Origin of the sequence: Candidatus Symbiopectobacterium sp. 'North America' (assembly GCF_015762685.1) — a bacterium.
GTDB lineage: Bacteria > Pseudomonadota > Gammaproteobacteria > Enterobacterales > Enterobacteriaceae > Symbiopectobacterium.
Map to the genome: position 1 here is coordinate 1 of NZ_PEHF01000027.1, position 57,671 is coordinate 57,671.

The 57,671-nt window shown below is 53.9% G+C and carries 30 protein-coding genes and 20 pseudogenes (1 of these 50 running past the window's edge); 14 read left to right on the forward strand and 36 right to left on the reverse strand.

Going from position 1 to position 57,671, the window contains the following annotated elements; all coding sequences use genetic code 11:
• The 11 genes and pseudogenes from CS369_RS06315 to CS369_RS06365 form a co-directional block, all read right to left on the reverse strand.
• A pseudogene (locus tag CS369_RS06315) lies at positions 1-274 on the reverse strand (transposase); the annotation flags it as partial.
• 204 nt (positions 275-478) lie between these two features.
• Positions 479-919: a hypothetical protein gene (locus CS369_RS06320; RefSeq protein WP_244664824.1), complete on the reverse strand. Its 441-nt coding sequence runs from the start codon at positions 917-919 to the stop codon at positions 479-481.
• 440 nt (positions 920-1,359) lie between these two features.
• Positions 1,360-3,147, reverse strand: a pseudogene (locus tag CS369_RS06330) (RHS repeat-associated core domain-containing protein); the annotation flags it as partial.
• 54 nt (positions 3,148-3,201) lie between these two features.
• Positions 3,202-3,486 carry a hypothetical protein gene (locus CS369_RS23185; RefSeq protein ID WP_244664825.1) on the reverse strand — a complete coding sequence of 95 codons (285 nt, stop codon included), beginning with the start codon at positions 3,484-3,486 and terminating at the stop codon, positions 3,202-3,204.
• 63 nt (positions 3,487-3,549) lie between these two features.
• Positions 3,550-4,041 (reverse strand): DUF4123 domain-containing protein, encoded by a 492-nt coding sequence (locus CS369_RS23190; protein WP_244664826.1) that lies wholly within the window; start codon positions 4,039-4,041, stop codon positions 3,550-3,552.
• Entirely contained in the window at positions 4,007-4,846 is an 840-nt protein-coding gene (locus CS369_RS06340) for a DUF4123 domain-containing protein (RefSeq protein ID WP_244664827.1), read from the reverse strand. Before CS369_RS06340 ends, CS369_RS23190 begins: the two co-directional genes overlap by 35 nt.
• Before the next feature lie 288 nt (positions 4,847-5,134).
• Positions 5,135-5,829, reverse strand: a pseudogene (locus tag CS369_RS06345) (ankyrin repeat domain-containing protein).
• 140 nt (positions 5,830-5,969) lie between these two features.
• A complete protein-coding gene (locus CS369_RS06350; RefSeq protein ID WP_196906435.1) occupies positions 5,970-7,340 on the reverse strand; it encodes a PAAR domain-containing protein in 1,371 nt (456 codons plus the stop codon).
• A 9-nt stretch (positions 7,341-7,349) separates the two neighbouring features.
• A pseudogene (locus CS369_RS06355) lies at positions 7,350-9,386 on the reverse strand (type VI secretion system tip protein VgrG).
• A gap of 202 nt (positions 9,387-9,588) precedes the next feature.
• Positions 9,589-10,108 (reverse strand): annotated as a pseudogene (locus CS369_RS06360) (Hcp family type VI secretion system effector).
• A 314-nt stretch (positions 10,109-10,422) separates the two neighbouring features.
• Positions 10,423-11,346, reverse strand: a complete 924-nt coding sequence (locus CS369_RS06365; RefSeq protein ID WP_196906437.1) for an AraC family transcriptional regulator — start codon at positions 11,344-11,346, stop codon at positions 10,423-10,425.
• A 250-nt stretch (positions 11,347-11,596) separates the two neighbouring features.
• Between CS369_RS06365 and yqhD the strand changes: the two are divergent.
• Positions 11,597-12,760, forward strand: a pseudogene (gene yqhD, locus CS369_RS06370) (alcohol dehydrogenase).
• Between the two features lie 617 nt (positions 12,761-13,377).
• On the opposite strand, the pseudogene CS369_RS06375 reads toward yqhD, so the two are convergent.
• Both CS369_RS06375 and CS369_RS06380 read right to left on the reverse strand, forming a co-directional pair.
• Positions 13,378-14,485, reverse strand: a pseudogene (locus CS369_RS06375) (NADH:flavin oxidoreductase).
• Positions 14,486-14,555: 70 nt separating this feature from the next.
• On the reverse strand, positions 14,556-15,026 hold the full coding sequence (locus CS369_RS06380; RefSeq protein WP_196906438.1) for a MarR family winged helix-turn-helix transcriptional regulator: 471 nt from the start codon (positions 15,024-15,026) through the stop codon (positions 14,556-14,558).
• A 154-nt stretch (positions 15,027-15,180) separates the two neighbouring features.
• Between CS369_RS06380 and CS369_RS06385 the strand changes: the two genes are divergently transcribed.
• The 3 genes from CS369_RS06385 (at position 15,181) to CS369_RS06395 (ending at position 18,386) form a co-directional block, all read left to right on the forward strand.
• The gene (locus CS369_RS06385) at positions 15,181-15,504 is read left to right on the forward strand and encodes a hypothetical protein (protein WP_196906440.1); all 324 of its coding nucleotides are present in this window, start codon (positions 15,181-15,183) and stop codon (positions 15,502-15,504) included.
• 862 nt (positions 15,505-16,366) lie between these two features.
• Positions 16,367-17,779, forward strand: coding sequence for a pyruvate kinase PykF (pykF, locus tag CS369_RS06390; RefSeq protein WP_196906442.1), 1,413 nt, complete (start codon positions 16,367-16,369; stop codon positions 17,777-17,779).
• Positions 17,780-18,149: 370 nt separating this feature from the next.
• Complete coding sequence (locus CS369_RS06395; protein WP_195312335.1) at positions 18,150-18,386, forward strand: major outer membrane lipoprotein; 237 nt, start codon at positions 18,150-18,152, stop codon at positions 18,384-18,386.
• 215 nt (positions 18,387-18,601) lie between these two features.
• Here the strand turns inward: CS369_RS06395 and CS369_RS06400 are convergent, their stop codons facing one another.
• The 7 genes and pseudogenes from CS369_RS06400 to sufA all read right to left on the reverse strand — a co-directional run bounded on the left by CS369_RS06400 (position 18,602) and on the right by sufA (position 25,632).
• Complete coding sequence (locus CS369_RS06400) at positions 18,602-19,597, reverse strand: L,D-transpeptidase family protein (RefSeq protein WP_196906443.1); 996 nt, start codon at positions 19,595-19,597, stop codon at positions 18,602-18,604.
• A gap of 285 nt (positions 19,598-19,882) precedes the next feature.
• Positions 19,883-20,299 (reverse strand): cysteine desulfuration protein SufE, encoded by a 417-nt coding sequence (sufE, locus tag CS369_RS06405; RefSeq protein ID WP_196906445.1) that lies wholly within the window; start codon positions 20,297-20,299, stop codon positions 19,883-19,885.
• A gap of 103 nt (positions 20,300-20,402) precedes the next feature.
• Positions 20,403-21,626: pseudogene (gene sufS / locus CS369_RS06410) on the reverse strand (cysteine desulfurase SufS).
• Positions 21,626-22,927: pseudogene (gene sufD / locus CS369_RS06415) on the reverse strand (Fe-S cluster assembly protein SufD). Before sufD ends, sufS begins: the two co-directional pseudogenes overlap by 1 nt.
• Positions 22,902-23,645: a Fe-S cluster assembly ATPase SufC gene (gene sufC / locus CS369_RS06420; protein ID WP_196906447.1), complete on the reverse strand. Its 744-nt coding sequence runs from the start codon at positions 23,643-23,645 to the stop codon at positions 22,902-22,904. Before sufC ends, sufD begins: the two are co-directional and overlap by 26 nt.
• Before the next feature lie 108 nt (positions 23,646-23,753).
• Positions 23,754-25,249 (reverse strand): annotated as a pseudogene (sufB, locus tag CS369_RS06425) (Fe-S cluster assembly protein SufB).
• Positions 25,250-25,257: 8 nt separating this feature from the next.
• The gene (gene sufA, locus CS369_RS06430; RefSeq protein ID WP_196906449.1) at positions 25,258-25,632 is read right to left on the reverse strand and encodes a Fe-S cluster assembly scaffold SufA; all 375 of its coding nucleotides are present in this window, start codon (positions 25,630-25,632) and stop codon (positions 25,258-25,260) included.
• A 163-nt stretch (positions 25,633-25,795) separates the two neighbouring features.
• Between sufA and CS369_RS23195 the strand changes: the two are divergent.
• Positions 25,796-25,978 (forward strand): annotated as a pseudogene (locus CS369_RS23195) (hypothetical protein); the annotation flags it as partial.
• Positions 25,979-26,035: 57 nt separating this feature from the next.
• Here the strand turns inward: CS369_RS23195 and CS369_RS06440 are convergent.
• Both CS369_RS06440 and CS369_RS06445 read right to left on the reverse strand, forming a co-directional pair.
• On the reverse strand, positions 26,036-26,452 hold the full coding sequence (locus tag CS369_RS06440; RefSeq protein WP_196906450.1) for a hotdog fold thioesterase: 417 nt from the start codon (positions 26,450-26,452) through the stop codon (positions 26,036-26,038).
• A gap of 12 nt (positions 26,453-26,464) precedes the next feature.
• Positions 26,465-29,479: pseudogene (locus CS369_RS06445) on the reverse strand (FAD-binding and (Fe-S)-binding domain-containing protein).
• Positions 29,480-29,849: 370 nt separating this feature from the next.
• Here CS369_RS06445 and ydiK point away from each other — a divergent pair.
• On the forward strand, positions 29,850-30,968 hold the full coding sequence (ydiK, locus tag CS369_RS06450) for an AI-2E family transporter YdiK (protein WP_196906507.1): 1,119 nt from the start codon (positions 29,850-29,852) through the stop codon (positions 30,966-30,968).
• A 515-nt stretch (positions 30,969-31,483) separates the two neighbouring features.
• Positions 31,484-32,530, forward strand: a complete 1,047-nt coding sequence (gene apbE, locus CS369_RS06455) for an FAD:protein FMN transferase ApbE (protein WP_196906452.1) — start codon at positions 31,484-31,486, stop codon at positions 32,528-32,530.
• Between the two features lie 221 nt (positions 32,531-32,751).
• Here apbE and ppsA read toward each other — a convergent pair whose 3' ends face one another.
• Complete coding sequence (ppsA, locus tag CS369_RS06460; protein WP_196906454.1) at positions 32,752-35,127, reverse strand: phosphoenolpyruvate synthase; 2,376 nt, start codon at positions 35,125-35,127, stop codon at positions 32,752-32,754.
• Positions 35,128-35,461: 334 nt separating this feature from the next.
• Here ppsA and CS369_RS06465 point away from each other — a divergent pair.
• The 6 genes and pseudogenes from CS369_RS06465 (at position 35,462) to CS369_RS06490 (ending at position 41,515) form a co-directional block, all read left to right on the forward strand.
• Positions 35,462-36,283, forward strand: a pseudogene (locus tag CS369_RS06465) (pyruvate, water dikinase regulatory protein).
• 333 nt (positions 36,284-36,616) lie between these two features.
• Positions 36,617-37,663, forward strand: a pseudogene (locus CS369_RS06470) (3-deoxy-7-phosphoheptulonate synthase).
• 273 nt (positions 37,664-37,936) lie between these two features.
• Positions 37,937-38,923, forward strand: a pseudogene (locus tag CS369_RS06475) (hemin-degrading factor).
• Positions 38,920-39,738, forward strand: coding sequence for a hemin ABC transporter substrate-binding protein (locus CS369_RS06480; RefSeq protein WP_196906456.1), 819 nt, complete (start codon positions 38,920-38,922; stop codon positions 39,736-39,738). Before CS369_RS06475 ends, CS369_RS06480 begins: the two are co-directional and overlap by 4 nt.
• Positions 39,735-40,740 (forward strand): annotated as a pseudogene (locus CS369_RS06485) (FecCD family ABC transporter permease). Before CS369_RS06480 ends, CS369_RS06485 begins: the two are co-directional and overlap by 4 nt.
• Entirely contained in the window at positions 40,733-41,515 is a 783-nt protein-coding gene (locus CS369_RS06490; RefSeq protein WP_196906457.1) for a heme ABC transporter ATP-binding protein, read from the forward strand. Before CS369_RS06485 ends, CS369_RS06490 begins: the two are co-directional and overlap by 8 nt.
• Before the next feature lies 1 nt (position 41,516).
• Here CS369_RS06490 and CS369_RS06495 read toward each other — a convergent pair.
• The 12 genes and pseudogenes from CS369_RS06495 to lolC form a co-directional block, all read right to left on the reverse strand.
• Positions 41,517-42,968 (reverse strand): annotated as a pseudogene (locus CS369_RS06495) (protein adenylyltransferase SelO).
• A gap of 89 nt (positions 42,969-43,057) precedes the next feature.
• Positions 43,058-43,783 (reverse strand): EAL domain-containing protein, encoded by a 726-nt coding sequence (locus CS369_RS06500; protein ID WP_196906459.1) that lies wholly within the window; start codon positions 43,781-43,783, stop codon positions 43,058-43,060.
• 126 nt (positions 43,784-43,909) lie between these two features.
• Positions 43,910-44,928, reverse strand: a pseudogene (locus tag CS369_RS06505) (lipoate--protein ligase A).
• A 57-nt stretch (positions 44,929-44,985) separates the two neighbouring features.
• Positions 44,986-45,453 carry an NlpC/P60 family protein gene (locus tag CS369_RS06510; protein ID WP_196906461.1) on the reverse strand — a complete coding sequence of 156 codons (468 nt, stop codon included), beginning with the start codon at positions 45,451-45,453 and terminating at the stop codon, positions 44,986-44,988.
• 138 nt (positions 45,454-45,591) lie between these two features.
• Positions 45,592-46,343: pseudogene (btuD, locus tag CS369_RS06515) on the reverse strand (vitamin B12 ABC transporter ATP-binding protein BtuD).
• 32 nt (positions 46,344-46,375) lie between these two features.
• Positions 46,376-46,927: a glutathione peroxidase gene (locus tag CS369_RS06520; protein WP_196906463.1), complete on the reverse strand. Its 552-nt coding sequence runs from the start codon at positions 46,925-46,927 to the stop codon at positions 46,376-46,378.
• A gap of 23 nt (positions 46,928-46,950) precedes the next feature.
• Positions 46,951-47,875: pseudogene (gene btuC / locus CS369_RS06525) on the reverse strand (vitamin B12 ABC transporter permease BtuC).
• A gap of 123 nt (positions 47,876-47,998) precedes the next feature.
• Positions 47,999-48,829 (reverse strand): Sir2 family NAD+-dependent deacetylase, encoded by an 831-nt coding sequence (gene cobB, locus CS369_RS06530; protein ID WP_196906465.1) that lies wholly within the window; start codon positions 48,827-48,829, stop codon positions 47,999-48,001.
• Between the two features lie 78 nt (positions 48,830-48,907).
• Entirely contained in the window at positions 48,908-49,822 is a 915-nt protein-coding gene (gene nagK, locus CS369_RS06535) for an N-acetylglucosamine kinase (RefSeq protein WP_196906467.1), read from the reverse strand.
• 52 nt (positions 49,823-49,874) lie between these two features.
• A complete protein-coding gene (gene lolE / locus CS369_RS06540) occupies positions 49,875-51,122 on the reverse strand; it encodes a lipoprotein-releasing ABC transporter permease subunit LolE (RefSeq protein ID WP_196906469.1) in 1,248 nt (415 codons plus the stop codon).
• A complete protein-coding gene (lolD, locus tag CS369_RS06545; protein WP_196906471.1) occupies positions 51,119-51,826 on the reverse strand; it encodes a lipoprotein-releasing ABC transporter ATP-binding protein LolD in 708 nt (235 codons plus the stop codon). Before lolD ends, lolE begins: the two co-directional genes overlap by 4 nt.
• A complete protein-coding gene (lolC, locus tag CS369_RS06550) occupies positions 51,819-53,021 on the reverse strand; it encodes a lipoprotein-releasing ABC transporter permease subunit LolC (protein ID WP_196906473.1) in 1,203 nt (400 codons plus the stop codon). Before lolC ends, lolD begins: the two co-directional genes overlap by 8 nt.
• Before the next feature lie 136 nt (positions 53,022-53,157).
• Here lolC and mfd point away from each other — a divergent pair, with 136 nt between their 5' ends.
• Complete coding sequence (gene mfd, locus CS369_RS06555; RefSeq protein ID WP_196906475.1) at positions 53,158-56,607, forward strand: transcription-repair coupling factor; 3,450 nt, start codon at positions 53,158-53,160, stop codon at positions 56,605-56,607.
• A 124-nt stretch (positions 56,608-56,731) separates the two neighbouring features.
• Here the strand turns inward: mfd and CS369_RS06560 are convergent, their stop codons facing one another.
• Positions 56,732-57,671 carry the 3' portion of a cytosine permease gene (locus CS369_RS06560; RefSeq protein ID WP_196906477.1) on the reverse strand. It continues 353 nt past the right edge of the window, so the window shows 940 of its 1,293 coding nt (coding positions 354-1,293); its start codon lies off the right edge, out of view; it ends in the stop codon at positions 56,732-56,734.

Here is a 57,671-nt window from a genome sequence, read left to right on the forward strand (position 1 = left end):
CGTCTTTATCGCTGGTTTTAAAGTTTTTTTTCGATAACGTCTTTGAGTGCCCGGCATTCCAGACTCAGATCGGCAAACATCTGTTTCAATCGTCGGTTTTTGTCTTCAAGATCTTTCATCTTTTTGATATCAGACGCTTCCATACCCCCAAACTTTGCTTTCCAGTTGTAGTACGAGGCTTCAGATATTCCCGCTTCGCGGCAAACGTCTTTGACGCTTCAACAGACTTCAAAACGGCGATGATCTGGTGTTCGGTGAACCGGGCTTTACGCATGGCGATCTCCTCAACGGGACATAATCAGTATGTCAGAAGATCTCTAAAAGTGAATGGTTCGGTTTACCGGGATACTTACAGCTTCAGCAGACGCAGCGGGCGGTTAAGCGGATGGTAAGCGAGGCGGATGGAGTGCGGGACTGCTGTAGGTAAAAATGGCCGGAAGGATATAAGGATCACTTCCGGCTTTTTTATATAGATAAATTAATAAATAACTAAATTGCCTTTAGGCCATTCACCATCCCAGCCGCAGGGTATATGCCCTGACTCGTAAACAGTAATGAGTCCATAGAAAAACAAGTCAAACTTTAATTTATCTTTATATACATCTTCCATTAAATAATTTACCAAGTCCCACTTAACGTTGTTCAGTATGATTTCATGCGAAATTAAATCTGATTTAATAGATGGAATGATCTCTCCATCCAATATTTTTTTTGCTTCTTTTACCAAAGGATTCCAATTATGATATAAATCTGAGTATTTTATAGCTAACAAGCCTGTAATTTCGTTACCAGCTTCTAATGTGGTATTTTCCCATTTGACGCTATCAATGTGTTCAATAAAATCACTATCATTCTTAACTTGCCTGATAGAAGATAACAATGCTGGTTTTCCAACATGATCAAACCATTGGATATTCATCAACCTATCGACTGCTAAACGCGATATTTTAATGGCTTCACCTGATTTATTCTTCCTGGAATTCTCGGCACTTCCATACAACCAAGAGCACCATGCTGCACCCTATTTTGAATACTATATCTTACCGCCTGATTCACCTGATTAGGCTGCAAGCCTGCCGATTCGAGAGATCGTTTTAGGGCTTGAGTATACTGAGTATTGGTTGGTGCTTCTCTATATAATTCCCCACCTTTTCTATATTGATCCCAAAACTTCTCCATCGATCTATGAGCTTCATAATGCTGTGATCCCCGCTCGGTAAACGCATTTCCTTCTACTTTGATTGCTGCGCCTTGATCTCGTGGGATAACATCCCTAAACGCGGCATCCTGATTTAAGTGGTGAGACTGTCCGGGGCTTGGATCGTTTTTCAGTTGCCCATGTGGCCCCATCGCAGGACCTTTTTTCTCCAACCCAAAGGGATCACACCACATGAATGGATTCGTTACGTAACCCTGTGGCCTAATCCCACCACCCAGGCCTATCGGGTCCGGCGAGAGATACTGCCCGCTATCCGCATCATACTAACGATGCCGGTTGTAGTAAAGCCCTGTCTCCGCATCGTACAACTGCCCCTGATAGCGCAATTCGCAGTACACTTCTTCGTTCGAAGCATCACCCAGATAGCGTCGCAATGCGATGGGCCGGCGCTCCTCCCGATGATTGCCCCACAGCGCCTGTTCACCCCGCCAGTGAACTTCTCCCTCCTCGCTGCACAGCTCGCGCGCCGTACCCGTCAAATCCGTGACGATATAGTGCAACCGGGTAACATCGCCTTTTCCTTCCACCTGCGCCAGCGGCCGGAAACTCCCCGGTTCATACACCCACTGCACTGCCCGCGCCGATGTGCCATCCGCCAGATACTGCTGCTGCCCTACCAGTTGGTCTCCGTCCCAGCGGTAGGCTACCCGAGCTACCGCCTGCACTGAGGAGGCTTGCCCTTCGCGCACCTTGCTGACCCGGCGGCCAAAGGCATCATAACCATAAAGCCAACGCGCACCCTCCGGCAAACTGACTCGCACCAAACGGTCCTGCACATCCCATTCGTAGTGCGTTTCCTTTGGCCGAAAACCGGGGCGCGTTTCACGTTTTATCGCCAGCCGACCGCAGTCGTCATAGCGATAGTGCGTGTAACCGCACTCAATAACGCGACCGGCTGCATCATAACGCGCCAGTGACTGCACCACCGCATCTTTCTGCGTCAGCGCTTCGCCCATACCGGGCGCTATCTGAGCAATTTCGCACAGGTTCTGTTCGCTGTCGTAACCGAACAGCCGTGCCTGACGACGGCGCCCTTCCTCCCGCCGCTCGGCCGTCACCTGCCCGGTACCTTTTAACCGGAAGGCCTGTTCCCCCCAGTGACTGCCACTGATGCCTGTCAGCCTGTCCAGCACATCATACTGGTAGTACCGCTCCAGCACGTCGTTGATCCGGCCATCCGCCCCTTCCAGCGCCTGGCGTTGCAGCAGCCCAGTCGGGCTCCACTCCTGGCGCAGCGCAAAACCGCTGCCGTTGCTGCGCCGCTGTTCTTCACCGGATGCGGTGTGGCTGAACTGCAACGGCTGGTGTGTGCCAATGCCCAGCGCCGTCACACGGCCTGATGCCCACGCCAGTTGTAACGGGGCCAGAATTCCTTCCACCCGGGAGCGCTGCCCGCTGGCATCATAGTCACTGGTGAGCACTTCACCGTTAACCGTTTCGGCAATCACCTGCCCTGCCCGGTTATTGCGCCCTGCGGCATCATAGGCGTACAAAATGTGGCTGCCATCCGGGGCTAGGCGCTGCGTTAACCGGCCTGCCACATCGTAGTGATAGCGGTAGACCCGACCGTCATAATGGCGCTCTTCATTCAGGCGCCCACAGTGGTCAAAACCGTAAGTCCACTCCCGGCCCAAACTGTTGGTGACACCGGCAAACTCCGCCTGCGCATTGTAGTGATAGCGCACCGTGGCACCCAGCGGGTCGGTCGCTTCCAGCAGGTTGTCGAACGCGCCATAACGGAACTGATAGCGTTGTCCCAGCGCATCGGTCACTGCCGTCAGATTACCCTCAACATCATAATCAAAGCGTGTTTCACTGCCGTCTTCGTACACCACTTTGGCGGGCGTATCGCGCGTGCCTTCATATTCCCAGCGACGGATTTGTACGCCTGTTTCATGAGCGATGTGGCGCTCGGTCAGGCGATCAATCGCGGCTTGATACAGGCGATCCATGCGACTTTTAATGCCGATGTTTTCTGGCTGCTACAGAAGAGGTTGCGCCCAAGGCTGTTGGGGAAAATCCGGCCCCAGTTCGGTGGCCAGTGCCAGCCAGCGCACAATGTCGCGATCGTTGTTGAACCCGCTTTGCTGCGCCTGTGCCATATGCTGGCGGGTAAAGTCCAGCAACGCTTCCTCTGGCGCATCCTTCCAACGCGTGTGATACGTGCGCAGATGCGCCGTATAGCGCGCCAGTTCCTGCTGCTGTGCGGGTTCCAGCAGCGCTTGCCACTGCGCTGTGCTCAGTTGACGCGGCAGGTTATCCGGCACCGAATGCGGTTCACGCGCCGTCAGAGTCAGGGCCTGAACGCGGCCTGATGGCGCAATATCGCATTAGCTGGCGACCGGGCCATAGAGGGCATTGGCCTCTTGTGCCGTGCTGACAGCGAGCAATGCATTCACCACCTGCCAGTCACCGATACGCAGAATGGCGTTCTCGCCAGAAGGCAGCGAAATCAGACTCCAATGACGCAAGTGCTTCACCAGCGCCATCAGTTGATCGTGCGGTGCATAGGCCAGCATAAACCACGCCAGTTGCATTCCCATGCCCCAGCCGTCCTGTATCAACAGATGCTCTCGCACCTTTGTCCAGTTGGCGCTGTGCACCGGAATGCAATAAGGCGAGATGCTCGCGTGCTCGCGACCAGCCTCGCCCCAATACACACGAGTTTGATCCAAGTTGCCTCCCCAGCGTTCAGCCAGCCAGGGCACGGGATCGTTAAGTGCGGCCTCCGCAATCACAAAGCAGCCGCCCTGAGCCAGACGTGCTTGCCAGGCGGCGTCATCTTCCTCAACTAACGCTAAAAACGGTGGGGAAACACTCACAGCGTAACCTCCGAAATGTCGGGTAAATCGCCCGCATCCAACCTGGGCGATGATAATGAAGACGCATACTGTCAAGGTGTTCAGGCACGGACTTAAAAATCCGCAAGCTGTCTGCCAGCGAGTAGCGTTCGGTGAGATGGATAAAAGCCGTATGGTGATAAAACTCGCTGCCCAATACCCAACGGTGTGCGGACCAGGCCTCGCACTCTGCTTCGCCAGCGAAGGGGTAATACTGTTTTGCCAGCGCAATACCACTGGGAAAGCGCTGTTTGACCACCGCGATATCAAGCGGAAACGCCGTGAGTGTGCTCGCATAGAGAAAGAGTTCATTGGCCAAACGGTGCAGGCGGTTGTCATGCGCCAGCAGCGCATACTGCTCTGGCGTAAGTTGAATCTGATAGAACGTATCGGCGTGTATGGTTGCCGGTGTATCTTGCTGCGCCAACAGGCGATAGCACCGCTTATCATCATCAATCATGGGGAGATAGATCTGTGTCATCGGGCCAAGAAACGCCCGCTGCGCCAGCGCATCCAGAGTGTGCCACCAACCGGAGAGCACTGCGGGTGCATCGCTGCGAAAAATCGCTAATGTTCCCTCCGGCCACAGGCAGGAAATACGCTGCTGCCAAAGTTCTGCGGCCTGTTGCAGCGTCAATGGGCCACTGAACAGCGTCACCCCGCCGTGCCCCGCCGCAGCGGTTTCCTCCAGCCAGTGCTCCAGCGTTTCTCCCGCTTTGCCCTCATCTACCTGAACCACCAGAGGAGCCCAGCGCTGCCACGCTTCTGCTTGCGGCGTAAAATGCAACTGCCGCCAGAGTCCCGCCGCAGCGGGCTAAAATGCCTGCCAATATTCGGGCAGTTCCGGATAATCCAGCAGGGATATCACGGCGTACAAGGGTGCTGCACGCTGGCTGATGTCAAACAGGGTAAAGCCGTTTGTCATCGTTATTATGTTTTCTGAATTCGTCATGTTTTGTGGAATACATTCGTCGCTAACGCGTGAATGTGAGGTGCCGGGAAGTGTCCTGCGCCGAAAAAACGCAGGACAAAACGTAATAGCAAGGTGACAAAAAGATTCAAATGGGTTGTGAGGTTACGGCGTGTGGCCTTTTTCCCACTGTGCGCGCATCTGCGCCGGAGAGCGCGGCGGGAAGAACACACCTTTATCCCGCAATTGCTGCTGCACCTCAGCCAGGGATATTCCGGTGATTGCTGCGCCATAATGGATACTCTTTCGTACACGCGCCATGCCAGACTGCTTCCCGTCGCGGAATAGGTTTCTACCTGCGCGCCCTGCTCAATCAGCCAGTGCACCATCTGATATTTGTTCAAATAAGCGGCGTAATGCACACTGGTGGTTTTCGCCTCATCGGCCAGCTCGATATCAGCACCGCGCGCCACCAGCAGTCGCACATTGTCCCAGCGATCTTCACTGATGGCAGCAAACAGCGCGGGTTGTCCACGCCGGCCGATGGCATTCGGGTTACCACCTGCATCCAGTATGAGGCGCAGCCATTCGGGATCTTTCGCTCTCGCAAGGGTATTGACCGCGCTATCACCGGCGCCATCTTTGAAATTGGGATCGGCCCCCAGCGTCAGCGCCCGTTGCACTGCACGTTTATCCTGGGTTTGATAGATGAGCCATTGCAGCGGCGTCACCCCCTCTTTGCCCTGCACATTGAGATCGGCTCCGTGACTCAGCGAATAACGGGCTCCTGCCGCGTCACCGTTTTGAATGCTGTGCAACACCGCCACCACTGAGGGGGAAAACAGTTCACTGGCATCCATACTGTGCCCTACTGCCTGACAAGCCGTAAGCAGCCCGATCAGCACTGCTCCCAACCATGCCGCCCGCGTATGGCCGGTTAGCCCAACAGCAGGCCATAATCCACGGCGCGGTAGCGCTTTGTTTCTGACTAACCATTGCATTACATCCCCCCGAAGGTGCTGGTGATTTGTCCGATGTCTTCTTTTTTCTGGTTTTCAATATCGGCAATCACCTGATCCATACCGTGACGGGCCAATGGCGATCCGCCGGAATCCGGTAGAGATAACATCTCTCCGCTCGCTTTCGGCAACGCGCCGTCCAGTAACTTGACCACACCCATCACACCGCCGATTGCAGCGCCGGCATTGCCGCCAATTAATGCTCCCGCCCCGGAAAGCAAGCCCTGCAACAATGGGGTAGCGTAGTTTTGCACCAGGGTGAGGATCTCACCATCCACCGCCTGCGTTTTAATCAGCGTAGCGGTATCTACCAGCGATGTCCCTCCAGCACGCGCCACCGTGTTTTCATGCAATCCCGCTGCGTTAAAGGTAAACCCCGGCAGTTTGGTGACGCTGACGGCAGCGGAAGCCAGCCCGCCGCCCAGCGAATGACCAACAATTACCGGAGCTGGAGAGATCACATCCTTTACCTTGGTTGCCAAATACATCGCCTGGTTGTATTGATCGGATTTCATCCCCATCCCCTGGCTGGCATTCGTCACCCAATCTTGCACGCCGGTCACCGCATTGTTGTTGCCCCGGTAAGTCAGCATGGTTTCTCCATTCACCGCTGATTTAAGCAGTGCTGCACCAAAGCCGGTTTTGCTATCGGTAAAGTCGCTCGCTGCCAAGCCGGGCAGCTTGCTGGTATCCAACAGTTCCAGCCCGACGGGTGCTTTCGGTAATTTATCCATTACACCACGCCGGAATTCGTCCACCGAATAAACATACTGTGCAGCTTCCGCTCGCAGAATATTGTCGTTGTTGAACGCCTGACGTTTCGCTGGATCCACCAATCCCTGCAGGGATGTCGCCTCGGTTGCCAGTTTGGCGCGCGCCAGATAGCGATCTTTGCGTTGCGCCAACGTCAACAGCTCATCCAACATCGGCAACTCCGCCGATTGTGCCCACTCCATCAGCGTAGGCAATAGCATCGGCGTCAAGGCCAGCAGTGGTGCACGATTTTTTGCGGACTGTTCCGCGCACGCTTTGACCGGAGACTGATAAGGCGTACTACCAATAATCACATCGCCGCTGCCTGCGGCGACGGAACCACCGCAGCCGATAGCGTCACCAACCCGTGCCGCCAGTTTGCCATTGATGATGACATTCCCCGATCCGGCTGAAATGGCACGATCGTGAATACCGTGCGGCATATTCGGGCACGGACACGCGTGGAGCAGCACCGCATCGCCTTTACGGGCTGCGGGCTTTCCATTAATGATGACATCGCCGCTTCCGGCGATAATCGGCGTGGCGGGAAAACAACCGTGACCGGCACAGCTGTCCCCCAGTCGTGCTGCACTGGGCATGCTCTCTCCTTAGCGTCTGTCCGGTGCGTCGGGCAACGTGGGGGCGCTCGGTGTCTCGGGCGCAATGGAGACTGGCACGGTGCCCGCCCCCGCTGAACCACCATCGTTAATTTTGACCAGGGTGCCGGAAATGGTGACACCCGCACTGTCAATTTTGATAAACCCGCCGGGCGCTTTGATGGTTAATGCCTGGCCGGCTTCCAGCACAATATCCGCCGCTTTCAGGTAGCTGTCGGTGTTAACTAAAACCCGTTGATGCGCGCCGATCAGCGTCTCTTCGGAGCCAGTGATGGTCGACTGTCGACTCCCTTCGATATGACTCACCTCCCCACCGCCGATAAAGCGTTTCAGCGACTGGCCGATACGCTGGATAACGTTGCGACCAATGGTTTGGTGATGGTCCTGGCCGATTTGCTCGAAATCATCCTGACCAACAGTGCGGTGACGATGGCGGTCAACGCGCTGAAACTGGTCCTGCGCCACGCTCAGGTGTTGGTCACGTCCGATGCTTTTCCGGTGAATATTGTTCACCACCGTGTCGCGATCCTTCTGCGCATGCAGATAGATCTGCTCACACGTGGCTTCATCTTCAAAACGCAATTCGTTAAAACCGCTGCCCTTGTGCGTGTCGGTGCGCAACGTGGTACGCGTCTTGTGCTCCGGCAACAAATACAGCGTCGGGTTGGTGGCATGGAAGGTGCGCCCGGTGATGATGGGCTGATCGGGATCCCCTTCCAAAAAGCTGACGATCACTTCATGCCCAATGCGCGGGATAGCAATCAAACCATACTGACCGCCCGCCCAGTCCTGACTGACACGCACCCAGCAGGAACTTTGATCATCACTGACACCTTAACGATCCCAGGGGAATTGCAGTTTGACGCGGTCAAAATTATCGCAGTAGATCTCCTCGCCTGCCGGACCGACCACTGTCGCAATCTGTGGGCCGTCCACCATCGGCTTAAACGAGAGGTTCGAACGCCAGGTCGTACTGGCTTTCGCCACAGAGAATGCGTTGCTTATCGTCGTGGGCTCGCCCCCACTCTCATCTTCCAAAGCCTGAGGCTGCTGACCAACATGCGTTACTGACACCGTTTGCCACACGATGTTGAGCGCCTGTTGTGGATGCTCCGTCAGCGTAAACGTGTTGCCGGGCATCAATGCCGCACAGTTGGATTCTCCGGTGGCGGTAACGGCGTCGGCACGCAGCGCATCCAGACGGAAAGCGCTAAATGCCTTACCGCTCGGGTCCTGTTTAAAACGGCCCGGATAATCATAGTGCTGGTATGTTTCGCGCTGATGAGCCAAATCCCAGCTCAGATTGTTGTGCATCAATCCATAAGAGGGGGTTTTAAAGCTGTAGTCTTTCAGCGCAACTTCCGCCGTACTGACGCGTTCCGCATAGTGAAAACGCCTGACGTAAGCGCCTTCAGACAATCCCTGTGTCGCCAGATTCAAAAACAGCTTAGGGCCTTTCTCCAACGCACCCGCATCATTGGCGAACACCACCCGGTGTTTGCCTGCTTCATACTCATGGAAGAAATACATTCCCTCTTCCGCTGCCAGACGGCTGATAAATGCCAGATCGCTTTCACGATACTGTACGCAATATTCGCGCTCAGCATGTTCGTGGCGCAGCGCAAAAGCGAAATCAGTAATACCCGTTTCCTGCAACAAGGTGCTGATAATGGCATCCGGCTTCTGCGATTGGAAAATGCGCGCGTTGGTGCGCAGGCCCGCGCGCCACAAAGCCGGACGCATCTCAGCCTGATAGAGGGTGCGACGAAAACCGGTATCGCCTTGGGTAAAGGCACTGACGATGCCGCTGACGCGACGCTGAAGTTCACCTTCGAACTATACCAACAGTTCGCAGGGCTGATCCAACACGGCGCTGAAATCAATATCTGGATGAGCACTGGCCAGATTCAGTGACAAGCTAAAGGGACGATTCAATCCCTCATCAAGCCTGAAGTCCACCACCGCAAACGTGCTTGCTGGCAGCGTGCCGAGTGTCACGGTGAACTGTAATCCTGTGCTGTTTGCCACCTGTTCTCTCCTTATTATTTCGCCCTACCATGGCTACCGCACTCCCCGATGGCTGACCGGTTCGTCGTCGTTTCTGTCATGACGCTGTGCGTTGGGTTAACCCAGTGCACAGCACCCGTGCTTGTTGTGGTGCTGATGAATCAAAACGGTTGCAGTAACAAACGCAGAAAACCCGGCACATGGCCGGGTTATACATCTGCGCTTAGGCTTCGACTGGCGCACGCCAGTCGTCAGAACCAGAGGTTCCGGCAACGGTGTACTCCCAGTCGATTTTGCGGTAGGCCAGAGACACTTCGATAAGCTGGGTATAGTCCAGTTTTGACGGGTCCTGGCAGTGTGGCATCTGGCAGTTGATGTCCACGATGGTGGCGTCGGTCAGCACGGTGGAGAAGAAGTGCTCCTGTTTGCCTTCCACAGAGGTGCGATACCACTTCAGGGTCACGGTCGGCAGCATTTCACCAGAGGCCAGCGCGTTGTACATCAGCGGGACGGATTTGTTCAACGCGACGGTGAATTTGAACGGTTTGTGGACGCGTTGACCAGAAGGCTGGCCTAATTGCGGATCAGTCGGAACGGTGACAACGTGTTTGAATTCCTGTACCAGCATTTCATCTTCGTGGCCCTGCACGTAGATGTTGCCGACGGAGTCAGAGGTGAAGGTACATGCGGTGATATTGCCCTGTGTTTTTCCTTCGATGCTGATGATAGCATGGAGTTGGCATAGTGTTGCTCCTTGTTATTGAACGGGTTGAGTCATTGCACCGTTCGTACAGCAATTCACATGCCAATTTTTATCTTATTGTTTTTAAACAACAATTACTTGAAGACCATTTCCCTTACGCCAAGCCTGAGCAAGAAGTTGCGTAGACCTCGCAAAAAAACGGCATTCATTGCGTAAAAAGTGATTTACACCAGAAAGTGAGCAAGAAGTTGCGCAGAATGCGCAGTTATGCTGATACAGCGTGCTGACACAATGCCCTCTCCCGCTTGACACCCTTTATTGCTGCCTGTCTGCCAACGCGACTGTCTGGCTATTTCAGCTTTCTTCAACCACCATATTGGTAACTTTCAACCGTGCCACTTCGTCACCTGGCGTTGCGCCAAAGTAGCGTTTAAATTCCCGACTGAATTGTGACACGCTCTCATACCCGACGCGCACCGCCGCCGCTCCAGCCCGCACGCCGTCATTGAGCATCATCAGGCGCGCTTTATGCAGCCGGTAAGACTTCAGGTATTGCAGCGGTGAGGTATTGGTCACCGCCTTGAAGTTATGGTGAAACGCGGACACGCTCATATTCACTTCCGCCGCCAATTGCTCCACATTAAGGCTATCCGCATAGTGATTTTCGATACGACGCAGCGCTTTAGCGATCTGGCTGAAATGGGTATGCCGGTTGACCAGCGCCTGCAACGCCGCTCCCCCCTCCCCACACAGGATATGGTAGGTAATCTCTTTGACGATCATCGGCCCCAGCACTCGCGCATCACGGGGCGTTTTCATCGCATCAAACAATCGTTCAACGGCACACAGCATCTCTTCGGTAAACGGCACACTGTTCACACCGCAAGAGCCTGAGCACGGGCGAATAACGCTATCATCATCGCCAATATCCAGCAGCAATGCCTGGAGTACCTGCGGATCGATCCGGATGGAGATCCCAACCAAAGGCTGTTCAACACTGGCAACCGTCTCGCATTCAAACGGCAGCAGCACCGTCATCAACAAATAGTTTTCTGCGTCATACTGAAAAACGGTATCACCCACATAGCCAATCTTCCTGCCCTGAAACAGGATAACTATCGTCGGGTCATACATCACCGGCACACGTGGATGGGGCTGGTCCGCGTAAAGGATTTTTACCTGTGCTATCGGCGAGGGCGTAACCCAGTGTTGGGTTGTGTAGCTGAGCGCCTGCTTGATTATCTTGGCAAACACCGGGTTGTTTTGGGCACGCGTCATCAGTAAGGCCTCACTAGGAGTGGCAACTGTCTCTACAATAGAAAAACAACATGACACAAACGTCATTTTTTATCACCCAATTCTCCGGGTAATTGTAGAAATAGGCAACAACCCAACAGAAATGTGCATTGAATGCCTGCGGCCAGCTGCTGATAATAGCCCACATCATTCATACTGAACGATCGGTATCCATCTCCCGCAAGCATTACCCGGGATTTCTTATCAAGGCGTTGAACTGGATAATTACCCTATGCAAAATTTCACACTTCATACCCCGACCAAAATTCTGTTTGGTGAAGGCAAAATTGCCGAAATAGGCAAAGAAATTCCTGCTGATGCGCGCATCCTTATCACTTACGGTGGCGGTAGCATCAAGCGTAACGGCGTACTGGATCAGGTTTATCAGGCGCTGGATGGCCGTGATGTGCGTGAGTTCGGCGGTATCGAACCAAACCCGTCTTATGAAACACTGATGAAAGCCGTTGAATTGGTCCGTGCCGAAAATATTGACTTTCTGCTCGCGGTGGGCGGCGGCTCGGTCGCTGATGGCACCAAATTTATCGCTGCCGCAGCACACTATGAAGCCGCGCAAGATCCCTGGCATATTCTGGAAACCACAGGCGCACAGGTGACGAATGCCGTGAAAATGACTTGCGTGCTGACCCTGCCAGCAACCGGTTCTGAATCTAACAATGGTGCCATTATCAGTCGTAAAACTACGGGTGATAAGCTGCCCTTCTTGTCCCCCTACACCTTCCCCCTGTTTGCCGTACTCGATCCGGTCGTAACCTAGAGTTTGCCGCCGCACCAGGTTGCCAACGGCGTTGTCGATGCGTTTGTGCATACCGTTGAACAGTATCTGACCTATCCGGTGGATGCCAAAGTGCAGGATCGTTTTTCTGAAGGCTTGCTGTTAACGCTGATTGAAGAAGGCCCACGCGTGCTGGCCGAACCGGAAAACTACAAAGTCCGAGCCAACGTGATGTGGAGTGCCACCATGGCACTGAACGGGTTGATTAATGCTGGCGTGCCGCAGGATTGGGCTACCCATATGATGGGCCATGAATTGAACGCATTGCACGGGCTTGACCATGCGCAAACGCTGGCGATCGTACTGCCTTCCTTGCTGCAAGCGAAAAAGGCGCAAAAGCGAGCCAAACTGCTGCAATATGCAGAACGCGTGTGGAATTTGCGTGAAGGTAGCGAAGATCAACGCATTGATGATGCTATCGCGGCCACGCGTGCATTCTTCGAGAAAATGGGCGTACCCACCCACATGGCGGATTATCAATTGGATGGCAGCACCATTCCGACGCTGGTTGCCAAACTGAAAGAACACGGCATGACAGCGCTCGGGGAACACGCTGATATTACGCCGGAAGTGAGTCAGAAGATCTACGAAGCGGCACGTTAAGCGCCGCCCCTCATTGCTGTGTCTGCGAAGGGAGCCAATGGCTCCCTTTGACATTACTGGCAACCCTACCTAAAAACAGTGACGTCCCCATCTCCGTCATTCCCGCGAAGGCGTTGAGGGATCCCCAGAAAAAATAGCGTAAAGCGACATAGTTTTAATTCTTTGAATTATTTGACGTTATATCGCGTAAAAAATAACGCTGAGGAGAGTGGGGCCACAGGGTGAGCGGCAAGACGTCTCGAAAGTCAGCGCCGCGTCGGGAACGCGTCGCTGGCAGCCCGTCAGTGAGCTCGGGCTCCGAAGAAGCCGCGTAGCGGCGTTATTTCCCGCGCAAAGCAGGGGTCTCGGGGCGAAGGCGATTGAGCGCCCCGAGTCGGGTGCGTGCGATGTACCGTGCAAATAACCGCGCGGGTTAACGCGCACAAAATGTTCACTGCACCAACAAACAGACTTGGCCTATATTTGTGGGGATTCTTCAGCGCGAAGGCGGGAATCTCATGCAGAAGAAACGCGCTCATTCTCGAAGAGATCCCCGGCTTTCGCCGAGAATGACGAGGAAAAAGTGACGTTGTCAGCGGTTTGAGAGAGTCAATAGCTCCCTTTGTCATGGAGGTATATCAGGCAAGTACGGCCAAATCTGCCGCATTAAATCCGCGTAGAGAATCTGTCTGACCCGACTGGACTTTTTCTGCACAGTGCGCATCAGAAAGCAGAACCCGCCCTACGGCGATCAGATCAAACTCGTCCCGCTCCATACGCGTATACAGGTTATCCAATGCTGCCGCACCCGATCCTTCACCGCCAAAGGCAGCAAAGAAGTCAGAGCTTAATCCCACCGACCCAACGCTGATGGTGGCCGCACCGGTTAACTTCTTCGCCCAGCCGGCAAAATTCAACCCATGCTCGCCGTCAATGTCCGGGAACTCCGGCTCCCAGAAGCGACGTTGTGAACAGTGCAGAATATCAACGCCCGCCTCAACCAGCGGTGCCAACCATTCCGTCATTTCTTGCGGTGATGTCGCCAGACGCGCTTTATAACCCTGCTGCTTCCACTGACTAACACGCAGGATTAACGGGAAATCAGAGCCAACGGCAGTGCGAACGGCACGCACAATGTCCGCCGCAAAGCGAGAGCGCTCACGGATGGTTGCTCCGCCAAAAGCATCGGTACGCTTATTGGTTCCCGACCAGAAGAACTGGTCAATCAGATAACCATGCGCACCGTGCAGCTCCAGCGTGTCAAACCCTAACCGTTTGGCATCCGCTGCCGCTTGGGCAAAGGCGGCCACCGTATCAGCGATATCCTCTTCAGTCATCACCACGCCGCGCGGAGTATCCGGTCCAACCAACCCTGAAGGGCTTTCCACCGGCGCCTCCGGCTCCCACTCTCCCGTGCGTGTCGAACCTGTGTGCCAAATCTGAGGACCAATTTTACCGCCTGCCGCATGAACGGCATCGGCAACGCCTTGCCACCCCGCCAGTGCCGCGTCACCGTGGAATAAAGGGGATGCCTGCCATATTACGCGAAGCAGGACGGTTCACCACCGTACCTTCCGTCAGGATCAGCCCCACGTTGCCTTGCGCGCGACGACGATAATATTCCACGTTTTCAGGGCCAGGGATCCCCGCTTTCGCCATACCGCGCGTCATCGGTGCCATCACGATTCGGTTAGGCAGTTGCAACCCTTTCAGCGTAAAGGGAGTGAACAAGATATTGTCGGACATGGACCTTTCCTTTTTAACGATTAACGTTCACGAAGTGAGGTAAACGCAGTCAGTTCTCAAGACAGGTGCATCAAGGGCATTGCTGAGGTGGCTCGGTAGCCCCTTCGCCGCTCTCATCAAGGCAATCAATGCACTCTTCAAGCAGTTGATGCAGCGCAGCCACCCGTTCAGCACCGAGTTGTGCCACGATCGTCACCTGCGCCTCCTGCCACACCCGTTGCGCTTGTGCCTGTTTCTCCCGCCCTGCCGCCGTCACTTCAACACGGCGACTGCGCGCGTCATTCCCGGCACAAATTTTTAGCCATCCTTGCGCAACCAGAGGCTGCATATTGCGTGTTAACGTAGAGGCGTCCATTTGCATGTGTCGGGCCAAATCGACGAGACGAACAGGCTCCAGGCTCACGGCATACGACAACAGCGCATACTGGGTGTTTTTCAACCCGCATGTCGCAACGTAGTGATCGTAATGTCGCGTCACCATCCGCGTAAGCTGGCGCAGCTTGAAGTTGGTACAGCCTTGAGACGTGTCTGTGTTTTTCATGTCGTTAATTGTATATGCAACATTTTTACATCAGGAAGATCGCTATATTAGTCCATTATCCGGCTAATAACGCGCGCATATATGAGTGTTCACGGTTTCACTCGAACAAGATTAGCGATAAGCTCATGTTTTTTTCTATCTCTTTGGAGTCAGCGTGAAACGCCTGTTATCAACCCTGCTTCTGGCAACGCTCACCGCTTATGCACACGCAGCGCCTGCTGCCACAGATGTCACCATGACAACAGCATCCCAACAAGACACGGATGCCAGTTTGCCCAAGAAACATCCCAGCGAACTCTATCTGCACGCCAAACAACTGTTTGAAACCGGCCATAAGGATGAGGCTGTGACCTGGTTTTATATCGACCAATTGCGCTGGCGCTACCATTTACTGGCACACCCCGAACTGCCGCCCGATGGTGAACCTGCAACAATGGATGCCCTTAATGCTACGCTTGGACAAGCCATCAATGAATGAGCGGGTGGTTCCCCCACGGCCTGGCGTGGAGCGATTGGCAAAGCGCTGACATGGGATGCCGCTCATCCTAACCCCACCACCCCCAAAGCGCGGTATGCTGACCAATGGCAGCAGGTGCGTGCCGGACTGATGCAACTTGATGGTTACCTGCGTGATAATGAAAACCAGATCCGTACGGAACGTCAGGCACGTGGTTTAGAAAACCGGTAAACAGACCTCTTCAGATTCAACGAACAGAAAACCACACAAAATGCACTCAGGCTGTGTTTTCCAGACAGAAACACAGCCTTTTTTCACTCGCACACCCGGGTATCGCTCATAATCGCAGCAGTCGTTTACCGCAAACTATCCGTGCGCTCAGTGAGCGCAGCGACAGGGCGCAGCGCAAACTCACTACTGTGCAGTTGCGCAATAAAAAGAAAGAAAATGAGGGAAAATGATAAAATCGTTAGTTTTTTTGCGCAAACACAAGAAAACGCGCTATCTTAGCAGCGTAATTATCTTGTTTCCCCATGCGTTATAACTATAATACGAAACGTTGTTTCATTGAATGGTTTCAGCAAATCGACGTGCCGAAAATACTACGATTAGACACTGTTACTGCAAACATAACTCCCCGAGACACGCTTAAGGTTGAAACACGCGTTTTACCGGTGGCGAGCGACACGGTTGCAGCATATCACCGCACTCGGCTTACCGCCGGTGGTAACAGGCCACGTCCATCATCTTTCATTCATCGTTACCCGCTACAATTACTATTCGCTCTGGACTCGCAAACACATTCTCTTCGTCGGCCTCGTAGTATCCGGTGCCCGGGAACTCATGATTTTTTTATCCATCACAACTTGTAGAAAACACTCGTATGAAAAAGACTAAAATCGTTTGTACTATCGGTCCGAAAACCGAATCAGAGGAAATGCTGACCAACATGCTGAATGCAGGCATGAATGTGATGCGTCTTAACTTCTCACACGGGGATTATGCTGAGCACGGGCAGCGCATCAAAAACATGCGCGCGGTTATCGAGAAGACAGGTAAACAAGCCGCCATTCTGCTGGATACCAAAGGGCCAGAAATCCGTACCATGAAACTGGAAAACGTTGCGGACGTTAGCCTGGTTGCAGGCCAGACCTTTACCTTCACCACTGACCAAACGGTTATCGGTAACAAAGAACGTGTTGCGGTTACCTACGAAGGTTTCGCCACTGACCTGTCCGTCGGCAACACCGTACTGGTGGATGATGGCCTGATTGGTATGGAAGTCACCGCCATTAACAACGGTGAAGTGGTTTGTAAAGTGCTGAACAACGGCGACCTGGGCGAGAAAAAAGGCGTGAACCTGCCGGGCGTGTCCATTCAGTTGCCTGCACTGGCTGAAAAAGACAAAAGTGACCTGATCTTCGGTTGTGAACAAGGCGTTGACTTCGTCGCTGCCTCTTTCATCCGTAAGCGTTCTGACGTTGAAGAGATCCGTGCCCACCTGAACGCCCACGGCGGCGAAAGCATCCAGATCATCTCCAAAATCGAAAACCAGGAAGGTCTGAACAACTTTGACGATATCCTGGAAGCGTCTGACGGCATCATGGTTGCCCGTGGCGACCTCGGCGTGGAAATTCCGGTTGAAGAAGTTATCTTCGCCCAGAAGATGATGATCGAAAAATGCAACAAAGCACGTAAAGTGGTTATCACTGCCACTCAAATGCTGGATTCCATGATCAAGAACCCGCGTCCAACCCGCGCAGAAGCCGGCGACGTGGCGAACGCCATCATCGATGGTACCGATGCAGTGATGCTGTCTGGTGAAAGCGCCAAAGGGAAATACCCGTTGGAAGCCGTCACCATCATGGCGACCATCTGTCAGCGCACTGACGTGGTCATGAACGCGCGTCTGGATGCACAGCAAGACTCTGCCAAAATGCGCATCACTGAAGCGGTATGTCGCGGTGCGGTAGAAACCGCAGAAAAACTGGATGCGCCGTTAATCGTGGTAGCTACCAGCGGCGGCAAGTCTGCGAAATCCATCCGTAAATACTTCCCGCACGCGCGTATTCTGGCACTGACCACCAATGCCATCACTGCACGTCAATTGCTGCTGAGCAAAGGCGTTGACACGCTGCTGGTGAGCGAAATCGCCTCTACCGACGACTTCTATCGCATTGGCAAAGAAGCTGCGCTGAAAAGCGGTTACGCACAGCCAGGCGATGTGGTTGTGATGATTTCTGGCGCGCTGGTTTCCAGTGGCACCACTAACACGGCATCCGTACACGGCCTCTGATCGTTTCCACTGGCTGTTGCCGTTAACTGTGCGGCAGCCAGTCAACGCGCGATCGTGAGTGAATAAATGACCGATAGTAAAAAAGCGCCGTAAATGGCGCTTTTTTATATTTTTATGTCATCAATCGACTACACTCAGTAAATAAGCACTATTCCGCTCCACCTATTTCCGCAGAATATATCCCCAATTCGCATCATAAAATACCGCTGTTTTCACTCCTTTTTTAACTACTCTGTAAAACTCGCTGCTTCTTTGAGCGAACGATCAAAATTAAGCATGTTCTCATCAAAAATTTATTCTCATTAGAAAAAGCTTTGTGTAATACTTGTAACGCTACATGGAGATTAACTCAATCTAGAGGGTATTAAGAATGAATCGTACTAAACTGGTACTGGGCGCGGTAATCCTGGGTTCTACTCTGCTGGCAGGCTGCTCCAGCAATGCTAAAATTGACCAACTATCTTCTGACGTTCAGACACTGAACGCTAAAGTTGATCAACTTAGCAACGACGTGAACGCAATCCGCGCTGATGTACAGGCTGCTAAAGATGACGCAGCTCGTGCTAACCAGCGTCTAGACAACCAAGTTCGTACTTACAAAAAGTAAGAATTGGTTAAGTAGTGAAAATGGCGCACACTGTGCGCCATTTTTTTTGCCTGCCCTTTTGCCTATTCAGCACATGTCGTTACCACCTCCTGCAACCCGCTGACGCACGTCACAAGATTCAGATAATCTGGCATTGAGAACAACATTTTCCGATTTTCACCGAGGCGTGGCGTTAAAACGCGCTCAACGGTGGCTGAGCGCGTTTTAACGATGTATTAGTAAGATGGCGCAGCCTGATGCGTCTCAGGCGCTGTTAGCGCAGGTTCCTGAAAATGCTCGACGCTTTGCCCGGCGCTGACCAGAATCGGCATCCCAGAACGGCGCACAATAGCATCGGCCACCATTTGGCTATGCGTTTCCGCCGCATGGATGAAGCTCTGAATCTGCTTATTCAGCGGGATTGCCATGGTTTGTGGATCGTCCTTGTACGTTTTAGACAGCGGCTGATGCACTTCAATGTAACGCTTGCCGTCAGGCTCCACCGAGGTTTTCACCGCGTCATTGATGATCTGCACTCGGGTGTCTACTGGTACGTTATTAAACAACCATTCAATGTCATCGGCACGCAGACGGATACAGCCGGAACTGACACGCATACCAATACCGAAATTAGCGTTAGTGCCATGCAGCAAATACACACCGCCATGGGCCGCCAGACGCAGGGCATGCAACCCCATCGGATTATCCGGCCCCGCCGGGACAACCGCCGGAAGTTTGATGCCCTCTTCTTCCAAATAGCGCTTACGGATGTTAGCCGTCGGCGTCCAGGTCGGATTGGCACGTTTTTCGCTGACCAACGTGACCATCAACGGGGTGTTACGCCCCTGCTGACCGATACCGATCGGGAAAACAATGACGGTGCCCGTCCCTTTCGGGTAATAGTAGAGACGCAGCTCAGCCAGATTGACGACAATGCCCTCGCGCGTCGTATCCGGCAGCAGCATCTGCGTCGGGATGGTCAAGGTGGAACCCTGCGTTGGCAAATAGGGATCGGTGTCAGAATTGGCTTCCAGCATATTCAGCAGGCCGATTTTAAAATCAGACGCAATCGCTTCCAGCGGTCGACCATCATGGGGCACCAGGTAGGCAATGTTCTCACCGATCAGTCGGCTGCCCGCAGGGGGCAATGGGTATTCGGTGGCGCTCGCCGCCGAGCTTCCTACCAGGTAGGTCGCCAGTACCATACCCAAAAGTGTAAACATACGCTTCATACGAAAATCTCTACAGGTTGACGTTATTATTCGTTTGTCATTGATACCAGCCGGGGCCCGAATGCGGCCACTTCCGTCGAATTCTGCAAGTGTAGCATGCCAAAAATACCCTCAGGTTTTATTTGCTAATCAATGCGTTAATATGCAGTTCTTGACAAAGCACCACGACAGAATAAAAGGAGTTTCTGGTAATAACCAGTGGGGTAATCTGAAAAACCAAGCGGTTGGCACGCAAACGCCGTGCTTGAGTGAACCAGCCCGCAGTAAACGGGCTGGTTGGCAGGATCAGGCCAGGGTAGACGCTTTAGCGCGAATGGCGCGCAGCATCGCTTCCAGCCCCAGTGAGCGAGATGGCGTTAAATGCTGGCTCAGCGCCAGTTCTGCAAAGAATGGTCGCACATCAAGCGCCAGTACTTGCTGCGCCGTCAATCCTTGATACAGGCTGAAGACCAAGGCAACCAGTCCCTTGACGATAGCGGCATCGCTGTCACCGCTAAAAACCAGGTGGCCCTGCTCATCGCGCGTCATCACTATCCATACCTGACTCTGACAGCCGGCAATCAGGTTCTCGGGTTGACGCCACTGCTCTGGCAGCGGGTATAAACGACCGCCAAGTTCAATGATATACAGATACTTCTCTTCCCAATTGTTGCAACGAGAAAAATTTCGCAACAATTTTTCTGGCTCTGGCAAGCTTGCCATGAATTCCTCCAAACAGGCTGACATGCACGCCCACCCCATAGCCGCCTGGCGACAACGCCAGAACAAAGAGACAAGGGGAAACGCAGGCGCGCATAAAGGCTTATCAGCCTTCCAGCAAACGGTGAATACGCTGTAGTCCGGCAACCAGCCGATCTATTTCTTCTCGGGTAGTATAAACCGCTAACGAGGCGCGGCACATACTGGGTACGCCATAATGAGCCATCAATGGCATCGCACAGTGATGACCGGTACGAATGGCGATACCGTATTGGTCTAGGAAACTGCCGACGTCATAGGCATGATACTTGCCAAGGTTAAAGTCAATCACCCCTTTTTGCTCCGCCGGACCGTAGAGGATGATATCCGGTACCGTACTCAGCGCATCCAGCGCGTAATGCATCAGCGCCGTTTCGTAATCGTGAATCGCGTCCAGTCCGATGGCGGAGACATAATCCAACGCCGCGCCCAGTCCCATGATCCCGCACGTGTTGGGCGATCCTGCTTCAAAGCGCCACGGCGCATCGGCATAGCGGGTGCCCTGCGTCAGGCTAACGTCACGAATCATCGCCCCGCCCCCTTCCCATGGCGGCATAGCATTGAGCAGCGCGTGCTTGGCGTACAGCACGCCAATACCAGAGGGGCCGTATATTTTGTGGCCGGAAAAAGCATAAAAATCACAATCTAGCGCCTGCACGTCCACACGCTGATGCATCACAGCCTGCGCACCGTCCACCAGCACCGCGCAGCCAACCGCCCGCGCCCGCGCAATCAAGGTTTCCAGCGAGTTTTCCGAGCCCAGCACGTTAGAGACCTGAGCCACGGCCAGCAAGCGGGTACGCGTATCCAGCAGCGTATCCAATTGGCTTAAATCCAGCGTGCCTTGCGCCGTGAGTGGCAGCACGCGCAGCTAGACGCCTTGGCGTTCCGCCAGCATTTGCCAAGGCACGATATTGGCATAGTGCCCCATTTCGGTGATCAGAATATTGTCACCAGCTTGAATAAAAGCACTGCCGTAGCTGTTGGCGACCAGGTTAATCGCTTCCGTGGTACCACGCACGAAGACGATCTCTTCCGCCGAGGCCGCATTGATATAGCGCGCAACCTGTTCACGCACCGCTTCCATCGCGCTGGTCGCCTGTGCGCTTAGTGTATGAATACCGCGGTGCACCGCGGCATATTCATTACTGTAAAACGCCACTTCCCGGTCAATCACCGCCTGCGGTTTCTGCGCACTGGCGGCGCTGTCGAGATACGCCAGAGGCTGCCCGTTGACCTGCTGCGCCAGCACCGGGAAATCGCGGCGAATACGCTCAATCGGATAATTCATCAGGCCACTCCTGCCGCGTTCGGCAGGCGCAACGCAATACGCTGCAACACCGCTTCTTGCAGCTTGTCGTTAAGCGCTTCCGTCAATTCGGCGGCAAACGCGTAGATGATCATCTGCTGTGCATCCTGTTGTGAAATACCGCGCGAACGCAGGTAGAACAGTTGCTCGTCATCAATACGTCCAACCGTGGCACCGTGGCTGCACTTCACATCATCAGCGTAGATCTCGAGCTGTGGCTTGGTATCCACTTCCGCCAGACGCCCCAGCAGCAAGTTGTTGTTGGTCATCTGTCCGTCGGTCTTCAATGCCCCCAGCGCGACCTTGATCATACCGTTGAACACCGCCCGAGCTTTGTCACTGACAATCGCCTTGTGCAGTTGGCAGCTTTCACCGTGGCCCTGATTATGTTCAAGGTAGGTACGGGTATCGCACACGTCGTTGCCAATCGGCAAAATCAGGCTGTTGATAGAAAGGTTGACGCCTTCACCGTTAATCTGTGCACTGGTGTGGTGCCGAGTTAATCCGGCACCCAGCAAGAAGCTGTGGCTGCGCACACGCGCATTCCGCTCCAATACCAGATCGTTGTGGGCGAAGTGGTAACTGGCGGCAGTCTCAAACGCCAGCTTGAGGTGTTTTACCTGGCTGTTGGCAGCGGCATGCACCGTCAAGCGCGTACCGGTGAAGTGCGCCTTGTCATCCAAACTGACGTAGTGCTCGATAATCTCTGCGCTGGCTCCCGCCCCGACATACAGATGGTGACGCTGGTGAGCCATGTTCAGGCTGGCAGACTGTCCGCTGCTGATATGCAGAATATAAAGTGGTTTCTCCGCCTGACATCCGGTCGGTAAACGAATGGCGCTGTGCTGCTCCGCCAGACTTTCCGTCAGGTGCAAAAACAGTTCGGGTTGAACCGCCGCCAGGTCGGTGGGTGCCGCATGAGGCGCGTTCACCGCAATCTGGTAAGGCCCCCACTGCGCATCACTCAACGCCGCGTTGAATACGCCATCAACAAGCACCAGACGCCAACTTTCCAGCGCCAGTGCTTGTGCTGCCAGCGTATCGTCATCAAGGGTGACGGCATCTGGCGCGCTGAACTGCTGTGCCAGCAACCCATCCAGTAGAGTGTATTTCCAATGCTCGTGTTTGCGCCCCGGCAAGCCGAGCCGCATCACTTCCTGCCAGTGGTGTTACGCACTGGGTGCATCCGCCGCGCGTGACGCGTTAAACAACGCTTGCCACTGCTGGAGCGTTTTGGCCTGTTTTTCAGCCAGCATGTTACTGTTGGTCGGTAAGCCAGCCATAGCCTTGCTCCTCCAACTGTTTCACCAGCGAAAAATCGCCCGATTTGACGATGCGACCTTGATAGAGCACGTGCACATAATCGGGTTGGATATAATCCAGAATACGCTGGTAGTGCGTCAAGATAATAAACGCGCGTTGTTGGTTAGGCAGCGCATTAACGCCGTTGGCCACAATCTTCAGCGCATTGATATCCAGCCCGGAGTCTAACTCATCCAAGATACACAGCTCTGGCTCCAGCGCTGCCATTTGCAGAATGTCATTACGTTTTTTCTCGCCGCCGGAAAAACCCACATTGACCGAACGAGTTAATAAACCTTCCGGCATTTTCAGCAATTTGATTTTATCTTCAATGAAATCGGCTAAATCGAATCGGTCCAGCAGCTCCTGCTCGCGATATTTGCGCACGGCGTTGACGGCGGTTTGCAGAAAGAACTGGTTACTGACGCCAGGGATTTCGACCGGGTACTGGAAGGCCATAAAGATGCCCTCACCGGCGCGATCTTCCGGGTCTAATTCCAGCAAGTCTTTTCCCTTGAACGCCACCGTGCCGTCGTTCACTTCATAATCTTCACGGCCTAGCGTGGCGGAAAACGTACTCTTGCCGGAACCGTTAGGTCCCATGATGGCGTGAACTTCACCGGGTTTCACCTCGAGGTTCAGTCCGTTCAGGATGAACTTACCTTCAACGCTTACATGTAACTTCTTAATGCTTAACATAGTTTATCCTTGCGGCGTCGTGCCGAGCACGCCTGATAACATCAATTCGCGTAGGGTGCTGTCAGATTGACATTCGGCACCCCGCTGCATTTTTATTTTGCGGCGCCCTTAGCCGACGCTGTGTTCCAGACTGATTGCCAGTAGCTTCTGCGCTTCTACGGCAAATTCCAGCGGCAGCTCCGAGAACACGTCCTTACAGAACCCGTTCACGATCATTGAAATGGCGTCGTCTTCGCTGATGCCGCGTTGCAGGCAATAAAACAGTTGGTCTTCGCCAATGCGTGAAGTTGTCGCTTGGTGCTCCAACTGCGCGCTGTTGTTGCGCACTTCCATATACGGGAAAGTGTGCGCGCCGCAGTCGCTGCCAATCAGCATCGAGTCGCACTGGGTGAAATTACGCGCATTGGTGGCAGTCGGCATAATTTTCACCAGACCGGGTAGGTGTTCTCACTGTGACCGGCAGAGATCCCTTTGGTGATAATCGTGGAGCGGGTGTTTTTGCCGATGTGGATCATCTTGGTCCCGGTATCCGCTTGTTGATGCCCGCTGGTCAGCACAACAGAGAAGAACTCTCCCACCGAGTTATCTCCGCGCAAAATCACGCTCGGGTATTTCCAGGTGATGGCCGAGCCGGTTTAAGACTGGGTCCAGGACATCTTGGCATACTCGCCGGCACAAAGCGCACGCTTGGTCACGAAGTTAAGGATACCGCCTTTGGCATCCTGTCCGGAAAACCAATTCTGAACCGTCGAGTATTTAACTTCGGCGTTTTTGTTGACAATCACTTCGACTACGGCGGCGTGCAGTTGGTAGCTGTCGCGCACGGGTGCTGAGCACCCTTCGATATAGCTGACATAGCTGTCGTCATCGGCAATCAGGATGGTGCGCTCGAACTGCCCGGTCTTCGCCGCATTGATACGGAAATAGGTGGAGAGCTCCATTGGGCAACGCACGCCTTTCGGTATGTAGACAAAGGTACCGTCAGAGGCTACCGCGGCATTGAGCGCGGCAAAAAAGTTATCGTTGGCAGGCACCACCGTACCAAGATATTGGCGCACCAGATCGGGGTGTTCCTGAATCGCCTCGCTAAACGAGCAGAAAATAATCCCCTGCTGCGCCAGCTCTTCGCGATAGGTGGTCGCTACCGATACGGAGTCAAAAATCGCATCCACCGCCACGGCTTGGCCTTCTCGCACCGGCACTCCGAGCTGATTAAAAGCATTTTCGACTTCAGCGGTCAGGTAGCTGTTCACCTCGGCAATGCTGGACTGCTGCTTGGCGCCGGGTTCAGAACCGCAGGTATCATCACAGTGACCACAAGACGGCGCCGAATAATAGCTGTATTCCTGATAGTCCAGCTTGTCATAGTGCGCTTTTAGCCAGTGCGGCTCCTCCATCTCCAGCCAGGCGCGGTAGGCGTTGAGAAGGAATGCCAGCATTCACTCGGGTTCGTTGCGTTTGGCGGAGATCGCTCGCACCACCTCTTCATTGACGCCACGTCCCAGTTGGTCAGTCGGCAGTTCGGTGAAAAAGCCCTCTTTATAGTGGCCATCCCCCATCCAGATTTGCACATCATCAGGTACATCTACATTGCTACGCGCCATATCATTCATCACTCAATGCCAAAGCTTTCGCCACACCCGCAGGCGTGCTGCGCTTTGGGATTATTAAATTTGAAAATCTGGTTCAAGCCTTCACGCACATAATCCAGTTCGGTGTCATCGATAAAAGGCATCGCCTTTAACGGGACGTACAGGTGTGCGCCCTCGCGCTCGAACACCAGGTCACCCACATCTGGTGCGTTGACCAGATCCAGTACATAACCAAACCCTGCACATCCTGATTGCTTGACGCTCAAACGTAACCCTTTCACCGTGTCATCAGACTGGACAAGGTGCAGGATCTGTTGAGCGGCGCTGTCCGTCAGCGTGAGCCCTTTCCAGGTGTTTTCATCCAGTGAAAATGTTTCTACGTTTCCCGTTTGCATCCGCTGTACCTCGTTTCAGAAAAGTTCTGTCTGAGCCTAATGTTAGTGATAATGATTATTGCTTCAACCTCTTGTTTAGCAGGGGTATTTGTAACATTTCACTGAATCCTGAAAAAAACCGTTTTTTTTGCCTGCCCGCACGTTTATAGACTGACAATAAAAAAATAACCGATTGATGAAAGAGATTAATAATGAAGGGCGTTGCCATCTTTTCCGCGTACAGAGTTACTATTTTGCACGCAACACGCTAAAGCTGATTTGCCATCAGCTCAGCCTTGAAGGCAGTTGGGATAAGGCCACCGCTTTTCAGACCGATTTTGTACGGCGCGTCCCCTTTTTGCCTTGAGGAACCGAAGAATGAAAATGCGCGCCGGTTGGCGCGCATTCAGTGATTGCAGAAAAATCAGGGCGTCACTACAGCCGTTGTAAGCCGAGAGGTGCAGCACATACGGCCTTGCTCATCGTAAATATCAATTTGCCACACCTGATTACGGCGTCCCACGTGCAATGCGCGACAGACGCCACGCACCTCACCCGATGTTACTGCGCGCAAATGGTTGGCATTAATCTCCATCCCCACCACGCGCTGCTCCCCCTCGGTACACAGGTAACCCGCCACCGAGCCGAGCGACTCCGCCAGCACCACCGATGCCCCGCCGTGTAGCAGACCGAACGGCTGACGCGTTCGGCCATCTACCGGCAAGGTGCCTTCCAGCAAATCGTCGTTAATCGCGGTATAGCGAATACCGACGTGCTCCACCATGCAGCCCTGACTTTGTTGATTCAGTTGATCCAACGTAACGGTTCTTCTCCACAGCATAACCCTCTCCTGTCAGACGAGGTCCAGTAGCGCCTGCAACGGATGACGCAACCCCTGGCCTTCCATACGCTTCACCTGGCTGCGGCATTAGTAACCCGTCGTCAGGCAGCGCGCGGAAGGTAGTTTTTGCAACGCCTGCTGCCAGGACAAGGCGTAGATCCCCTTGGAGTCAGCCAGGTTCTTGCTTTCATGACCATAGGTGCCGGCCATACCACAGCAGCCCACGTTGACGTTTTCCAGTCGGACGCCGAAACGGGCAAAGATATCGGCCCACTGTTTGCTGCTGGTCGGTAACGAGGTCGATTCGGTACAGTGACCAAACAGATACCAGGCATCATCGTGCGGCGCGGCCGTCGGTGTTCTCGTCGACAGCAGCGGCAGCAGCCACTCATGCACCAGTTGCACCTGAAAATCGCCGCATTTGTCACCCAAAATTTCACGGTATTCATCGCGATAACAGAGCACCAGTGCCGGGTCGACGCCAATCATCGGCATCCCCAGCTTGGCAACCCGATTCAGGAAATCCGAGGTTTTAGCTGCGGTTTTAGCAAAACGGGTTAAGAAGCCTTTGATATGCTGCGGCTTACCGTTAGGTGAAAAGGGCAGCAGTACCGGCTTGAGATCCAGTTTTTCCACCAGATGCACCAAATCGGCCACCATTTGCGCATCGTAATAGCTGGTAAACGGATCCTGCACAATCAGCACATACCGATCGCGGGATGCTGCGGCAACACTTTCCAACTGCTCCAGCGTGGTGGTCATTGCCGGATGCCCGGCAAACTGCTGACGCAGCGAGGGAGAAGAGAGTAACGGCAGATCGGTCATGCCGATCGTCCGGCGGCTCAAGGCGTCAACCAGCGTCATTTTCAGGAATAAGTTGAAGGTTTTAGGGCTCAGCGCCATCAATGGCGCGTAACGTTATACACCGGCCACCAGATAATCACGCGCAGGACGTAAATAGCGCGTGTGGTAAAGCTGGAGGAAACGTGCACAGAATCCCGGAATATCTATCTTGATCGGACATTGGGTTGAACAGACTTTACAGGCCAGACACCCGGACATGGACGCTTTCACTTCATGAGAGAAGTCATACTCCCCTTTACGCGCGCGCCAGCTGTTACGCGTTTTTTCAATCAAGCCACGCAGGCTGGGCGAGCGCGTGGTCAACGACTGCTCCAGCGCCACCGGATCGATCCCCTGCTCTGCTAGCAAGCGCAGCCATTCGCGCACCAGCGTCGCTCGCCCTTTCGGCGAATGGATACGATTTCCGCTGATCTTCATGGAAGGACACATCGGACTGTTCACATCAAAGTTGAAACACAGTCCATTGCCGTTACACTCCATCGCGCCACGAAACGAGGTACGCACCGCCAGCGGAATCCGGCGATCGAAGGTGCCACGCTTATCGGCATCAATACGCATCATCGGCGCATCAACGGCCAACGGCGCGCAAATCTTGCCGGGGTTAAGGCGGTTATTCGGATCGAAGGCGGCTTTGATGCGCCGCAGTTCGTTATACAGTTCTTCACCAAAAAAGGCCGGACTGTATTCGACGCGAAACCCTTTACCGTGTTCCCCCCACAGCAAGCCGCCATATTTGGCCGTCAGCGCAACAATTTGATCGGAACACTGTTTCATCAACACTTCCTGTTGCGGATCGCACATGTCAAGGGCCGGACGCACGTGCAGCACGCCCGCATCCACGTGACCAAACATGCCGTAGGTCAGATTATGGCTATCGAGCAGCGCACGGAACTCGACGATGTAATCAGCCAGATGTTGCGGCGGCACACAGGTATCTTCCGCAAAAGGGATTGGCTTGGCCTGCCCTTTACTGTTACCCAGCAGCCCCACCGCTTTTTTACGCATGGCGTAAATACGCTCAATCCCAGCAAGATCGTGGCAAATCTGATAGCCGATCACCCCCGCCTCATGGGCCGCGAGCAGGCCATCAATGCGCTCACATAACGCGCGTACTTGCCCATCGATCAGCGCTTCATCGTCACCCGCGAACTCAACGATGTTCAAGCCCTGCATATCCTGGCCCGGCACATCCTGAATCAGTTCGCTGACAGAGTGCCAGACGATATCTTCGCGCGCCAGATTCAACACGCTGGAATCGACGGTTTCCACCGAAAGCGCCTTGGCTTCAACCATAAAAGGCGCGCTGCGCAGCGCTGAATCGAAGGAATCAAACTTGACGTTGACCAAACGCCTAACCTTTGGCAAGCGCGTAATATCCAGCTTGGCTTCAGTGATAAAGGCCAGCGTCCCCTCTGCGGCCGTCAGGATACGAGTCAGGTCAAACGTTTGCATATCATTGCTGAACACGTGGCGCAGATCGTATCCAGTCAGGAATCGGTTCAGTTTGGGGAATTTATCGAGGATTAGCGCACGCTGGTCGCTGCAACGTTCAAAAACGGTGCGGTATACACGCCCTATCGGTGAAGATTATTGCGCCAATTGCTGCGCCAGCAGCACGGCACGCACGCCAAGGACATGGTCCGAGGTTTTGCCGTAGACCAGAGAGCCTTGCCCTGAGGCATCAGTGTTGATCATGCAGCCAAGGGTGGCGCGGTTACTGGTAGACAGTTCCGGCGCAAAGAAATAACCGTAAGGCTTGAGATACTGATTGAGCTGATCTTTGATCACCCCGGCTTCAACGCGAACCCAACCTTCCTCTGGATTGATTTCCAAAATCCGGTTCATGTAGCGCGACATATCCACCACAATGCCCTGGTTCAGCGCTTGCCCATTGGTGCCAGTACCGCCGCCGTGCGGGGTAAACGTCAGTTCACGGTAAGGCTCTTGTACTGACAACTGCACCAGCAGCGCCACGTCTGCCGTCGATCGGGGAAACACCACCGCATCGGGCAACAGCTGATAAATGCTGTTGTCGGTCGACATGGTTAAGCGATCGGCATAGCTGGTGGCAGTATAGCCGGTAAAACCACGTTGCTTCAAAGCATCCAAAAAATTAAACACCGGCTGAGCCAGCCCAGGTGCATGAGAGATCTGTGGGATCATTATGTGTTGACCCTGTCTGTCGACTAAAAATAATTAGCGTGTTGTGAGTGTGTTTATTGTAAAAATCATTGTGCGAATTCGCGGTTTTACGTTTTATCACATTTCGGCGTTATGCGCCGCCATCCTAAGAAAAACTTTTTGCCTAGTGTCCCAGCATGATTTTTGGAGCCCTGTCCGTGAATGCGTTAACAAAATAGCTCACACGCTGTCAAAAACACGAGAAATGCCCCATGATAAATTATTCCCGCCGGATGACCCGAGCGATCGCTGGGAACTTGTTCAACGTCGGGTCTCTATACAGAGGTATTGTCCATTGACGAAGTCATCATCGCCCAAACCGCTGGCCGCGCACTCTCCACTGTCTGCAACGATGCAGCAAAGCGCACGCCAGCAGCGTTTTGATTTGCCCCGCATCCTCTTTAGTCTGATGTTTATCACTATAATGATCATCGCCTGTTTCTGGGTGGTGCAACCCTTTATTCTGGGCTTTGCCTGGGCCAGCATGGTGGTGATTGCCACCTGGCCGCTAATGCTGAAAATGCAGAAGTTACTGTGGGGCAAGTGCGCGCTGGCGGTAACCGGCATGACGCTGTTGCTTTGCCTGCTGTTTGTGATGCCGATTTCCATCCTGGTCAGCACGGTGATGGACAACACCTCCGCCATCGTCAGTTGGGCCTCCGGGCAAGAGAAACTGACGCCCCCTCGTATGGAGTGGCTGACATCCCTGCCTTTTGTCGGCGACAGGTTGTTTTCAAGTTGGCACAGTTTGCTGCAAAGTGGCGGCAGCGGCGTGTTTGCCAAAGTGCAGCCCTATATCGGCCAAACCGCTACCTGGCTGTTATCGCAAGCGGCCCACATTGGACGTTTCCTGATGCACTGTGGCCTGATGCTGATTTTCAGCGCCCTGCTTTACTACAAAGGTGAAGCGGTTGCACAGGGCGTGCGCCACTTTGCGCTTCTTCTGGGACGTGAGCGCGGTGATGCGGCGGTGATCCTGGCAGCACAATCGATTCGTGCCGTCGCGCTCGGTGTGGTAGTGACCGCCATCGTACAATCGGTGCTTGGCGGTATTGGTCTCGCCATCTCCGGCATCCCCTACCCAACCTTGCTCACCGTCGTGATGTTCCTGTTCTGTCTGGCTCAACTGGGACCGCTTCTGGTGCTGATCCCCGCGATAATCTGGCTCTATTGGAGCGATGATACCACCTGGGGCACCATTCTGTTGGTGTGGAGTTGTGTGGTGGGCACGCTGGATAACGTCATCCGCCCGATGCTGATACGCATGGGCGCCGATCTGCCCATGCTGCTGATTGTGTGCGGCGTGATTGGCGGCCTGTTGGCATTTGGCATGATCGGCCTGTTTATCGGCCCAGTGGTGCTTGCCGTTTCATACCGCTTGCTCTCTGCCTGGATGAAGGAAACGCCGTTGCCAGAAATCATTGCGGATGCATCACTGTCGCCAAACGATCGTCCGACACACTCGCAGTAAGAACAGTTGCCGCAGCGTAAAATATCAGCGCTGCGGCCAATCCATTAACAATCCCATCAATATATAAATAATCCTAATGATTAGCGTGCAATACCCACGGATTATTCTGATTTACTATCGGTAAGCGGCGATATTACATCAAATACTTTGACAACCTGCATCTCTGCGTGACAAATCCATTAAAAAAACGTTAATCATTAGGATGATTCTTAATGACTTAATGCCCCACAGCTTCTATAATTATTTATGAAACTATTGTCTTTCTAAACAAACGCTTTTTGTAAGGACAACACAAGTTTGCCAATGAGGTTTCATGCTCGTCAGAGCTAGTAACGAATTGCTGTGTGTAGTCTTTGCCCATACCCTAAGGTAGGCATTTTTTTGTGGTTTATCTTGTACTTTCCCGCTGCTGTTACTGAGAAGTTGCGCCTCATCCTGTTTTTATCAATCTCCACTTTGCAAGCGCGCATTAATGGATTATTTTTAACGTCTCTTTTTATCAGGAGTCATTTTCTATGTCACATTCCCCACTGGCACGCAGAGTGTGCCTGATTCTGGTCAGTCTGGCGATCAACAACACCGTGATGGCCGACAGCCAGCCATTGACCAGCCTGGAAGGTAAAACCATGGGGACCTTTTACAGCGTAAAGATCAGCGGCGATCTGCCTGAAGATAAAGCGCATCTGCAACAAGATATCGATGCCCTGCTTGAACAGGCCAACAACGATATTTCCACTTACCGTGAAGACTCCATTCTGTCGCGCTTTAACCACTATCAAGGCAGCGATCCGCAGCCCATTCCCGGCGGTATGGCAGACATTATTCTGGTGGCCCAGCGCATTGGCCAGGCGACAGACAATGCCATGGATATTACCGTGGGGCCGCTGGTGAATCTGTGGGGATTTGGGCCACAAAAACAGCCGGTGACTATTCCCACTCAAGCGCGAATCGATGACGCCCGTCAGCGCGTCGGCTTGCAGCACCTTACGCTTACCAGCAACAGCAAGGGAGAGTGGTTGCAAAAAGATCTGCCGTCATTGTATGTGGATCTCTCGACCTTGGGTGAAGGTTACGGTGCCGATCTGTTGGCGCAGTTGATGACACGCAAGGGCATTACCAATTATCTGGTTTCAGTCGGCGGTGCCATTTCAAGTCGTGGGGTCAATGGGCAAGGGATGCCGTGGCGGATGGCGATTCAGAAACCTACCGATAAGGAAAACGCGGTGCAAGCGGCAGTCGATCTGCAAGGGTATTCCATCAGTACCTCGGGCAGCTATCGCAACTACTTCGAACAGGACGGCAAACGCTATTCCCACGTCATCGACCCCAGCACCGGCCACCCCATCAATCATACGCTGGTGTCTGCCACGGTGATTGCCAAAACCGCTCTCGAAGCGGACGGTTGGGATACAGGGTTAATGGTATTGGGAACGGAAAAAGCGCTGAAAGTGGCCGAGCAGCACGGGTTGGCGGTTTATATGATTACCAAAACCGACAACGGATTCGAAACGGTGATGACTCCCCAGTTCAAAGCCTTCTTGCAACAAGAGGCCAAACCTTAACGTCGGATGAGGTTGCTGATAAACAGCCCTACTCCCACCGTCATTCCTCTCTCGTTATCCTCGGCGAAAGCCGGGGATCTCTGTAAGAATAAATGTATTTCTTCTGCATGAGATTCCCGCCTTCGCGGGAATGACGGCGGTGGAGGGAATGACGAGAGGTAAAGTGACTCTGTCAGCAGCAGCAGGCCCCGGCTTTGCTGGGGCCTGCTGCTACTGCACGATTACTTTTCTGCCAGCGTTAACCAGGTCTGCACCACGGTATCCGGATTGAGCGACAGGCTGTCGATGCCTTGCTCCATCAGCCAGATGGCAAAGTCTTCATGATCGGAAGGGCCTTGTCCGCAAATCTCCACGTATTTCCCCTGTGCCTTGGCTGCTTTGATCGCCATCGAAAGCAGCGCTTTCACCGCGTCGTTGCGCTCATCAAACAGTTCAGACACCACGCCGGAATCGCGATCCAGCCCCAACGCCAACGGCGTCATGTCGTTAGAGCCGATGGAAAAACCATCGAAGTGCGCCAGGAACTGATCCGCCAGCAGCGCGTTCGACGGGATCTCACACATCATGATCACCTTGAGGCCATTCTCACCGCGCTTGAGCCCTTGCTGCGCCAGCTCAGCAACCACGGCTTCCGCCTGTGCCACAGTACGCACAAACGGGATCATCACTTCCACGTTGGTCAGCCCCATGTCATTACGCACGCGTTTCACCGCAGCACATTCCAAGGCAAAGCACGCTTTAAAATCCGTTGACACATAGCGCCCGGCGCCACGGAAGCCCAGCATCGGGTTTTCCTCATGCGGCTCATAGCCCTCACCGCCCACCAGGTTGGCGTATTCGTTAGATTTAAAGTCGGACAGACGCACAATCACGCGTTTCGGCCAGAACGCCGCCGCCAGGGTAGCAATCCCTTCAGTCAGGCGCGCAACGTAAAGCTCAACCGGATCGTCATAGCCCTGCATCAGCCCTTTGATCTCTTTTTGCAGCTCTGGCGTTTGACTATCGAACTCCAGCAACGCACGCGGGTGCACGCCTATCATGCGATTAATGATAAACTCCAGCCGCGCCAGGCCGACGCCATCGTTGGGCAGGCAGGCGAAATCAAATGCCCGATCGGGATTCCCTACGTTCATCATGATTTTCAACGGCACCGAGGGCATCTCGTTGACTTGTGAACTCTTGACCTTAAATTCCAGCAGATCGGCATAGACGTATCCGGTGTCCCCTTCCGCACAGGATACGGTGGCTTTTTCGCCGTCATGGAGGCGCTCAGTCGCATCACCACAGCCCACTACCGCAGGAATACCCAGCTCACGCGCAATAATCGCTGCGTGGCAGGTGTGACCGCCACGATTGGTCACGATAGCCGCGGCTTTCTTCATAATCGGCTCCCAATCCGGGTCGGTCATGTCGGTCACCAGCACATCCCCCGCCTGCACCAAGTGCATTTCGCTGATATCCTGAATCACTTTTACCGGGCCGGCACCGATACGGTGTCCGATAGCACGGCCTTCCGCCAGCACCTTGCCACGTTTAATCAGTTGGTAACGCTCCATTACCTGACCGTTGGAGCGTACCGTCTCCGGCCGCGCCTGTACGATGTAGAGCTTGCCGGTGTGCCCGTCTTTCGCCCATTCAATATCCATCGGGCGACCGTAGTGTTTTTCAATCAGCAGCGCCTGATGCGCTAACGCTTCCACTTCGGTATCCGTCAGGCTGAAACGCACGCTCAGTTCTGCTGGCACATCCTCAATACGCACCTGTTTGCCGTGAGCCTGGCTGTCGGCAAACACCATGCGGATTTTTTTCGAACCCATGGTACGGCGCAGAATGGCCGGTTTGCGGTTAAGCAACGTCGGTTTGTGCACGTAAAATTCATCCGGATTCACAGCCCCTTGCACCACCATTTCCCCTAGGCCGTAGGCGAATGTGATAAACACCACCTGATCGAAACCGGATTCCGTATCCAGCGTAAACATCACCCCCAATGCCGCCAGATCCGAACGCACCATGCGCTGCACCCCAGCGGAGAGCGCCACACTTTGATGATCGTAGCCCTGATGCACACGGTAAGAGATGGCGCGATCGTTAAACAACGAAGCAAACACATGCTTCACCGCCACCATCACCGCATCGATACCCTGCACATTGAGGAAGGTTTCCTGCTGCCCGGCAAAGGAGGCATCAGGCATGTCCTCTGCCGTCGCGGAAGAGCGCACCGCAAAAGAGGCCTCTTTTTCCCCTTCGGCCAGTTGATCGTAAGTCGCGCTGATCGCCTGCTCCAGTTCAGGCTGGAACGGTGTGTCGATAATCCACTGACGAATTTGCGCGCCCGCTTTGGAGAGTTGGTTCACATCATCGATATCGGTACGATCCAGCAACTCATAGATTCGCTGGTCGATACCGCTCTGCGTAAGGAAATCGTTAAACGCCTGCGCCGTTGTCGCAAAACCATTGGGAACCGATACGCCAAGTTCTGACAAATGAGTGATCATCTCACCCAAAGAGGCATTCTTGCCACCCACCCGCTCAACGTCATGCATACCGAGCTGGTTATACCAAAGGACATTACGCAAATCATGGCCGTTATTGGACATTGAAAATAATCCTTTCTGCATACGATTTCGGCCTGCATACCACGGGGTATGGAGACCATTGGGGATATGTAAAATGTTGGTTAGGCAATTGCCTCAACGCCATGAATGTAGCATAGCGTTTAACAAACCTGGGAAAGGTGAATCGTTCAACCTATGAAATAAAAACGATTTCACTGCTGAATCTTGCTTAACGGGGTAAAAATACAATACTGTAAAAGTTTAACTGGTTTATCATGAAGATAATAAAGTGATGTTTCATTAAAAATATCGTTCAGAGCCAATTTTTGAACGAGTTTAGTAACGCTTTTTCGCAGAAAAAAATGCAGGGGTTGATGTGAAAAGAAGCGTCTTTTATATCTCCGATGGTACCGCCATCACCGCTGAAGTATTAGGCCATGCGGTGCTTTCTCAGTTTCCTGTCAACACGGTCAGTTACACGCTGCCGTTTGTGGAAAGTGAAGAGCGCGCCAACGTGGTACGCGAGCGTATCAATACGCTCTACCAGCAAACGGGCGTGCGCCCTCTGGTGTTTTATTCCATCATCAGCCAGACGGTGCGGGATATTATTAACAGCAGCGACGGTTTTTGTCAGGATATCGTGCAGGCGCTGGTTGCGCCATTACAAGGAGAGCTCAATATTCCTTCCGCGCCGGAGGCCAATCGCACCCACGGTCTGACCGTTAAAAACCTCGGCAAATATGATGCGCGCATCGCCGCCATTGACTATACCCTCGCCCACGACGATGGCATTTCATTACGCAATCTCGATCAGGCGCAGGTGATTTTACTCGGCGTGTCCCGCTGCGGCAAAACGCCCACCAGCCTGTACCTCGCCATGCAGTTTGGCATTCGCGCGGCCAACTACCCTTTCATCGCCGATGATTATGGACAATTTACGCCTGCCTGAAGCGCTTAAACCGTTTCAACACAACTGTTCGGCCTGACCATCCATGCCGAACGTTTGGCCGCGATCCGTGAAGAGCGGCGCGGTAACAGTCGTTATGCGTCGTTACGTCAGTGCCGAATAGAACTGAGCGAAGTAGAAGCGCTGTTTCGACGTCACCAGATCCCTTATCTCAACACGGCAAACTACTCCGTGGAGGAGATTTCTGCCAAGATCATCGACATATTAGGCATGAGTCGTCGCATTTACTAGTACATTATCATTTTTTAACAAAAGCGGGTTGAATTGCCCCCTGATTCGGTTATCGTGGACGTCATGACTTCCCGACATGTCGTCGTAGCGAAGCAACCCATTTGGTAGGAGACGGGGAAAAACTGACATTCGCTTAGTGCCCAAGCGTCCCGCCGCCGTCTGACACGATGCGCGAGTCATTCACTCACCATAGCCTTATCTTCAGGAAGATAAACGCAGTGTGAGCTATGATTTATTTCTATGCGCGTTACCCCTTGGTTCAGCGGGGTTTCTTTGCGAGACGAACCGCCCTGCGACACGGTCCCCTGACCGACCCGTAAGCACAGATATTGCATGTTAAAAACTGATGAGTTACGCAGCCAGCGGCTCGATCGTCTGATCGCGCCGCAGGTCTTGCTGGCGCAATTGCCGGTTACACCTGCGGTTGCGGAAAAAGTGACAACGTCACGAAATAAGATAGAAAATATTCTTACCGGAAAAGATCCCCGGTTGCTGGTGATCGTTGGCCCCTGTTCTATCCACGATGTTGATGCTGCGCTCGATTATGCACGGCAGCTCGCTACACTGCGTGCCCGCTATCAGGATCGGCTGGAAATCGTGATGCGCACCTATTTTGAAAAGCCGCGCACCGTTGTCGGCTGGAAAGGGTTAATTTCCGATCCAGCCCTTGATGGCAGCTATCAGGTCAATCACGGTCTGACATTGGCACGCCGTCTGCTGCTGGATATCAACGCGCTTGGTCTACCAACAGCAACAGAATTTCTGGATATGGTCACCGGGCAATACATTGCCGATATCATCAGTTGGGGAGCCATTGGCGCGCGAACCACGGAAAGCCAGATCCACCGCGAAATGGCCTCCGCCCTCTCCTGCCCGGTGGGTTTCAAAAATGGCACCGACGGCAATCTGCGTATCGCTATTGATGCCATCCGTGCCGCGCGCGCGTCGCATCTGTTTCTCTCGCCAGATAAACAAGGGAAAATGACCATCTACCAGACGCATGGCAACCCCTATGGCCATATCATTCTGCGCGGCGGGAAAAATCCCAATTATCACGCTGCCGATATTCAGGCCGCCTGCGAACTGCTGCGCGAATTCGCTTTACCATCACAGTTGGTGGTGGATTTTAGCCACGGCAACAGCTACAAACAGTACCAGCGACAAATGGATGTGTGTGCCGATGTGTGTCAACAAATACGTTCGGGTTAGCGCGCCATTGCAGGTGTTATGGTGGAAAGCTTTCTGGTTGAAGGTCAGCAACCGTTGGCTGCGCTGCAAACGCTGGTTTACGGTAAATCGATTACCGATGGCTGCCTGGGCTGGCAGGACACTGAAACCCTGCTTGCACAGTTAGCCGATGCGGTAGACAGCAGCTTCTAACGCCCTACTGCCTTTCAACCGCGCACGGTCATTCCTGGTCGTGCGCTGCCGCTCCATCATCCTCTGCTGCCTTACCTGTTTCCGACGTATTAAGAAATCTTCACTTGATGTCACCTTTTGGAAAAATGAAAATGATTCTCATTTATTAAGTTAATTATTTCTAATACGATAATATCCATCGCAGAACGACCACAGGAACAGACAATACCGAACGCGATTTATGCTCAATACCTGCAAGCCAAAAACAACAATCCCCGCCAGTAAGCTCGTGATATCGCCACGACACTAGGCATCAGTGAAGCAGTGTTGACGCACGCACGCGTCGGTCATGATGCGCAACGCTTGCAAGGGGATGCCAAGCGCTGGCTGCTGCGCTGGCGCTGGAGAAGGTAGGCCAGACCAAGTCCATCACGCGCAACACCTATGCGGTGCACGAACAGGTTGGCGTTTACCAAAATCAACATTTGGACGGCCATGCGGGGCTGATCCTCAATCCTTACGCGCTGGATCTTCGCTTGTTTTTGCAGCAGTGGAATCTGGCATTCAACCTGCGGGAAGAGACCGCACGTGGCGAGCGTCATAGCATTCAATTTTTTGACCATCAGGGTGATGCTATCCTGAAGGTGTATGCCACCGAACAGACCGATATGACGGCATGGGATGCCTATCCTGGCCGAATTTGTCACGGAGGTTAACCCTGAGGTACAGTTACGTCCGGAAACCCCGGCGGCCACTCAGGTCCCCAGCATCAACCAGGCGGCATTTGAAGCCGAATGGCGTGCCATGACGGACGTACACCAATTTTTCATTCCACTTAAACGCTACAATCTTACGCGTCAACAGGCTTTCCGCGCCGTTAAAGACGATCTGGCCTGTCGGGTCGATAACAGCGCCCTGTCGCAAATTCTTAGCGCTGCGCAGCAGGATCAAAACGATATCATGGTGTTCGTTGGCAGCCGTGGCTGCGTACAGATTTTCACCGGCCCCATCGCCCGAGTGGAGAAAATGGCGCAGCACGCGGAATGGATCAACATTTTCAACCCGGATTTCACCCTGCACCTGATTGAAGATGAGATTGCCGAAAGCTGGATCACCTGTAAACCAACCGCAGACGGTGTCGTCACCAGCCTGGAACTCTATGCGGCTGATGGCACGCAAATCGCACAGCTGTTTGGCCAGCGTACTGAAGGCACGCCAGAACAAGCACAATGGCCCAAACAAATCGAGGCGCTCACCGCAAATAAGGAACTGGTCGCATGAAAAACTGGCTTTACGCACTGCTCCTGACGCTGCCACTGAGTGCCAGCGCCAATGAACGTATCGTCTCCATTGGCGGTGATGTAACCGAAATCATCTATGCGCTTGGCGCTGAGCAGCAGCTCATTGCCCGCGACAGCACCAGCATGCACCCGGCTGCAACGCAAGCACTGCCGGATGTTGGCTATATGCGCCAATTGAATGCGGAAGGCATTCTGTCATTAAAACCGTCGTTAGTGATTGCCAGTGAGTTGTCACAACCCTCTCTGGTGCTCAAGCAAGTGGCAGACAGCGGCGTCAAAGTGATCATGATTCCTGCACAACCGACGCTGGAAAGTATTCCGCAGAAAATCAACACGATTGCACAGGCGTTGCACAAAGAGAGCGAAGGCAAAGTACTGACCGACCGTTATCAGCAGCAGGTATCCGCTGTGGCACAGCAACCGCTGCCCGTCAAAGAGCTGTTTGTTCTCAGTCACGGTGGCATGACGGCCATGGCAGCAGGGAAAAATACGCCCGCCGATACGGTAATTCGCGCTGCCGGATTACAAAATGCTATGCCTGATGTCGTGCGTTACCAGCCGCTATCGCAAGAAGGCGTTATCGCCAGTGCGCCCGATCTGTTGTTGATCTCCGCACAAGGGTTGCAGAGTTTAGGGGGCGAAGAGAAAATCTGGCAGTTGCCCGGTGTTGCACTGACCCCTGCGAGCAAACACCGCCGTGTCCTGGTGGTCGATGATATGGCGATGCTTGGCTTTACGCTGGAAACCCCTGCGCTGTTAACCACGCTGCATCACGCCGCCGAGCAGGTAAAATGAGACTACGGCAACGTCCCCGCCTGATTCTGGCGGGGCTAATGTGTTTCACTCTGCTGTTAATGCTGGGTGCCGCCAATATGGGGGCACTCACCCTCTCCTTCCGCCAACTGTGGCATGCTCCGCTCAGCGACCCGCTGTGGCATATCTGGCTCAATATTCGCCTGCCACGCGTCCTGCTGGCACTGTTGGTGGGCAGCGCGCTCGCCGCGGCCGGTGCAGTGATGCAGGAGCTGTTCCGCAACCCGCTGGCTGATCCCGGCTTGCTGCGTATCAGTAGCGGAGCGGCGTTGTTTGTCGCGTTTGCACTGTTGATGCCTTTGGGCCTTCCGCCGTTGCTGGCGCTCTACAGCCCGATGTTGGCTGCTTTCGCCGGCAGTCTGACGGTGACAGCCATTCTGTTTATGCTGGGACGCGATGAACGTAGCGGCGTGACGCGCCTGCTGTTAACCGGCATTGCCCTGAATGCCCGATGTGGGGCAGCCGTTGGCGTACTGACCTACATCAGTAACGATCAGCAATTGCGTCAGTTTTCGCTCTGGGGTATGGGCAGCCTGGGGCAAGCGCAGTGGCCAGTGTTGCTGGTTGCCGCTTCGCTGATCGTTCCCGCCATGGTGGGTGTTCAGTGTTATGCCCGCAAACTCAATCTGCTCCAGTTGGGTGATGAAGACGCACACTATCTGGGCGTCAAGGTGAAACAGACCAAGCTGATATTACTGCTGCTCAGCGCGCTGCTGGTTGGCTCTGCGGTAGCGGTCAGCGGCGTGATTGTGTTTATCGGACTGGCTATCCCGCATCTGATTCGCATGAACCTGAGTGCCGACCACCGTTGGTTACTCCCCCGGTTCAGAGCCGGCAGGTGCGGGTTTGCTTATCGCGGCCGATACGCTGGCTCGCACGGTGCTGGCTCCGGCGGAAATGCCCGTGGGTTTGCTCACCAGCCTGATAGGGGGTCCCTACTTCCTATGGCTCATTATCACGCACAAGGGACGAACCCATGACTAACCGCCTGACGGCCCAGCATCTGCACTATCAGGTTGCCGGACGCACCCTGATTGATGATGTTTCGTTGGATATCAACGGCGGTGAGATCGTCGCGATTATTGGCCAGAATGGGGCGGGAAAATCCACGCTGCTGCGGCTGCTCACCGGCTATCTGGCACCCGACAGCGGTGAATGTCAGTTGGCCGGAAAAACGCTCGCAGACTGGCAGCCTGATGCCTTGGCCAAAACCAGCGCCGTGATGCGCCAGCACGGTGCGCTGAATTTTCCCTTCAGCGTGCGCGACGTGGTCGCCATGGGACGTGCGCCCTATCGCCACGATCGCGCAGGTGACAGCGTGGTCGATCATGTCATGGCGTTAACCGAATGCACGGCGCTGGCCCAACAGGATTATCGCCATCTTTCCGGCGGGGAACAGCAGCGCGTGCAGTTGGCACGCGTGCTGGCGCAGTTATGGCACCCGACACCGACGCCCTGCAGGCTGTTTCTCGATGAACCGACATCTGCACTCGATCTCTATCATCAGCAACACCTGCTGCGCTTACTTAAACAGCTCATACAACAGCAGCCCCTTGCGGTATGTTGCATCCTGCACGACCTGAATCTTGCCGCGCTGTATGCCGATCGCATTGCACTGCTGCATCAGGGAAAACTGGTGGCACAAGGCACGCCGCAGGCGGTATTGCAAAGCGAAACGCTCACGCAGTGGTATCAGGCTGACGTGCTGGTACATCCGCACCCCGACGACGCGACGCCGCAGGTTTTTCTGCGCCGTTAGCCTAGCTGGAACAAGACACTTCCAACGCTTTACCCCACGCTGGCGGTTCTGCCGCCAGCGATTGGCATTCGGGCTGTTCATCATATGGACGAGAAAGCGCCTGATGCAACTGCGTTAACAGGCCTACATCATCCTGCTCTGCTGCTTCAATCGCCTGCTGCGCCAGGTAGTTACGCAGGATATATTTCGGATTAGCCGCTTTCATGCTGTGCTGACGTTCAGCGTCACTCTGCGTCTCCTGCGCCAGACGTGCACGATAGTCGCGAAACCAGGCATCAAATGCGGCTCGGTCGATAAACAGGTCACGCAGCGGCAATTCGGCCTGCTGCACGTTGGTATCGCTCAGCAGACGGAAAGTGCGGGTATAGTCACTGCGCTCACGCGCCATCAAGTTCAGCAATCCCACCAGCAGATCGTTATCTCTGGCATCCGCATCGAAAAAACCCAACTTGGCGCACATCAGTTGACCAAAATGCGCCATCAGGGCCGGTTCATAGCAACCCAGCGCGGTTTCAAGTGATTCCACCGACAACAATCCAGAGAGTGCCTGCGCCAAGCGATGCAAATTCCACAGTGCTACTGCGGGCTGGTTGTCAAAGGCATAACGACCGTGGTAATCGGAGTGATTACAGACAAAGTCAGGTTGGTAGTCATCCATAAAACCGTAGGGGCCATAATCGAACGTCAGGCCAAGGATCGACATATTGTCCGTGTTCATTACGCCGTGGGCGAACCCCATCGCCTACCAATGGGCAACCATGCGCGCCGTGCGTTCGACTATATCGGTAAACCAAAGCGAGTAGCGTTGTTCATCGTGCTACCACTGTGGCCAGTGGTGCGTGATAGCGAAATCGGCCAGTTTTTTCACCTGCTCCGGCTGACGCGCATAGTAAAAATGTTCAAAATGCCCAAAACTTAGATGACTTTCGGCAACACGCATCAGCATCGCACCCTGCTCCTGCTGTTCGCGCTGAACGGGTTCATCGCTGGTGACGATCGCTAAGGCGCGCGTGGTAGGAATGCCCAGATGATGCAGAGCTTCCGACGCGAGAAACTCGCGAATCACCGATCGCAGCACCGCGCGACCGTCTCCCATGCGAGAATAGGGAGTCAACCCTGCCCCTTTCAGGTGCCACTCCATACTAGAGCCGTTCGCCAGTCGATGCTCACCCAGCAAAATCCCCCGCCCATCGCCCAATTGTCCGGCCCATACGCCAAACTGATGGCCACTATAAACCTGCGCCAACGGCAGCATACCGGGCAGCAGCGTCTTTCCTTGCCAGATATCAATATGTTCAGGCTGAAACCAACGGTCAGGCACCCCTAATTGCTCCGCCAGTTCCGCGCTGTTATACAGCAAGCACGCCCCCTGCAACGGTGTGGGCGAAAGCGCCGTGTAACATCCGGGCAAGGCGTCATGGTAGTGATGGGTAAATCGTAATCCCTGTGTCATCGTCGTTCTGTCACTCTACTGCGTCTGTCAAACTTGAGTGTAGAACGCCAACAGGGAAATAAACACGGAGGAAATGCAGGGGTACTGGTTTACGCGGCCGGAGTCAGTTCCTGCTCCAACGCATCCAGCGGGATGGCAGGCCACAGCTTGCCTTGTATCGCATCCACCTTGAGGTGATGCACTTTTTTCAGATGCTCGAGTGTATCAATCCCTTTAGCGATCACCCCGAGGCCCTGCTGGTGGTTTTTCATCACGTTAAGCAACGGGTCCATGATCAGATTCGGTGCCGGACGCGAAAGAATATCCCATACCAGTTTAGGATCGATTTTCACATAGCTCAGCAAACCATCGTGGAACGCCTTGAGGTTTACCTTGCCTGCACCGAAATTATCCAGCCACAGAGGAAACATGTTACTGAGCTCAGTGATATCACGGTTTCCTTTGCCTTCACCAAGGTGAGGATACGCCTCGTTAATTTCCAGATGAACAAAGGGTAACGCGCGGATCGCGTTGCGGCGTGGAATCGATGCCATTAGCAGTTCGGCGCAATGCTTCTCAATGCGCCACACCAACAAAAACCGGTGCAGTTTGAGCCACTCCGCTTTGCGTTGGATGATATCGATTTGTTCATCCAGCAACGCCAGTTTTTGCGCCGTGGTCAACATACTCGTCAGGATATCGCCAGGCACGGTGAGTTTGCAATCCGCACTATTGAAACACCCAGTCATTTCCAAGGCCAACAGCCTCTCATCCCGGCTATAGATGGGCCAGAACAGGTATTCACTTTGGTAGTCAACGTCTAACGTGATTTTCATGATCGATGTCTGCGGAGATAAGCGTTCACTATCCTCTAGCGCCAACGATGAGCGCTCAACAATCCCTTTTTCATTATCCTGATGCTCCCCTTACAGTGATGTCACGCTGTTAACGAATATCCTGCTTTACCGGATATTCTCAGCCAACCACGCATTCACCTGTTGCAGCTCAGGCTGTTGTTCGGGAAAGAGTTCAAACAGTGCTTCGCCCGCCGAGATAATGTCGGACACACGGTATGCACAGCCTTGCAAGGCCTGCGCCAGTGCTTCTAGCGGCGCGGGGTTCAGGCTGTCCGTAAACAGCTGGCTGCGCGTGATGACACCGCGATCGACATCCATGTGCAGTTCAATACCCCCCCCCACGGGAAACGGGTATCCAACGTATGGGTAAAATCCGGTGCCTGGCCGAAATTCCATTCCCAACTGCTTTGCTTGGCAAACTGTTCACGAAAGCCGGGAAGATCGGGCATTTGCTCGGGTGAGATATGTTCAGCCGTGCAACTGTCCGCATAATAGGCAAAAAACGCGTCACGCACCGCCTCACACACTTGAGCATGATCGACCATCGGCAACAGTTTCACCAGATTGGCAACCCGGGAGCGAACTGAGGTAATACCTTTGGCCTGTAATTTTTTCACATCCGGGTTGAGGTAATTTGCCAAACGTGAAAGATCGGCATTGAGCAACAGCGTACCGTTATGAAAGCCACGATCCTTGGTTTCCCGGTAGGCCGACCCCGAAACCTTACGTTAACCGTCAGGCGTAGCCACCACCAGATCGTTACGCCCTGAAGCCAAAGCCGCTACGCCTAGCGCGGTCAGCGCATTAAGAATGATGGCGGTTGAAACGCTTTTATCGTAACCCGGTTTTCCGGCCATAAAGGTAAAGCAGCTGTTGCCCAAATCGTGAAAAACGGCACCGCCACCGCTGCTGCGACGCGCTAGCTTGATGCCATCTTCCTCCATCTTGCGCGTATTGCACTCTTTCCACGGGTTTTGCGCCCGACCAATCACCACGGTTTCCGCATTGCGCCAGAGAAACAGCACGTGCTGCGTGGGGGACATTTGGCGAAAGATGCACTCTTCGACAGCCAGATTAAACCAGGGATCGTAAGAGTCAGACAGCAACAAACGGAGTGAAGACATTGAGGCTCCATGCGCAAACGACCTGCCGACATCGACAGTCGTTACTTGAGAGTGGAATCAGATTCGGCGCGCCTGCCAGTAGGCCCGCTTCCAGTAGACGTTATCCAATGACGATCGCATTACACCCTGGCTGGTCGAGGCGTGAATAAACTGATCGTCTTTATCATAAATACCCACATGCAATCCGCTACTGCCGCTGCCGGTTTTGAAAAACACCAAATCGCCCGGCAACAGGTCGTCCCGGTCAATGCGGGAACCCAATTCCGTTTGCGCTTCGGTGGTGCGCGGCAGTTGCATACCAAAACGATCGCGAAAGGTTAAATAGATAAAGCCAGAACAATCGATACCACGGTGATCCAGCCCGCCGTAGCGATACGCCGTGCCACGCCACTGAGTGAGCTGTTCGTTAAGTTGGCTTATTACCATGATGGAGTCGCCCAGACGCGGGTTAGGCAGTGGAGCACGATGGCTGCTGCACCCAACCAAAAACAAACTTGCGATCAGCAACCCCTGAATCAAGCGCATCTGCGGTATCCTGCGAATATCGGTTCGTTTTGTTGTTCACCGCGCCCTGCGGGGAATATCACGCTATCAGAATGATATTACTGCCCAATTTAGCGTTGATTTCACTGTTTTGGCAAGCCTGACGCGGTAAATGACCGGTTACTCGGACACCGGCACCAGCCAGTCGCTCTCGCCAACTCGATGGCGTTGGAAATCGATGCCGAAAACCGGTGCCAGTCGTTCAGGCTGCATGACGTCTGCTGCATCGCCAGCATCAATCAGCTTACCTTTTGAAATCAACCAGATATCATCAGCCTGCTGTAAGCTGTGATTTAAGTCGTGGGTGCTGGCTAGCACAATCAGCCCTGCCTGACACAACACTTTCAGCATGGCATCAAGCGCTACGCGTTGCGCCACTTCCAGACCAGTGGCGGGCTCATCCAGCACCAGCAGGCGAGCATAAGGATTCAGCGAAGGCCACACCTGCAAGAATACGGCGGCAAGGCGTACACGTTGCCACTCACCGCCGGACAGCTCCGTCAACGGACGCGTCAATTTATCCTTTAACATCAGACGCGTGGCAAGTTGGGCAACCACTTCATCGACCGCCATGACACTCACCTGCTTCGGCTGGTGCAGTGCCAGATACTGGAAGACGGGCATCAAGGCACTGGGGTTTTGCTGCTGCGACAGATAAGCGCGACGCAACGCCAGATCTCGCGCAGACAAATCGGCATGCCGTCCAGTTCCACCCGCCCTTCGCCGTCCAGCAGCCCGGAAATCCGTGCCAGCAACGTGCTTTTCCCTGAACCATTGGGTCCGACCACGTGAATCAACCGACTGGCATAGGCGCTGACGCTGATGGGTTGTAAACGCGCCCGCAGGCAACGTGGTTCAGACGCAGTGCGCAGGGAACGTGATGCTTTATCTCTTGCGTCAACAATTACTCGGCCACCGCAGCATCAATGGCGTTAAGAATCATTTTGTCATCCGGGCCGATATCGGGCGAGAAACGTTGGATCACCTGACCATTGCGCCCGATCAGGAATTTTTCAAAGTTCCACAGAATATCTTCAGGATGCTTGGGCGCCCGACCTTTATTAAGTAAACGCTCATAAAAACCGCTAAGCAGATTTCCCTTGGCTTTGGGCTGTGCGGCAATCAGGTGACGGTACAGGGGATGGCGTTGCTCGCCATTTACCTCAATCTTGCTGAACATCGGGAACTGCACGCCAAAGGTGGCACGGCAAAATTCCTGAATCTCAGCGTCACTGCCCGGCTCTTGTCCGGCTAACTCATTGGAAGGAAACCCCAGTACCACCAAGCCGCGCTCGCGATAGGTTTCATAGAGTTTTTCCAATGCATCGTACTGTTTGGTTAAACCGCATTTGGAGGCCACATTAACAATCAGTGCGACTTGTCCCTGATAAGTGCCAAAGGTGGTCGCCTCGCCGTTAATGGTGGTCAACGGGATTGCATAGATGTCGTTACTCATAGTCACCTTCCTGTTGTACGTCATTAGGTTACATTTACCGGATTACTCCGGCGCAGCAGCAACCAGATAAACAACGGTGCGCCGAGCGTCGCGGTGATCACACCGATGGGCAACTCGGCCGAGGGGATCATTACGCTCGCCATGTTGTCAGAGAGCGAGAGCGTCATGGCACCCGCCAGCCCGCAACCCGTCAGCAAGTAGCGTTGATCGGTCAACCCCATCAGGCGCAGCGCGTGGGGGACAATCAGCCCGACAAACCCGATAACACCGGCCAGCGCAACGCTAATCCCCACCAGAATGCCCACCACCAGCACCAAAAGGTTACGCCAGCGATAAACAGAGATCCCCAACTGCCGCGTCTGAATCTCACCCAGCGAAAGACGGTTGAGCGTCTGTCCCTGACGGCTTAACCACGCCAGACAAGGTAGCAATGCCACCATCAACCACCCGTAGCGCCAGTCAATGCCGCTGAATCCGCCCAGCATCCAATACATCAGTTGGCGTAGATCCAGACTGGTACTGAAATAGACGACCCAAGTCATCACTGCGCTGCACACAATCCCCAGCGCCACACCAATCAGCAGCAAACGCGCATTAGAAATGTGACGTCGGGCAAAATGTAATAGCAAGAATGTGGTGGCTAGCGCCCCCACAATAGCGCCAACGCTCAGCACCCAGACGGGTTGCAACCCTTGCCCCAGCAGGACACCAAGCACCAGCGCCACGCCTGCGCCATTAGCAACGCCCAACAAGCCCGGCTCTGCCAGTGGGTTATCGAAAATAGCCTGCATCACCCCACCATGCCCAGGGCATCACCCAACGATCGCCAGCACATAACCCGATGATCACGGTCACCGCCGCCAGTAGCGCCAACACCACAATGCGTTGACGGTCGTGATAACGCTGGCGTAAAGGTAACAGCGAGTATCCCTTGTTCAATGACTGCATAACGCTATCCTGTACACTGCAGTCACACCCGCAAACTCAACTCTGCTTAACTCGACCGTCATTTCGTGTAGCGTCACTGCACGCCGTTCATCTCGCTAAGGCATTCCAGGTGCCGAGTAGCGATCAAAACGCCACTTTACGCCGCCCTGTCAACCAAGCGCCGACAAACTCTGGCACCACTGCCGTCGCCGCGCCGTAGATTTTTTCATCAAACTGGCTCTCTACCTGACTCGGCTCAAGATTCAGTTCTATGGTGTAAGCACCATGGGTGTGCGCTTCATGAACGAATCCCGCCGCCGGATAAACATGACCGGAAGTTCCGATAGCGATGAAATAATCGGCTTGCGCCAGCGCCTGATAGATACGTTCCATACCAAGAGGCATTTCTCCGAACCACACCACGTGCGGGCGCAGTCGCGCGGGAAACTGGCAACAATGGCAGCGTTCATCGGCAGCGATATCACCGGTCCAGTCGATAACCTGTCCACTCTGGCAACAGCGCACCTTAAGCAATTCGCCGTGCATATGAACAACCCGCTGGCTGCCCGCACGCTCGTGCAGATTATCGATATTTTGTTTCACCAACAGGAAGTTATCTCCGAGCGCCGCCTCAAGATTGGCTAACACCAAATGCGCTGCGTTGGGCACCACCTCTGGCTGCTGCAACTGCTTACGGCGCGCGTTGTAAAATGCCTGTACCAGTTGCGGATCGCGTTGAAACCCTTCCGGCGTAGCGACATCGCCCACCGGGTGCTCTTCCCACAGGCCATCCGCCGCACGAAAAGTGCGAATGCCGGATTCCGCTGAAATCCCGGCGCCGGTCAGCACCACCACACGCGAACTTTTTGATTCATTCACGGCCAGATAATCCTTATGGAAAATACGTGAACGCAGACGCTGCTGACGCAGTCGCTTTCCTTGATGAAACCGGATCATCCTTTGGCGCGTATGCATGTCTGCTCCTGTGAAAGCTGGGTGGAAAGAGTGTAACGCTGCCTGCTTGATTGCCAATAAGCGTGTATCGCTAAAAAACTACTGCGAAGAAAAGTGCAGCAGAACCGCGCCCCGAACGCCACCTGCATCGCCATAGCGCGCCTTCTCAATGCGCTGTAAGCGCGCAACCGGCAGCAAATACTCAGGCAACCGCGCCGGGAGAAACTGGTAGATCTCATCAAAATTAGACAAACCGCCGCCCAGCACCAGCAAGTGGGGGTCAAACATCGTCAACAGATTCCCCACGCAGGCGGCAAGCACGCTCATATAGCGATCAACGTGCGCCAGCGCGTTTGCCTCACCCGCCCGATAGTTGCGAATAATGGTGACAGTATTAAGACTTTCGCCATAGGTATGCACATAAAGCCATTCAAAACCTCGGCCAGAAATATAGTTTTCAATACAGCCAGATTGACCACAGCCGCATTTCACCCGAGGGATATCCTCCCCCATAATATCCAGCGCATCCACCGGTAGACGGAAATGGCCGAATTCGCCAGTAATGCCGTTGCGACCATCAATCACTTCGCCGTTAATCACCAGACCGCCACCGACACCGGTGCCAAGGATCAGCCCCAACACCACATGATACTGACGGAATTCACCCTCCCAAGCTTCCGAAAGGGCAAAGCAGTTGGCATCGTTGGTCATGCACACATCACGCTGTAACAGGCGTTGCAAATCCGCCTGTAGTGGTTTTCCCATGGTTGCAGGCAGGTTAGCAGTAAACAGCGCACCATCATCCCCCCCACGCATACCGGGAATGCCGACGCCGACGGTCCCCTGTTTGCCCGTCAACGCATCGGCTTCCTGCGTGAGTGCAGCAAAGGCCGCCAGCAACGCATCATAGTCATTACGCGGCGTAGGCACTCGTTTTTGCCATACGGATCTCATATCCGCATCAAAGACCCCGACTTCAATCTTACTGCCGTCCAGATCAAAACCATAAAACATGGCTCACTCCTCTGTGGCTGAATAGGTTATGCGATTGCAAGGGGCCGTAGCGCTATTGCCCGCTTAACACGCAAGCGGGCTCAATACGGCTGGCGCGCCGTGCCGGATACCAACTAGCCAGCAAGCTCAACGCCACGGCGGTGAGCAGTACCAGAACCACATCCATCATGCGCAATTCTGACGGCAGAAAATCGATAAAATAGATATCGCCCGACAGAAAGTGGTGTCCGGTCAGCGATTCAATCCCGCGCATGATCGCACTCAGTTGCAGCGTCGCCACCACACCAATCACGGCACCGATCACGCAGCCGAGCAGGCCTGCCAGCAGCCCGTACCAAATGAAAATGGCGTGGATAAGACCGTCGCTCGCCCCCAAGGTGCGCAATACGGCGATATCGCTGCTTTTGTCTTTCACTGCCATCACCAGCGTGGAAACAATGTTAAAACAGGCAACGCCAATCACCAGTACCATCGCTAAATACATGATAGTCCGAATCATTTGGATGTCGCGGTACATGTAACCGTAGGTGCCAATCCAGTCACGAATATAGATATAGGTGTCGGTCACTTTCCCTGCGTCACGCACCAGTTTGCTGGCGGCAAACACGTCATCGACCTTGATGGCTATGCCGCTGACATCATCCCCCATGTCAAGATACTGCTGCGCGTCAGCCAGCGGGATCAACGCCAGACTGTGATCGAGTTGCCCGCTGAGTTGCAGAATACCGCTCACGTGCAGGCGAATGCGCTTCGGCTGCAACAGCTTCATTTGCGGATCGCTATTGGGGATCATCACCGTCACCCAATCCCCGGTTTTTACCTCAAGCGCCTGCGCAACGCCCTTGCCGAGAATAACCTGCTGCTCACCCGCTTTGAAATTTGCCCACGCGTTTCCTGCCACGAACGTGGGCAAAATACTGAGGCGTTGTTCCTGTTGCGGATCGACGCCTTTCATCTGTATCGCGCGCAGTCTGGCACCGCTCTCCAGCAGCCCGGTAAAATGCACATAGGGCACAGCGGCAACAATACCAGGCACCTGCTCAATTTTAGGCAACATGTTCTGCCAGCCGGTGAAGGGGGGATTGACCGGTTCCATTTCACCATGAGGCACCACTGCCAAAATACGATTTTTCAATTCACGTTCGAAGCCGTTCATGGCGCTGAGGCCGACGATAAGCACCGCCACCCCGAGCGCAATACCGATGGTGGAGATCACCGAAATCAGGGAAACCATACCACCGCGCCGACGGCCCCGGCTAAAACGCAGCCCAATCAGCAGGGAGAGCGGGGGAAAACTCATTGCGCGGCTCCCATCAGGGTTAACTCTTGCTGAAGTTGCCCGTCACGCATTTTCAACTGGCGACACAAACGCGCAGCTAGCGACAAATCGTGAGTCACCACCAGAAACGCGGTGCCCTGACGCACGTTTAATTCTCCCAGCAGTTCAAAAATGGTATCCGCCGTGCGCTGATCGAGGTTACCCGTAGGCTCATCCGCCAACACCAGCGATGGGTTATTCACCACCGCACGGGCGATGGCCACGCGCTGACGCTCCCCACCGGACAATTCGCTGGAACGGTGCTCGCGCCGTGCATCCAGCCCCACGGCGGCCAGCATAGCACGCGCCTGATCCTGCGCCTGCGCGGGCGGCGTGTTGCCAATCAGCAGTGGCATCGCCACGTTTTCCAACGCGGTGAAATCCGGCAGTAAATGGTGAAACTGGTAGATAAAGCCTAGTTCACGGTTGCGCAACGCCGATTTAGCGGCGGCGGAGAGTCCACTGAGCGCCTGGCCTTTGAAGATAACATCACCCGTTGTGGGCGCATCCAGCCCGCCCAGCAAATGCAACAGGGTACTTTTCCCCGAACCGGAACTACCGACAATCGCCATCATTTCGCCGGCTTGCATGCTGAATGTCACATGACGCAGCACGTCGGTGGACAGCTTCCCTTCCTGGTAGGTTTTGCACAGGTCATTACATTGCAACAACAGGGAATCATTCATAGCGTAAAGCCTCTGCAGGGTGAACGGCGGCGGCGCGCCAGGAAGGATAAAGGGTAGACAGCAGAGCAACGATCATCGCCACCAGCGCGATGGTCACCACCTGCACCGCATCAATATGAACGGGTAGCGCGGCACCATCCAGCAACAGCCCCAATGCCGGGATCAGCGTATTAAGCTGGCTAGCCAGCAGCGTACCGAGCACTGCGCCCAACAGCGCGCCAACCACCCCGGCGCTTCCCCCCTGCACCATAAACACCGCCATAATCTGGCGTTGAGTCAGCCCCTGCGTTTGCAAAATGGCCACCTCACCCTGCTTTTCCATCACCAACAACCCCAACGACGTAATGATATTGAACGCCGCGACGGCGACGATCAGGCTCAACAACAGCCCCATCATACTTTTTTCCATGCGAACGGCCTGAAACAGTTCGCCCTTGCGCTCACGCCAATCTTTCATCACCAATCCTTGTGGCACTGGCTGCGCACTGAACGCCACAATATCCAACGGGTTTTCCAGCCACAGGCGCCAGCCGGTTATGTGCCCGGTCGGGTAACGCATCAGACGCGACGCATCCTGCTGATTCACCAGCATCTGGTAACCATCCACTTCGCTACCTGCGGCAAAGGTACCTGCTACGGTAAACAAGCGCTGGCTGGGAATGCGCCCCATTGGCGTGAGTTGGCTAGCACCAGTGACCATAATACGCAGTTGTTCACCGCGTTTAACCCCAAGTTGAGAGGCCAACTGCTCGCCAAGGATCATCTGGTATTCACCCGCTTGAAGTTGAGTGAGCGAGGTATTTTTCAAAAAACGCGACAAAGGCTCAGGTTCATCGGGATTAATGCCCAGTATTACTCCGACTGCCACACTGCGCGCGCTTTGCAACACCACTTCGCCCGTGGTGATTGGGACTATGCGCGTTATGCCCTGTAAGGTGCTCAAGGATGATGCAGGCAATGCCTGTGGGTCGAGTGAACCGCTCGCTGTGGTCACCACCGCCTGCGGCATCAATCCCAGGATGCTCTCCTCAAGCTCCTGTTCAAATCCGTTCATCACAGACAATACGGTCAGTAGCGCCATGACGCCTAACGTGATGCCAATGGACGATAACCAGGAGACAAATCGCCCAAATCGATCCGATGCTCGCCCACGCATATAACGCAGGCCAATAAATAAAGCGACAGGTTGATACATGAAATCCGTCTGGATAAGGTTGCTAAAGCAAAGTGATCAAGGATAATAAAGGGTCATATCACTTTATGGAACCCTACCCCGCTTTCTACACTGCTTTTTCTTATGCTGGAACGGGGCAACACCAGATATTCGGAATATGCCTGAAAAAAATCGCTATGCTCTGCCCGTAAAAGCGGGTGAACAACGTCTGTTAGGCCAACTAACCGGCGCTGCCTGCGCCGTCGAGTGTGCCGACATCATTGAACTCCACGCCAGGCCGGTTGTGCTTATCGCACCCGATATGCAAAATGCGCTGCGGCTACGCGATGAACTTCAGCAGTTTACGGCGCATCCGGTCACCACGTTGTCTGACTGGGAGACGCTGCCTTACGACAGTTTCTCTCCGCATCAGGAGATCATCTCGGCGCGTCTCTCCACACTGTATCACCTCCCTGAAATGACCCGCGGCGTGCTGGTGTTGCCGGTCAATACGCTAATGCAGTTGGTGTGCCCGCGCACCTTCCTGCACGGTCATGCGTTGATGGTGAAAAAAGGACAACGCCTGTCGCGCGATAAACTGCGCGCGCAGTTGGAGCAGGCAGGCTATCGCAGTGTCGATCAGGTGATGGAACACGGGGAGTTCGCCACGCGCGGTGCGCTGCTGGACCTTTTCCCCATGGGCAGTGAAGAGCCCTACCGCATCGATTTTTTCGATGATGACGTAGATAGCCTGCGCGTATTTGATATTGATAACCAGCGCACGTTGCACGAAGTGGCACAAATCAGCCTGCTGCCTGCGCATGAATTCCCTACCGACAAAAATGCCATCGAACGCTTTCGCAGCCAGTGGCGCGAAACCTTTGAAGTGCGTCGTGATGCCGAGCATATTTATCAACAGGTCAGCAAAGGCACCTGGCCTGCGGGTATTGAATATTGGCAGCCGCTGTTTTTTGAACAGCCGCTCAGCACGCTGTTTAGCTATCTCCCCAGCAATACGCTGCTGGTTAACACGGGCGATCTTGAAGCAAGCGCTACCCGCTTTTGGGCCGATATTCAACAACGTTTTGAAAGCCGACGCGTAGACCTGATGCGTCCTCTGTTAACGCCGGACGCCTTGTGGTTGCGAGTCGATGCGTTGTTCAGCGAACTGAAAGCCTGGCCGCGCGTTCAGCTCAGCAAAGAAACGCTGACGGAAAAAGCAGCGCACCGCAACCTCGGTTACCAAACGCTGCCGGACATAGCCATCCAGCACCAGCACAAAGCGCCGCTGGATGCACTGCGACGTTTTTTGGAAGGTTTTAACGGACAGGTGATCTTTTCCGTTGAAAGCGAGGGGCGTCGTGAAACCCTTCAGGAATTACTGGCACGCATCAAACTGGCACCAACGCCAATTACCCGGTTGGATCAGGCGGACAAACCCGGCGCTTATCTGATTATCGGTGCCAGCGAGCACGGTTTTATCGACACGCTGCGCCAGCGCGCCTTGATCTGTGAAAGCGATCTGCTCAGCGAACGCGTTGCACGTCGACGTCAGGACAGCCGTCGCACCATTAATACCGATACACTGATCGGCAACCTGGCCGAACTGCATCCGGGCCAGCCGGTGGTGCATCTGGAGCATGGCGTTGGGCGTTACGTCGGCCTCACGACGCTGGAAGCCGGTGGCATCACCGCAGAGTACATGATCCTGACCTACGCAGGGGAAGATAAACTCTATGTTCCGGTTTCGTCATTGCACCTTATCAGCCGTTATTCCGGTGGAGCCGATGAAAATGCGCCATTACACAAACTGGGCGGCGATGCCTGGTCACGCGCGCGGCAAAAAGCGGCGGAGAAAGTGCGTGATGTGGCAGCCAAACTGCTGGATATCTACGCGCAGCGCGCAGCGAAAAGCGGATTTGCCTTTAAGCACGATCGCGAACAATACCAACTTTTCTGCGAGGGGTTCCCGTTCGAAACCACGCCGGATCAGGCGCAAGCCATCAATGCCGTGCTGAGCGATATGTGTCAGCCGCTGGCAATGGACCGGCTGGTGTGCGGTGACGTCGGCTTCGGTAAAACCGAAGTCGCGATGCGCGCCGCGTTCCTCGCGGTGGAAAACCACAAACAGGTAGCCGTGCTGGTGCCGACCACTCTGCTGGCACAACAGCATTACGACAATTTCCGCGATCGCTTTGCCAACTGGCCCATTCGTATCGAAATGCTCTCCCGTTTCCGCAGTGCCAAAGAACAGACGCAGGTGCTGGAACAAACTCAGGAAGGCAAGGTAGACATTCTGATTGGCACCCACAAACTGCTGCAAAGTGACGTGCACTGGCGCGACCTAGGGCTGCTGATTGTGGATGAAGAGCACCGCTTTGGCGTGCGCCACAAAGAGCGTATCAAAGCGATGCGTGCCAACGTGGATATCCTGACGTTAACCGCCACGCCGATCCCGCGTACTCTGAACATGGCGATGAGCGGGATGCGCGATCTTTCGATTATTGCCACCCCCCCCGCGCGCCGTCTGGCGGTAAAAACCTTTGTTCGCGAATATGATGGCCTGTTGGTGCGTGAAGCGATGCTGCGTGAAATTCTGCGCGGCGGACAGGTTTATTACCTCTACAACGATGTAGAAAACATCGAGAAAGCCGCTCAACGCCTGGCGGAGTTGATGCCTGAAGCGCGTATCGCCATTGGTCACGGCCAAATGCGCGAACGGGATCTGGAACGGGTGATGAGCGATTTTCATCATCAGCGCTTTAATGTACTGGTGTGCACTACCATCATCGAAACCGGCATCGATATTCCCAGCGCCAACACTATCATCATTGAACGCGCCGACCATTTCGGGTTGGCCCAGTTGCACCAGTTGCGTGGGCGCGTCGGACGTTCGCACCATCAGGCCTATGCCTATCTGCTGACGCCAAATCCGAAGGTAATGAGTACCGATGCGCACAAACGGCTGGAAGCCATCGCGTCACTGGAGGATTTGGGTGCAGGCTTTGCACTGGCAACCCATGATTTGGAGATTCGCGGCGCGGGTGAACTGCTTGGTGAAGATCAAAGCGGGCAAATGACTACCGTCGGTTTTTCACTCTATATGGAGCTGCTGGAAAGCGCGGTCGATGCGCTCAAAGCCGGGCGCGAACCCTCTTTGGAAGATCTGATCAGCAGTCAAACCGAGGTGGAATTACGCCTGCCGTCCTTGCTGCCGGAGGCCTTTATCCCTGACGTCAACACGCGATTGTCGTTCTACAAGCGCATTGCCAGCGCCAAGGACGATAACGCATTGGAAGAGCTGAAAGTGGAACTTATCGATCGCTTTGGTACCCTGCCGGATGCCACGCGCCATCTGTTGCAGATTGCTGCGCTGCGCCAGCACGCGCAATCGCTGGGCATCAAACGTATCGAGGGCAACGAAAAAGGCGGATTTATCGAGTTCAGCGCCCATAACCGGGTCGATCCTGCACACCTGATTGGCCTGTTACAGCGCGATCCCCGCGTCTATCGTTTGGATGGCCCTACCCGCTTGAAATTTATTAAAGACCTCAGCGAAAGGCCACAGCGTATCGATTTCATTGCTGGACTTCTGACTGACATGGCTCAGCATACCTTGGCGGCATAAGCCTGCACAGTGGTGGCTACTATCACTTAGCCACCACTCTGTGCGGGGTTGGATATAACGTAAACGCACTGCACTAAAACTAACGTTAGGGAAACAACAACGTCAGTAAAAGGCCCATGCTGTACTAGTTGGAAACAGTGCTGGTAAAAAATTTAAATTTATAAATTCCCCAATAAGAAACCATGGCAACCAATAATGAGTTAATAGCGGGCATGCCCGATCTATCTATAACCCCCACAAAGCTCCCTAACAAACAGCAAAAAATAGCGTCCCAACCTATTAGTGGTGTGATGTCATCCCCAGGCAAAGTGTTGGTATCACGAGACTGATTCAGTTTTTCAGTATTCTCCTTTACGCAAAAATATCCCACAATCATCACGCCAACGACTGGTGGGAAAATAATACCTAACAGTGTCAGGAAATTGATAAACCTATCGAGTATTCCTAGTATCGAAAATACAGTCCCGGTGATGCCAATTGCAATCGTAATAATGGTATAACTTACTTTTTTACCTGTGAGGATCTCAACGGCATTCGCAATGCTTAGCGATGAAGAGTAAAGATTCAAATCATTGACTCTCAACGTTGAAAAAATAACCGCTAATAATCCAATGCCAGCGGTTGTTTGTGCCATGATGGTGACAACATCTTCTGTGTTAAGTGCTCTGGCAAGCATGATGGCTAAACCATTAATAACAAATTCACCCGCAAAGATGGTAAACAACGTTATTGAAAAAACATGAGATGTTTTTTTAGCATATCGTGTTATATCAAGAGTCATCAATGCGGCCACAATACAACCGCCAATAATAATGGTTATTGCATTAGCTATTGTTAAAGGCTCTCCCTGTGGTGCAGTGTGAAAAAGAGTTGTCAGATTAAGATTGGAAAAAATCTGAATAGAAATAAAAGCGATAACAGCAATGAATATTGGAACAGCAATTGAGGCGGCAGTTTTAATCGCTCTAATACTAAATGCGACGAGGAAAGTAAGAAATAAGCCTGATAAAGCAGCAGAGAGTTCAAACCCGAGCATTCCATTCAATGCATGGTCGATGCCTTTG

Excerpts from the sequence above, each read along its gene's own strand:
- CS369_RS06320 (WP_244664824.1), bottom strand. The coding sequence starts at position 919 with ATGAATATCCAATGGTTTGATCATGTTGGAAAACCAGCATTGTTATCT.
- CS369_RS06350 (WP_196906435.1), bottom strand. The coding sequence starts at position 7,340 with ATGCCCAGTGCAGCACGACTGGGGGACAGCTGTGCCGGTCACGGTTGT.
- CS369_RS06365 (WP_196906437.1), bottom strand. The coding sequence starts at position 11,346 with ATGACGCGTGCCCAAAACAACCCGGTGTTTGCCAAGATAATCAAGCAG.
- CS369_RS06380 (WP_196906438.1), bottom strand. The coding sequence starts at position 15,026 with ATGAAAAACACAGACACGTCTCAAGGCTGTACCAACTTCAAGCTGCGC.
- pykF (WP_196906442.1), top strand. The coding sequence starts at position 16,367 with ATGAAAAAGACTAAAATCGTTTGTACTATCGGTCCGAAAACCGAATCA.
- CS369_RS06395 (WP_195312335.1), top strand. The coding sequence starts at position 18,150 with ATGAATCGTACTAAACTGGTACTGGGCGCGGTAATCCTGGGTTCTACT.
- CS369_RS06400 (WP_196906443.1), bottom strand. The coding sequence starts at position 19,597 with ATGAAGCGTATGTTTACACTTTTGGGTATGGTACTGGCGACCTACCTG.
- sufE (WP_196906445.1), bottom strand. The coding sequence starts at position 20,299 with ATGGCAAGCTTGCCAGAGCCAGAAAAATTGTTGCGAAATTTTTCTCGT.
- sufC (WP_196906447.1), bottom strand. The coding sequence starts at position 23,645 with ATGTTAAGCATTAAGAAGTTACATGTAAGCGTTGAAGGTAAGTTCATC.
- sufA (WP_196906449.1), bottom strand. The coding sequence starts at position 25,632 with ATGCAAACGGGAAACGTAGAAACATTTTCACTGGATGAAAACACCTGG.
- CS369_RS06440 (WP_196906450.1), bottom strand. The coding sequence starts at position 26,452 with ATGCTGTGGAGAAGAACCGTTACGTTGGATCAACTGAATCAACAAAGT.
- ydiK (WP_196906507.1), top strand. The coding sequence starts at position 29,850 with ATGCAGCAAAGCGCACGCCAGCAGCGTTTTGATTTGCCCCGCATCCTC.
- apbE (WP_196906452.1), top strand. The coding sequence starts at position 31,484 with ATGTCACATTCCCCACTGGCACGCAGAGTGTGCCTGATTCTGGTCAGT.
- ppsA (WP_196906454.1), bottom strand. The coding sequence starts at position 35,127 with ATGTCCAATAACGGCCATGATTTGCGTAATGTCCTTTGGTATAACCAG.
- CS369_RS06480 (WP_196906456.1), top strand. The coding sequence starts at position 38,920 with ATGAAAAACTGGCTTTACGCACTGCTCCTGACGCTGCCACTGAGTGCC.
- CS369_RS06490 (WP_196906457.1), top strand. The coding sequence starts at position 40,733 with ATGACTAACCGCCTGACGGCCCAGCATCTGCACTATCAGGTTGCCGGA.
- CS369_RS06500 (WP_196906459.1), bottom strand. The coding sequence starts at position 43,783 with ATGAAAATCACGTTAGACGTTGACTACCAAAGTGAATACCTGTTCTGG.
- CS369_RS06510 (WP_196906461.1), bottom strand. The coding sequence starts at position 45,453 with ATGCGCTTGATTCAGGGGTTGCTGATCGCAAGTTTGTTTTTGGTTGGG.
- CS369_RS06520 (WP_196906463.1), bottom strand. The coding sequence starts at position 46,927 with ATGAGTAACGACATCTATGCAATCCCGTTGACCACCATTAACGGCGAG.
- cobB (WP_196906465.1), bottom strand. The coding sequence starts at position 48,829 with ATGCATACGCGCCAAAGGATGATCCGGTTTCATCAAGGAAAGCGACTG.
- nagK (WP_196906467.1), bottom strand. The coding sequence starts at position 49,822 with ATGTTTTATGGTTTTGATCTGGACGGCAGTAAGATTGAAGTCGGGGTC.
- lolE (WP_196906469.1), bottom strand. The coding sequence starts at position 51,122 with ATGAGTTTTCCCCCGCTCTCCCTGCTGATTGGGCTGCGTTTTAGCCGG.
- lolD (WP_196906471.1), bottom strand. The coding sequence starts at position 51,826 with ATGAATGATTCCCTGTTGTTGCAATGTAATGACCTGTGCAAAACCTAC.
- lolC (WP_196906473.1), bottom strand. The coding sequence starts at position 53,021 with ATGTATCAACCTGTCGCTTTATTTATTGGCCTGCGTTATATGCGTGGG.
- mfd (WP_196906475.1), top strand. The coding sequence starts at position 53,158 with ATGCCTGAAAAAAATCGCTATGCTCTGCCCGTAAAAGCGGGTGAACAA.